Genomic DNA, 54,698 nt, shown 5'->3' on the forward strand with positions numbered 1-54,698 from the left:
GCATGCGCCTCGATCTCGAACCAGATGCGGAACCGGGTTTCGGGCGACCAGATGGCGACCATTTCCGGCCGGGAATAGCGAGGGATCATCTGTTTCTCAGTCCTGCTGGAAGAAGCTTCGGCCGCGTCCTAACAGAGGCCGGCCCAATGCTCAACGCCGCTGGCGCGCAAACCAGATGCTGGTGGCGACGAGCGCCGCGAAGCCGAGCGGAAAATAGAGCCGCACGCCCAGGACGACGAACTGGTAGAGCGCCGTCAGCACGGTGAAGACGAACTCGAATGCCCAGGTCAGCGTGAAGGCCGGCGCGTGCCACTCGGCGTAGTAGGAGCGGTATTGCAGCGCGAACAGGCCGCCGGTGAAGGCGAGCGTCGCGCCGAGCAGGCAAATGAAAGCGGCAGCGAGCGCGGTTTCCCAGTGTCGGCCGCGCGATGCCAGCCTGGCGAGCGTCAGCCCGACCGGGAAGGCAAGCGCTCCGCCGAGCGCATAGAGCAGCACGACGAAGCGGATCCTGCCCGGCGTCTCCCAATGATAGAGATTGAGGAAGGCGCTGGCCGCCATCGCCAGGCCCCACAGCACGGCGCCGACAACAGCCTTGCCGGCCGGGCGCAGCGCATCGCGCAGCAGGTGCCGACGCGAGGAGGTTGACTGCAGCGGCGTCACGGTCACAAGGCCACGTTCCGCGGCGACTGGCGGTTCAGCTTGCGCGTCATTGGCAATGCGCTCTGTCTCATTGGCGTCATGCCTATCACAGCATGGTGAACGAGACGTGCTGCTCGATGCATCCAATCCGGCGCTCGTTTGTTATTGTGGACCCGTCCGATAAGGATGCGGCCACCCAACGGAGGACCAGCATGACCACTGACCTCAGCAAGATACGCGAGCATATGGAAGTGATCGGTGCCGATGGCGTCCATATCGGCACCGTCGACAGGGTCGACGGTGAGCGCATCAAGCTGACCAAGGCCGACAGCGGCATGGGCTCGCACAGGGGCCATCACCATTACATTCCGCTCAGCCTTGTCGCGGAAATCGACGGACAGAAGGTCTGGCTGTCGGCGAATTCGGATGTCGCGGTGACTTTCGAGGAAGAAAAGTCCGACCCGACGTGATCGTCAGCGAGACGACCAGACCGGAAACAGGTCGCCACCGGCGGGCGTTGCCGCATGGACGCCGCGGCTGATGGCGCGGGCCATGGTGGCGCCTGCGGCTGCATAGAGGTCGATCGCCGCGTCGGCGCTGAGCTCGATGCCGCTGCTGCCGGTCGCGAGCGCAAAGACCAGATCGCCGTCGGCCGGTGTGTGCGTCGGCCAGATGGCGCGGGCGAAACCGTCATGGGCCGAAATCGCCAGCCGCTTGGCGGCGGCTTTGGTCAGAACCGCGTCCGTGGCGACAATCGCAATCGTCGTGTTTCCGTCCTGCGCTCCGATGCGCCTGTCGCGGTATTTCAGCAAGATTTTCCCGGCTTCCTCCGGCATCGGGTCGGGATAGCCGAGGCCACCGAATTCGTCGCCGATCTCGAAGGGAGCGGCCCAGAAATGGCGGCTGCGGCCGACCGTCACCGAACCGGTCGGGTTGACGGCGGCGAGCGCGCCGATGGTGACGCCGCTGTCGAGCACCGTCGAGGCCGAGCCCAGCCCGCCCTTCAGACCGGACGTCAGTGCCCCGGTGCCGGCGCCGACCGTGCCGATCGGGAAGACGGCCGTTGCTGCCTGAACCGCCTCATAGCCAAGCTCGCGATAGGGTGGATAGCGGCCCCAATCCTTGTCGCCGCCATTGCGCAGGTCGAAGAGGATCGCCGCCGGCACGATCGGCACGCGGAAGCCGCCGACCTCGACGCCGATGTTTTTCTCCCGCAGCGCCGCCTGGACGCCGGACGCGGCATCGAGGCCGAAGGCCGAGCCGCCGGACAGCACGACGGCGTGGATGGCCTCGATCGAGTTCTGCGGCTCGAGCAGGTCGGTCTCGCGCGTGCCCGGCGCGCCGCCCAGCACCTGGACCCCGGCCACCGCCGGCTCTTCGCAGAGCACCACCGTGACGCCGGATTTCAGCCTGGCGTCGTCCGCATTGCCGACGCTGAGGCCGGCGACGTCGGTGATCAGGTTGCGTGGCCCGGTGCGGAACATCACTATTCCTCCAGCGGCACGAAATGCGTGCCGTCGAAGCGGAAGGTGCGGAAGGGGTTCCGGCTGAGATCGCCTTTTTCGTCGAAATGGATCGGACCGATCGCAGTCGCGAAGTCGTGTCCGATCAGAGCCTCTGCGAGCGGCTTGCCGGAGCTTTCGGCGTCCGCCGTTGCCGCCTTGGCGATCTCGACCGCCGCGTACGCCGGCAAGGTGTAGCCGTCGGTCACGATGTTCCTTTCGCTGAACGCCTGCATGACCTTGGGATCGGCGACTTCCGCCCACTCCGGCAGCGCGACCATCAGCGTGCCGACCGCATAGGGCACATCGCCGGGCGGCGTGCGCAACGTCTCGCCGCCGGCGAAAGTGATGCCGGCGTTGAGCTGCGCGGCATCGCGCCCCATGACGGCGATATCGTCGCCGTCGCCGCCGGCAAACACTTTTGTCGCGCCGGCTTTCTTCAGCCGTCCGATCAATCCGATCTGGTTGTCGAGCTGCGGCCGGAAGGTATCGACAAAGACCGGTTTCAGCGCCGCCTGCTCGGCGGCCGCGCGAAAAGTTTCGGCGATCTCGCGGCCATAGATGGTGCCGTCATCGATAACGGCGAACAATTCGTTCTGCCAAAGCCGGGTGAGGATTGCGGCCACCGCATTGCGCTCGTCGTCGCCGCGCGGCCCAAGCCGGTAGATCGGCCAGCCGGTCTTGGCGCGGCGATCGGTCAGGCTCTCGGTGCGCACGCCGATCGTGACGACCGGAATGTTGGCGTCCTTCAGGACCGGGAGTGCCGCCTCGATCGCTTCGGTGCAGAGAAAGCCGACGACGATATTGACCTTGGCGTCCACGAATTGCCTGGCGGCCGCCGCGCCGCCGTCGGCCGTGCAGGCATCATCAACGGTTTTGACCGCGACGCCCTGGGCCTCGGCCGCCAGCCCGGTCCCGGCCTCGACCTGCTTGCCCAGGATCGCCGACGGCCCGGACAGCGGCGCGGCGACGCCAACCAGCGTCTCGGCATGGACGCTCGCGGCCAGCCAAAGCAGCGCGGCAAAAGTCGTCGTGAGAAGGCGCATTCGGGCGAAGAGGTCCTCCGTGCCGGGAGTATGGTTCCGGCACTATTCCAGCAAAGACCTAAAGGCTGGCTAATCCCGGTGCAACACGCGAATTTCAGGATAGCGGTCAAGCACTTCGCCCATGCCAGGCAACTTGTGGCATGCAATATGTAGCCATATATAACGGACTTGGTTTTGACAGGTGGATGAGCGGGTGCTGAAGATCAACGATATCGGGCCGCAACACTATCGCGATGCGATGGCGCATTTCGCCGGCCATGTGCATGTGGTGACGACGGACGGCCCCGCCGGGAGACGGGGGGCGACGGTGATTGCCGCCTGCTCGGTTTCTGACACGCCGCCCACCGTTCTGGTCTGCCTCAACCGCGAAAATCAGAAGAACGAAGCCTTCATCAAGAACGGCAACTTTGCGCTGAACACGCTCGCCTCGGATCAGGAGGCGCTTTCGGCGGGCTTTTCCGGCATGACCGGCCTGCCGTCGGAAGAGCGCTTTGCGCTTGGTGAATGGGATGTGATCTCGACCGGAGCGCCGACGCTGAAAGGCGCGCTCGCCGTGTTCGATTGCCAGATCATCGACGCCAAGGATCTTGCCACCCATCGTGTGCTTTTTGGCAAGGTGACAGGCCTGCGCATCGGCGATAATTTGCGGCCGCTCATCTACCACAACCGCGGCTACCACGTTCTGTGAAGCGGGCGCGCGGTATCCACGGAGACAAGATGACCGCGCCGCGGCCCGCGCCGAAGTCGATCGACGAGACGCTCGATCTCCTGACCGGCGCGGACTATGTCGCGGATCGCTCGCTGGCGACGGTGCTGTTTTTGTCGCTGCGCATGAAGCGGCCGCTGTTCCTCGAAGGCGAGGCGGGCGTCGGCAAGACCGAGATCGCCAAGGTGCTGGCCGATGCGCTCGGCCGCCGGCTGATCCGCCTGCAATGCTATGAAGGGCTCGACGTCTCCTCCGCCGTCTACGAGTGGAACTACGCGGCTCAGATGATCGAGATCCGCATGGAGGAGGCGGCCGGCAAGGTCGTGCGCTCCGACATGGAGCGCAACGTTTTTTCCGAAAAATACCTGATCCGCCGGCCGGTGCTCGACGCGCTGACCGGCAAGGCGGGGGCGGCGCCGGTCTTCCTTATCGACGAGCTCGACCGCACCGACGAGGCCTTCGAGGCCTTCCTGCTCGAGATCCTGTCGGACTTCCAGGTGACAGTTCCGGAACTCGGCACGATCAAGGCCGAAGAGCCGCCGATCGTCATCATCACAACCAATCGCACGCGCGAGATCCATGACGCGCTGAAGCGGCGCTGCCTCTATCACTGGGTCGACTATCCGAGCGCCGAGCGAGAGCTGGAGATCGTGCGCCGCAAGGTGCCGCAGGCGAACAGCCGGCTTTCGGCCGAGGTGGTCTCCTTCATCCAGAAGCTGCGCCAGATCGAGCTGTTCAAGGCGCCCGGCGTTGCCGAAACCATCGACTGGGCCGGCGCGCTCACGGAACTCGACAAGGTGGCGCTCGACCCGGAAACCGTGTCCGACACGATCGGCGTGCTTCTGAAATACCAGGACGACATTGCCCGCATCGGCGAGGGCGAAGGCCGGCGTATCCTCAATGAGGTGAAGGCCGAGCTTTCGGCCGCGGAGTAGGCGCCATGCCATCGCCACGCGCGGAACCCAGAGAGGCAACGGCGGAGGGGCGCATCGCCGACAACATCGTCTATTTCGCGCGGGCGCTGCGCAAGGCCGGCATGCGTGTCGGACCGGCCTCGGTCAAGGACGCCATCGAGGCGGTGCTCGCGGCCGGCATCGGCTCGCGCGACGATTTCTACTGGACGCTGCATGCGGTGCTGGTCTCGCGGCATGAAGATCATCCTGTCTTCGACGAAGCCTTCCGTCTGTTCTGGAAGTCGCGCGAGCTGATCGAGAAACTGCTGGCGATGTTTTCGCCTGTCGCCCCCGACGATCGCGAAAAGCAGAAGCCGCGGGCGGCCGAGAACCGCGTCAGCCAGGCGATGTTCGAGGGCCATCGGAAGAACCAGCCGGTGCGGGAAGTACCGGAGATCGAGGTCGATGCGCGCTTCAGCTTCTCGGGCAACGAGGTGCTGCGCGGCAAGGATTTCGCCCAAATGGATGCGGTCGAACTGGCCGACGCCAGGAAGGCGATCGCGGCCTTGCGGCTGCCGTTCGATCTGGTGCGCACGCGCCGCTTCAAGCCGGATGCGCAAGGGCGGCGCATCGATCCGCGCGCCATGATGCGGTCCGCCGCGCGCACCGGCGGCGCGCTGATCCTGCCGAAATTCCGCTCTGCCCGCGAAGTGCATCCGCCGCTGGTCGTGCTTGCCGACATTTCCGGCTCGATGAGCCAGTACACGCGCATCTTCCTCCACTTCCTGCACGCGCTGACGGACAAGCGCCGGCGCGTGCATGCCTTCGTCTTCGGCACGCGGCTGACGAACCTGAGCCGCCAGATGCGCCACCGCGATCCCGACGAGGCGCTGGCCGAATGCTCGACAGCCGTGAAGGACTGGTCCGGCGGCACCCGCATCGGCGACGCGCTCGGCGAATTCAACCGGCTGTGGTCGCGCCGCGTGCTCGGGCAGGGCGCCGTGGTGCTTTTGATCACCGATGGGCTGGAGCGCGACGAGGTCAACGGCCTGGCGGAGGAGATGGAGCGGCTGCATAAATCCTGCCGGCGGCTGATCTGGCTCAATCCGCTTCTGCGCTTCGACGGGTTCGAGCCGCGCGCCCGCGGCGTAAAGGCGATGCTGCCGCATGTCGACGAGTTTCGCGCCGTGCACAATCTCGATGCGCTGGCCGATCTTTGTGCTTCGCTCGACCGGCAGCCGGCGGCCGCGGTCGATCCGCGCCGCTGGCTGCAAACTGGCGGAAGACGCGCGGCGTAGCCATATGTTCGTTGGGGAAAGCCAATGTTTCCTCAGGGAAAACTGGGGTTCCCTTGAAAAGCAGACTCTGTGAGAAGCGACGATGGACGACAGCATCTATCTCGATGAGGCCCGCGATCCTCTGATCATCGCGGAAGGCTGGATGAAGGACGGCAAGGATGTCGCCATCGCAACCGTGGTCGAGACCTGGGGTTCGGCGCCGCGGCCGGTCGGCAGCCATCTGGTCATCGACGCCGAAGGGAATTTCCACGGTTCGGTTTCCGGCGGCTGTGTCGAGGGCGCCGTGGTGACAGAGGCGATCGATGTCATCGACAGCGGCAAGGCCAGGATGCTGGAGTTCGGCGTCGCCGACGAAACCGCCTGGCAGGTGGGGCTGTCCTGCGGCGGCCGCATCAAGGTCTATGTCGAGCGGTTAGGTTGATTACGGATGGATCCGTATGTTCTCAAAACATTGAATGAGCACCGCCGCGCCCGGCGCGCGGCTGTGCTGGTCACCGATCTCGGCGACGGCCGAGACCGCATCGTGCGCGAGGGCGATCAGGTTGCGGGTGATCTCGGTGCAGCGATCGCCAGTGCGTTCCGCACCGGCAACTCCGGATCGGTGGAGGCGGAGGGACGGACCTTCTTCCTCAACGCGCATCTGCCCCGCCCGCGTCTGGTTGTGATCGGCGCGGTTCACATCAGCCAGGCACTGGCGCCTATGGCCAGGATCGCCGGCTATCCGGTCGAGATCATCGACCCGCGCACGGCCTTCGCCACGCCGGAACGCTTCCCGGATGTGGCGCTGCATGCGGAATGGCCGGAGGACGTGCTGGAGCGCGAACCGCTCGACAATTATACGGCGCTTGCCGCCGTCACCCACGATCCGAAGATCGACGATTTCGCGCTGAAGGCAGCGCTCGATGCCGGGTGCTTCTATGTCGGGGCGCTCGGCAGCCGCAAAACCCACGCCAAGCGGGTCGAGCGCCTGCTGGCGCTGGGCGCGAGCGCCGACCAGATCGCCCGCATCCATGCGCCGATCGGTCTCGACATCGGCGCCGCCAGCCCGGCTGAAATCGCCGTCGCCGTGCTGGCGCAGACCATCCACGCGTTTCGCTCTCGTGGCCTCGAAAGCAAAGGCGCCGTGGCGTGAAATTCGGTCCGGTTCCGGTCGATGAGGCAGAAGGCGCGGTGCTGGCGCATGCGACGGCGGCCGGCGAGCGGCGGTTGCGCAAGGCGCATCGGCTGAGCGGCGAGGATGTTGCGGCGCTGAAGGCAGCCGGCATCAGCGAAGTCGTGGTGGCTGTCCTGGCCCCCGACGACCTCGGCGAGGATGCCGCGGCCGAAAAGATCGCGTTGAGCATGGCACATCGCAACGTCGAGACGAAGCCCGCGGCAACCGGGCGCGTGAACCTGCATGCCGAAACCGCGGGCGTCTTCACCGTCGACGCAAAAATGATCGACGCCATCAATGCCGTCGATCCGGCCATCACCATCGCCACGCTGGCGCAGCACGCGCCTGTCGAGAAGGGCCAGATGGTGGCGACGGTCAAGATCATCCCGTTTGGCGTCGCCGCGAGCCTGGTCGATGCAGTGGCCAAAATCTGCGCCGGCGGCGAGATATTTGCCGTCAATGCCTATCGTCCGGTCAATGTCGGCGTCATCCAGACGACGCTGCCCGGCGTGAAGCAGAGCGTGCTCGACAAGACGCTGCGCGTCACCGAGGCGCGGCTGGCGCGGTCCGGCGCCCGGCTGACGGCGGAGCGGCGCTCGCCGCATGACGTGACGCCCGTCGCGGAAGCAGCAAGCGCGCTGGCCCGCGACAACGATATGGTGGTGATCTTCGGCGCCTCGGCGTTGGCCGACTTCGCCGATGTCATCCCCGCCGCGATCGAGAAGGCTGGCGGCAAAGTCATCCGAGCCGGCATGCCGGTCGATCCCGGCAATCTCCTGGTGCTTGGCACGCTCGACGGCAAGCGCGTGATCGGCGCGCCCGGCTGTGCCCGCAGCCCGAAGGAGAATGGTTTCGACTGGGTGCTGGACCGGCTGATCGCTGGGCTCGATGTGACGGCACGCGACATTGCCGGCATGGGCGTCGGGGGCCTGCTGATGGAAATCCCGTCCAGGCCGCAGCCACGCGAGCCGCTGCCGGCGCCGCAGCCGGCAAGATCGCAGCCTCGGGTCGACATCGTGCTTCTCGCCGCCGGCCGCTCCAGCCGGATGGGTGGACCGAACAAGCTCCTGGCGTTGTTCGAGGGCACGCCGCTGGTGCGCCGAACCGCCGAGCGGGCGCTGGGGTCGAAAGCCGCCAGCACCATCGTGGTCACCGGACATCAGCGCGAGCGCGTCGGCTCCGCGCTCTCCGGCCTCGATGTGAGGCTCGCCGACAATCCGGACTTCGCCGACGGGTTGGCTTCGTCGCTGAAGGCGGGCATCGCGCGGGTCGCGCCCGACGCCGCCGGCGCCATGATCTTGCTCGGCGACATGCCTGGCGTTTCCTCGAAGGATCTCGACAGCCTGATCGATGCGTTCCGAAGGTCGGGCGGCCGCGCCGTGGTGCGCGCCGCGCATCTCGGCAAACGCGGCAACCCGGTGCTGCTGCCGCGGGCGCTGTTTGCCGCCGTCGCGCATCTCGAGGGCGACACCGGCGCGCGGCATCTGGTCGAGGCCGGGGGACTCGACGTCATCGATGTCGAGATCGGACAGGGCGCCTCGATCGACGTCGACACGCGCGAGGCGCTGGAAGGGGCGGGCGGCGTGCTGCAGGATTGACAAACCGAAGTCGAATTCCGCATGGCTTCGGAATGTCTTTGCGCTTCCGATTTTTCCCCGCACTGCTGGCCGCGTCGGCTTTTTTCCTCTCGGCGACAGAGGGACAGGCGCTGGAGCTCAAACCCTTCAAGGATGATCTCTTCGCCTATCCCGCGACGCTGTCGAGCGGCGACAACGGCGCCTACACGGTCCTCGACTATCGCGAGATGCGCGACATCAACCAGCGCGACGAGGTGCCGGAAAGGCGTGTGCATGCGCAGTTTACCGATCCCGGCGTGCGCAAGGTGCAGCAGGATCTGATGTTGAAAACCGATGCCGGCGATGTCAGGCATGTCGCCGTCGGCAAGGCGGAAGGGGCCGCCGTCATCGTGCTTTACCTGCACGGGCAGGGAGGCAGCCGCAAGCAGGGCGTCGACGACTTCACCTTCGGCGGCAATTTCAACCGCCTCAAGAATCTGATGGCCGGCAATGGCGGCCTCTATCTTTCACCGGACTTTCCCGACTTCGGCGACAAGGGCGCCGCGCAAGTGGCGGCGCTGATCGATCACTATGCCGAGACTTCCCCCGGCGCCAAGATCTTCGTCGCCTGCGGCTCGATGGGCGGCATCCTTTGCTGGAAGCTGGCCGACCGCAAGGATACCGGCGGCCGCATCGACGGGCTGCTGCTGCTCGGCTCGCTGTGGGACGAAAGCTTTTTGACCAGCCCCGCCTTCAAGCGCCGCGTGCCGGTGTTTTTCGGCCAGGGCAGCCATGACGTGGTGTTTGCCGTGGAGAAGCAGGAAGCCTTCTTCCGCTCGATCCTCGCCAAATCGAAAGCCTATCCGACCCGCTTCGTGCGTTTCGAGACCGGCACGCACGGCACGCCGATCCGCATGGTCGACTGGCGCGGCACGCTGAACTGGATGCTGAGCAAGGCGCCTTGATCAAGGCGGGGTGTTGTAGTCCAGGACGGTCTCTGGATTGATCTCGCCGTCATAGGACGCATCGACGTCGTATTGCACCAGCGAGAAATTGCCGTTGCGGAACAGATAGGTGCCGGCCGACGTCGCGTCGCCGACGCCGCGCCATTTGTTCATCGAGGTGATCGTCTTGGTCTTGTCGTCATATTCGGAATTGACCAGCTGGTCGTCGGTCTGGAAGCCGACGATGTGGATGCCCTCGACCTTGCCTTCGCTATTGTTGTTCTCGTAGCGGATGTCGAGCTCCGGCGAGGCAAACTGCAATTGGCGGACACCGGAAACATCGTCATAGATGTAATAGACCGCGCTTTCATTGTAGGCGGCCATCGAGCAGAAGAACCGGAAGAGCCGCGTCTCGCGCTCCGGCTGGTCGGCTGCGGCGTCCTTGTCCTTGTAGCGAATGGAGTAGGCGTCCGGCTCGCCGACCGGTTTGCCTTCCGGATTCTCCTTGTCGCAGTGATCGCCGTAGGTGGCGAGGAAGGCCTTCCTGGCCTGTTCCAGCGCTTCGTCCTTCTTCGGCGGCGGCGGGCCGTCGCCGCAGCTGGCCGGCACGGCATCTTCGAAATCCGAGGTCGACGGCTTCAGCGCGCCCTTGTCGATAAAGATCGGCTGGAACGGCGGTTCCTGGACCTGCGCATTGACCTGACGAAGCGTGTAGCACCCGGCAAAGACTTGTGCTTCGCCCTTCTTGTCGGTCGCCTGGATGGCGACAGGAACGCTGTAGTAGATGCTGCCGGCGGCACCCTCGTCCGATACGGCGCCGGTTTTCACATCCACCGAGTCGGTGCCGTCATAGCCTTTGACGAATGCTGCAAAATCCTTTGCCGGCTTTGTATCTCCGTAGTACCCCCAGGCGCGAGCGAATTCATGGCGGTTGATGGCGCTGTAGAGCGAGCGGACGAGCGCTTCTGCGCTGGACCGGTCGTCGATATACGGTGCTTCGGCGGCGAGTGCGGACTGGCCGATGCCGGCAAGGGAGAGCAAGGCAGTCGCTGCGAGAAGGACACATCTCATCGGGAATCTCCGCTCGATAACGAAAATACTACCACGGCGATTGCGGCGTCGCAGTGACGCGGGGGCAGGACAGCTTGAAGAATCGAAGGCGGAGGCGCTAGTTCACGGCTCGCGGCGCTCAGGCCGCCTGGGGAGATTACTCACGTGACCATATCCATGTACGACATTTCCGTGGCTGTCTTTTCAGCCAGGCTGAAGGCGCTGGCCAGCGTGCTGTCGCTGGCCGAACAGAACGCGGCCGACCGCAAGATCGACCCGCAGGTGTTCCTGACCGCCAGGCTCGCGCCCGACATGTTCGCCTTGACCCGGCAGGTGCAGATCGCCACCGATCACGCCAAGGGCGCGCCGTCGCGGCTCGCCGGCCGCGAAGTGCCGAAATACGAGGACAATGAGTCGAGCTTCGAAGAGCTGCACGCCCGAATCGCCAAGACGCTCGATCATCTGGCGACGTTCTCGGCCGCCGATCTGGACGGGTCGGAGGCGCGGACGATCGAGCTCAGGCTTGCCGGGCGTGAGGTTTCGCTGAGCGGACTGCAATATCTGCTCAACGCCGCCATGCCGAATTTCTACTTCCACGTCACCACGGCCTACGACATCCTGCGGCACAATGGTGTGCCGCTGGGCAAGGCGACGTTCCTGGGACGCTGAAGGCCAAGAGGTTTCCCCGAGCCGGGGAAACCTCTTTCATTGTCAGCGTATCGACATCTCGCGGGCGATACGCGGAAAATCGGCCGGCTTGATGCCGATATCGGCGCGGTCGGCATTGCTCATCGCATTCAGAAGCGCGAGCGCCGAGCGGTAACGCTGTTGTTCCTGCGGCCTTGGCCGCGCAAACATTTCGGTGAAGAACCCCATAATCCCAGGCCCCTGATTTGTCCTCCACAGGTCAAGAATATAGGTGATTTGTTACGATTGTGCAGTGCAGCAATTGCATGGCAGCCATGCCCGGCGAGTTTTTTTCCGCCACAATCGATTTTTTTTGAAACTTTTGCGGAAGCTCGATCGTACGCCCCCATGCTGGCACATGGCCGGCTTTTCCTCGCCACTCCTGGCGACCTTGCCGGGCTGCTCCAAAATGCGGCCCGGCTTTTTGTTTTCCGGTCGGCATTTGGAGCTGAATGCCCGCAATTGTTAACGTTGCCGGCATTCATTTTTAACGACAGCGATCTATGGTCGGCGGCGACAATAAATGCCGTCGCGACAGGGGAGGCCGAGATCGGCACCGGGAGCAAGCTCGATTTCGCTTCGTTGCTCGACGAGCTGATCATCGCCTCGGAGAGGGGCGAGGACGGCAGCGCCCGGCCCTCTATCCCGTTCGACTATCTTTCGGTGGCGGACGAGCTTCACTCCGGTCGCATCAAGGTTGCCGGTGAAAGCGTTGCCGCCGAATACCGTGAGGCCGGCGCCGACCTTGCCGCCGAGTTCGCCGCGCTTCTCGACCAGGCCAAGCTGACGCTCGCAGGCGAGGAGCATCGGCCGGAGGAAAAGCTGCCGCCGATCGATCCCGAATCGATTGCCGGCGAGCTCGGCCTCGACCGCCCCGGCAAGAATGCCGATTTCGGCCGCATGCGGCGCAACTTCGCCTTCGCCAACCACCCGGACCGTGTCGCGCCGCATCTGCGCCAACGGGCGATGATCCGAATGCAGGTGGCCAACATGCTGATCGACGAGGCAAAGCGGCGGGCACTGGCCGGCGCCCGTCGCTAGAGCAACCTATGCAAAAGTCGGCGGCCGGGCAGTGTCTCAGTTTGAATTCCCGCGGGGCTTGACGCGGCTGTCGCGCCGGCTGTCGAACTCCTATATGCATACCGGAAAGCATGGAGGATGTTTGTCTTGAGATCGACGGTCAGCAAAGCCGAGGATGCCGCGACTGCCTTTGCCGATGCCTGGAACCGGCACGATATGGGTGACCTCGCGGCGCTGTTCTCCGAAGATGCCAATTTCGTCAATGTCGTAGGCATGTGGTGGAAGAGCCGTAGCGAGATCGAAGGGGCGCACCGCGCGACCCATGAAACCATGTTTCGTGAAAGCCGATTGGACGGTGACGTCTCCTCCGTTGTTGAGCTGGCTCCCGATCTAAGATCCGTCCACTATACCTGGACACTGACCGGCGCATCTGCACCGGACGGCTCACCCGCCGGAACCCGGCAGGGGATCCTGCTTCTGATCGTGAAGAAAGAACAATCGGGCTGGCAAATAAAGGTGGCTCAGAACACGGATATTGTTCCGGGCATGATTGCTCCGCCTTCAAGCGCAAAGAGATAGTCACGCCAACCGGACCTGAAGGCCAAAGCCGCGCCTCGCCGACGCGTTCGGCAAAAGGCGTCCGCGTCAGGCGCATCGCTACCGGCGAGGAAGCCGTAGATTCAAACTGAGACCGGGGGCGATAGGGCTTGGAGAAGCTCCGGCCTGTGCTTTATGCTTGAACTTCCTCCCCGCGCAGCCCGCGCGAAACCTCCCGCCGGAGACATTCCATGCAAAAACGCCGCCTCGGTCGGACCGACCTCCTTGTTTCGCGAATCTGCCTGGGCTCGATGACCTGGGGCCAGCAGAACAGCGAGGCCGAAGGCCATGCGCAGATGGACCTAGCCTTTTCACGCGGGGTCAATTTCATCGACACTGCCGAGCTCTACTCGATCCCGCCCAAGGCGGAGACGCAAGGGCGGACCGAGAGGATCATCGGCAGCTGGATGAAGGCGAAGGGAAACCGCGACAAGGTCGTGATCGCCTCGAAAGTGGTCGGCCGCACCGCCAACACCTGGTTCCGCGGCGACCGGCCATCCAAGCTGGTGCGTGCCGACATCTTCGATGCGATCGAGAAGTCGCTGGCCAAGCTCGGCACGGACTACATTGATCTCTATCAGATCCATTGGCCGGATCGGGACATCCCATGGGGATCGAACCCGACGCGCGTCGGCACGGCAGCCCGGCGCGCCGACGCCGACGGCGCCCCGGCGGGCGAGACGCCGATCGCCGAAACGCTCGCCGTCTTCGAGGAACTGGTGAAAGCCGGCAAGATCCGCCATCTCGGCCTGTCGAACGAAAGCTCGTGGGGCGTGATGCGGTTCCTCGCCGAGTCCGACAACGGCATCGGCCCGCGCGTCGCTTCGCTGCAGAACGCCTACAATCTGGTCAACCGCACCTTCGAGGTGAACCTGGCCGAGGTCTGTGAGCGAGAGCAGGTTGCCTTCCTTCCATATTCGCCGTTGGCGCAAGGCTATCTGACCGGCAAATACGACCATGGCGCTCGGCCGCCAGGCTCGCGCTCGCAGCTCTTCAATCGCGGCCAGCGCTACGAGACGCCGAACGCGGCGGAAGCGCTGCTCGAATACAATAGGCTGGCGCGCTCCTTCGGCATGGAACCGGCGCTCTTCGCCAACGCCTATGTGTCGAGCCGGCCGTTCGTGACCGCAAACATCGTCGGCGCCACCAGCGTCGCGCAGCTCGATATGGCGCTGTCCTCGGCCGAGGTCTCCTGGACCAACGAGATGCAGAAGGCCGTCGACGCCATCCACCAGCGCGTCGGCAACCCATGCCCCTGACCGGCAAATCATAAAGCAACGACAAAGGGATGGAGACGATGGCGAACTTTCCGATCGAGGCTGTGCGCGGCAAATTCCCGGCGCTCTCGCTGACGGACAAAGGCCGCCGCCGCATCTACCTCGACAATCCGGCCGGCACGCAGGTGCCGCAAGCGGTGGCCGATGCGGTGTCGCGCTGCCTGCTCGCGACCAATGCCAATCTCGGCGGCTTCTTCGAAACGACGGTCGCGGCACAGCGGGTGGTCGATGAGGCTCACGCGGCGATGGCCGATTTTCTCGGCGCGGCAAGCGTCGAGGAAATCATCATCGGCGCCAACATGACGACGCTGACCTATCACATGTCGCGCACGCTCGGCCGGACGATGAAGCCCGGCGACGAGATCATCGTCACCCGCATGGATCATGAGGGCAATGTTTCGCCCTGGCTGCAGCTTGCCGAAGACCTTGGCCTCGTCGTGCGCTTCCTGCCGTTCGACGAAAAGAGCTGGCAGCTCGAGGAAGCGGCCCTGCGGGCGCTGCTTTCGGAAAAGGCGCGGCTTGTGGCGCTGAATTACGCCTCGAACCTGACTGGCTCGATCAACCGCGTGCAGGCGCTTACGGCGATCGCCAAGCAGGCCGGCGCATTGGTCTATGTCGATGCCGTGCAGTTCGCGCCGCACGGGTTGATCGACGTGCAGGCGCTCGGCTGCGATTTCCTGGTCTGCTCCGCCTACAAGTTCTTCGGGCCGCATATGGGCATATTGTGGGGCCGCCGCGGCGTCATTGACGGGCTGAAACCCTACAAATGCCGCTGCTCGTCCAACGGCCTGCCGGAACGGTTCGAACTCGGCACGCCGCAGATCGAGCTGATGGCCGGATTGACCGCTGCCGTCGACTATTTCGCCGATCTCGGCGCTGCGGCCGGCGAGGGCGGCTCGCGCCGGCAGCGGGTCGCGAAAGCCTTCGAAGTGTCGATCGCTTATGAAAACGCGCTGGCCCGGCGGTTGATCGAAGGCCTGTCGGACATCAAAGGCCTGACTATTCGCGGCATCACCGATCCGGAGCGCCTCGGCGAGCGCGTGCCGACAGTCTCTTTCACGGTCGAAGGCATCGCGCCGGAAACGATCGTGCGGCAGATGAATGCCGAAAACATCTTTGTGTGGTCGGGACACAACTACGCATGGGAGATTGTCCACCAGCTCGGCATCCCGCCGGAGCAGGGCGTCGTGCGCATCGGCATCGCGCACTACAACACGGCGGCCGAGATCGACGAGACGCTGGAGAGCGTGCATCGCGTGATCGCGATGCTGAGGCAGCAGCGCGCCTGAGGGTTGTTCGTTTTTACGCAATTCCGGACGGAAAACCGCTTCACACTTTTCCTGGAATTGCTTCTAGCGCTGCTTACCGCCGAAGCCGGTCAGGAAAGCGGTGAGGTTGTCGCCCAGCGCATCGCAAAGATAGCCGCCTTCCTGGACGATGACCGTCGGCAGGCCCAGCCCGGCGATCGCCTCGCCGATACGCGAGAAGCCAGGCGTCGTCACCGACAGGCCGCCGAACGGGTCGCCTTCGAAGGCGTCGAGACCGAGCGCCACCACCAGCGCCTCCGGCGCGAAGGCGCGGATGCGCCGGAAGGCGGACGCCAGCGCTTCGAGGAACGCCGCGTCGCCGGATTTGCGCGGCAGCGGCAGGTTGAGGTTGTAGCCGAGGCCGGGGCCTTCGCCGCGCTCGTCGGCATGGCCCCAGAAGAAGGGATAGAAGCGTGTCGGATCGGCATGCAGAGAGACGGTCAGCACGTCGGGCCTGGCGTAGAAAATCCCTTGCGTGCCGTTGCCGTGATGCAGGTCGACATCGAGGATTGCGACGCGCGCGGCGCTCTTTCTCAGAACCTGCGCCGCGACCGCCGAATTGTTGATGAAGCAGAAGCCGCCGGCAACGTCGGCGAAGGCGTGGTGGCCGGGCGGGCGGCAGAGCGCATAGACCGAAGGCGCGCCGCCGATCAGCGCCTCGGCGGCCTCCACCGCGCTCCAGGCGCTCCACAGCGCGCTGTTCCAGGTTTCGGCCGAGATCGGGCAGGCGGTATCGGCCATGTGATAGCCGGCCTGGCCGACCGCCGAGGCCGGATAGGAGCCGCCACGCGCAATCGGGTGGATGTTGGGAATGACTTCCGCCGAGGCGCCTTCGATGCGCTGCCAGCGCGCGAAGATGTGCTCGAGGAAGTCGAGATATTCTGGTGAGTGCACGGCAGCGATCGGCCCGAGGCCATGATCCTTCGGCCGTTCAACCGTCAAGCCCGCCGCTCTTGCGCCGGCTAACAGTCTCTCGACGCGTTCCGGCTTTTCCGGGTTGGGTTGGGGTGCGCCGCTGGAGAGGAAGGCCTTCGGGTCGTGGCGCTTCTGTTCCTCGGCATAGAAGGCTTTCATCGTTCTTCCTCCGGCGCGTCGGCAAAGGCGAAGAAGGCCTCGCCGACGATCTTCTGCACCTGCTCGTAGCTCGACCAGGCAATGCCGAGCTTTTCATAGAAGGCCTTGGCGGTCTCGTTGTCGGTGTCGACGGAGAGCCTCAAGTAGACGCCGCCGGCCGCACGGCATTCCTTCGCGACGCGCCGCAGCAGCTTTTCACCGATGCGGCGGCCGCGAAAGCGATCCTCGACATAGAGGTCCTGCACGAAGACGCCCGGACGGCCCATCCAGGTCGAGAAGATCGGGAAATGCAGGCAGAGCCCGGCGAACTCGCCGCCGACCTCGGCGATGAGCGTCGAAAAGGCAGGGTTGGCGCCGAAGCCGTAGCGGCGCAGGTCATCGGGCGTCGAGGTGACTTCCTGGTGCGCGCCGATATGGGCGCCGAGGCGCAGCAAGGCGGCATGGATGGTCTCGACATCGTTGACGGTGCCGGAACGGATGATAGTGTCGGCGGGTCGGGTGTCCTGCCGCATCGATCAAGCCCCAGGGCCGGCAGGATCCGCGCCGGTCAAAAGATCATCAAGCTCGCCGATCCTGTCTTCCGAGAAGACACGAATGCCGTTTTCTTCGAGCAACGCGGTGGTTGTGCCATGGCCCGCAAGGCGCTTTCCTAAGAAACTCCCGTCATAGATAAAGCTGCTGCCGCAGGATGGGCTGCCGTCCGTCAGTACGGCGTAGCGGCATCCTGTTTCGCGCGCGAGATCGAGGGCGAGCTGCGCGGCTTCACGGTAAAGGTCGGTTACATCGTTGCCTGTTTGCTCGATAACTCGCCCCTGACCTTGCAGAACGCCATGACCGTCGCCTCCACCTTGAATTTCGGCCGGAGGGCGCGGCGTGGAGAAACCGGCGGCAACCTCGGGGCAGATCTGCACGATCCGGCCTTCCAATTGCCACCGAGCAAGGATGGGATGATCGTCAAGTCGAAACGAACCGTTGTAACGTACCTTGCTGCCCAGCAGGCAGGCCGAGACAAGCACCCTTTCCATATCGGCTCCTTTGCCGCGTATTGCTGCTCCGAACAACAGAACGCTCCCGGTCCGTCAGCCTTCCACCGGCAGGTCGAGCTCCGCGGCGAGCGCTTCCAAAGAGTCGCCGAGGATTGCCATGATCTCACCGATCTGGTCGCGCGTGACAATCATCGGCGGCGCCACCATGAAATTGTCGCCGTCGACGCCGCCCTTGACCTTGCGGCCGTAGATGATCAGGCCGCGCGCATAGGCGAGGTCGAGCAGGCGCTGGGTCGCCTTGCGGGCCGGGTCGATCGGTTTCAGTGTTTCTGGATCAGCGACCATTTCTACGCCAAGGAGCAATCCCTTGCCGCGCACGTCGGCCATGAACGGAAAGCGTTTCGCCAATCCTCTCAGTTCTTCGATCAGCACATCGCCCATGGCGGCGGCGTTGGCGATAAGGTCAAGCCGGTCCATCTCGCTAAGCACGGCAAGGCCGGCGGCGCAGGCGAGCGGGTTGCCGGCATAGGTGTGGCCGTGCTGGAAGCCGCCGGAGACGAGCAGCGGCTCGACCAGCCGCATGGGTGCCGCCAGCGCGCCGAGCGGCGCGTAGCCCGAGCCCAGCCCTTTCGAGAGCGCGACGATGTCGGGCCTGCAGTTCCAATGGTCGCCGCCGAGGAACCTGCCGGTGCGGCCGGCGCCGCTCATCACCTCGTCATGGATGAGCAGGATGCCGTAGCGGTCGCAGATTTCGCGGATGCGCGGATAGTAGCTGTCGGGCGCGACAAGGGCTGCCGTCGCGGCGCCGCCCACCGGCTCGATGATGAAGGCGAGAACGCTCTCCGGCCCTTCGGCCTGGATCTTTTCCTCCAGCATGTCGGCATAACGGATGCCGCGCTGCTCCATCGAAAGGTTGTCGCGGTCGCGCCAGGCGGTTGGCGCCGGGATCGTCGGCATCGCCTGCATCATCGGAAGGAAAGTTTCGGCCAGCGCATCGTCGCCGGTGACGGCAAGCGAGCCGAGCGTGCCGCCATGATAAGAGGGGAAGCGGGCAATCACCTTCCAACGCTTGGGCTGGCCGGTGGCGACCGCCCATTGCCGGGCGAGCTTGATGCAGGACTCCGTCGCTTCCGAGCCGCCCGAGACGAAGAAGATGCGATCCATGCCGGACGGCAGCTTGTCGGCGAGCTCCCGCGCCAGTTCTTCCGCCGGCTCGTTTTCGAAGTGCAGCCGATAGGCAAAGGTGGCCTTGTCCATCTGCCGCTTCATGGCGTCGAGCACATTGCGGTTGGAATGGCCGATATTGGCGACCATCGGCCCGCTCGAGCCGTCGATGAAGCGGCGGCCGTCCTTGGTCCAGAAATAGATGCCCTCGGCCCGGTCGACGAGCGGCCGGCGCAGGCTGGAGAGATAGAACAGATGCGATGGCGGCCGCGCATCGGCGTCGGGCGAGGGTTGAACGGACGGCTTCGACATGTCAGGTCTTTCCGAGATAGCGGTCGAGAACATTTTTCGTCACGCGTTCGACCATCGCGTCCTGCCTTAGCAGGCCGGCGACCCATTCGCAGCTTCCGGCATGGAACACTTCGCCCTTGCCGCGCGGGAAGTTGACGATCATGCCGTTGCCGCGCTTGACCTTGTCGAGATTGGCGTCGCTCGCCTCGCCGAACAGCGTCTCGGCGGTGAAACGCCCGTCCTCGTCGGTGAGGAACTGGTCCTCGATCGGGATGTCGGCGCTTTCCTCGACCTGGCTCGCCATGCCGACGGCAAGAACCTGCAAGCCATCCGGCGCGCCACTCTCCGCGGTCGGGTAGGGCAGACCGCCACGGATCTCGAAATCCAGCCCGTCGACCTCATAGCCATAGACATGGCTGTCGGCGCCGAGCAGGTCGCCATAATAGATGCCGGTGCCGGCGAAGGCCCAGTGCTCCGGCCGGTAGACCGGGAAGCCGCGGACGCCGCGCGGCGCGCAGCCGCCCCAGCCGGCATACACGCCTCGCGTCGCGTTCAGGCCGAAGGTGGCGCTCCCCGGGCGGCCGATCTCCGGCGCTTCCCAGGAATTGGTGGCGCGAGTGACGTCGCCGCCGCGATAGGCGGGGTCTTCCGCGCGCGCCCGGTATTTGTAGCAGACCTGGCGGCGGCCTTCGTCTTCCAGCCTTGTCTGCCACATGAAATTGCCGGCGAAGCGCGCCGCATGGCCGCCGCGCTCGACATAGGCGTCGACCGCGTCGCGCATCTCCCAGGTCCAGTATTCGTCGTGGCCGACGAAGACGACGCAGTCGTAGCTGTCGAGGATCTCGGGCGAGAAATGCAATTCGTGCTGGCTGGCGAGATCGACCGCGTAGCCGGCGCGCTCGGCGAAGCGGAAGAAATGGCTATCATAGCTCGCCCAGCCCGAAGAGGCGTATTTCTTCGAGTGGCCGGTGGCAAAGGCCCATTCCATGTGCGGGTAACAGGGCACGGTCTTCGGCGGCACCGCGACCTCCAGCGGCACGCGCGGCGCGTCCGTTGGCAGCACGACGAAACCACGGCACCAGGGGCGCTCAGTCGAAACCATCGTCGCATATTGGTCGCGGTTCGGGCCGGTGATGCCCTGGTAGTGGTTGGAGCCGCCCCAGGTGTTGTAGGCGAGCCAGGTGCCGGTCGCCGCGACCTGAAGCAGCCGGCCGGGCTTGCGGCCGGGCAGGGGCGCGACGATGAAGAGGTGCTGGCTCTCGATCGTTCCACCGCCTCGGCCATCAGCGGTAAGCGTCACGCGATAGGCGCCTGACGGCCAGTCGTCGCCGATGCGGAATTGGAACGAGGCCTGCCAGCCGCAGCCCTCGACCGAGCATTGGTCGGGCGTCTCCTGCCAGCGCGCCGGCAGGCCGGTCTTCTCGAAGACGTTGGTTTCGACCGCTCCGTCCCGGACAATGGCAATGCTGAATTGGCGCGCCGTTGAGTTCACATGCAGCGTCACCGTCTCGCCCGGCCGATAGGAAAGACGGTCCGAGTAGCACCAGATCTCGCCGCTCGAGCCATCCATTCCCGGCCATTCGTAATAATGGCCGCGCACCGCCTCGCGGCGCTGCTCCGGCGTCAGTCCGAAATCGGGAAATTCGGTGGTCAACTGCGTCAATGAACACCTGAAACCAAGATGCCGCCATTGAGACCATTGACCGGCCAAGCGTCAAATGGAAACCATCGGGCCAGCGGCGCCTGGCCTTGGCGATATCCGGCAAACGGACTATTTCATTGCGAGGCAACGTTTCAACGCCGGGAGCGGACATGCTGCGCGTGCAAAAGGTCAAGGTCGACGACATCTACGTGCCGACGGCGCGGCGCAAGACGCTGCATCCCGAGACCGTGCGCCATCTCGCCGAGGACATCCTCGAGAACGGGATGAAGACGCCGATCCAGGTGCGGCACGACGGCAAGCGCCATGTCCTGGTCGAAGGGCTGCATCGGCTGGAGGCCGCCAAATGGCTCGGCGAGACCGAGATCGACGCCTATCTGGTGCAGGCGCGACGGCACTGACTCCGTCCGGTTTGCTGCAATGTCGGCGCGCCTGCATCACGGCAAGCGATCGCATCCCATCAAAGCTTTTTGATTGACGATGAGATGGCGGTCGCTACCGTGCCGGCATTTCCACAAACCGAGTGATTGTGATGACGAAATACCAGGGCGGATGCCTGTGCGGGGCGGTGCGCTATCGCGCTGATGCCGAGCCGATCAACGAGCGCGTCTGCCACTGCCGGATCTGCCAGAAGGCGATCGGCGCGGCCTTCAACGCCCGGCTTCTGTTCCGCATCGACGACGTCACCGTCGAGGGGCCGCTGGCGACGGTCAATTCCTCGCCGGACCTCAAGCGCGGCTTTTGTGCAGTCTGCGGCACGACGATGTTCTCGCGGCGCGATTCCAGAGGAATTCTCGGCGTCACCTCCGGCTCGCTCGACGATCCGTCCCTGTTCAAGCCCGACATGCATTTCTGGACGGCGTCCATGCAGCCTTGGGTGCGGCTCGATGACGGTCTGCCGCAATATGAGGGCGCGCCGCCCGCGTAGCCTTTTGCCTTCTCCTTCTCCCCTTGTGGGCCTGTTGCGCAGTTAGCGCGAACAGACCCTCGAGGCGGTTTGGCCCGTGAGGTCTCGCTCATTTTTGGCTTTTGGGGTGGAGTTTGATGGTGGCGGGCGGCCTTAGGCTGGATGCTAGGCGCACCTATCCTGTGATTGCCGCCCATCGGCGCATGTTGAAAGCGATCGCGGCAAGTGTCACCTGGGCTGCGGCCTTGGCCAGTCCGACATAGCGGATTGTGGTCAGTTTCATGCGGTTCTTGAGCGTGGCGAAGGTCGTCTCCACCGCCGCCCGCCGTCGTGCGATCAGGCGATTGTAGCGCTTGAGCCGCTCGGGCAGCGAATGGTGCTTATTGGGGCGGCGGGCAATGCGCGGCTTCCTGCCCTCGGCCTTGAGCCGAGCACGCCGGGCATGCGTGTCATAGGCGGCATCCGCCCACACCGTCTTCTCGTCGCCTCGGATCAAGTGATCGGCCACTACCGTGTCGTTGACGTTGGCCGGCGTGGTGATCACCGTGCGGATCAGACCAGAGCCCTCGTCGACCCCAACATGGGCCTTGTAGCCGAAGGTAAAGCCGCCCTTGCCCCGCCGCACGGGACGGGCATCGGCATCCTTCGAGGGCCGCTCGGCTGTCGGCGGCGCCGAGACCGCATCGATCAGCGTCGCATCCAGCATCGTGCCGCGCTTCAGGATCACGCCGGCCTTCTCCACCTGCCGGTCCAGTTCGCCAAACAGCCTTTCCATCAGCCCTTCGCCGACAAGCAGGTTGCGGAAGCGCGACAGCACTGTGTGATCGGGAATGCTCTCCTCAAGGCCAAGCCCGACAAAGCGCCGGAACGACAGCCGGTCACCCAGCGCTTCCTCGAGTTCGCGATCCGATAGCCCATAGAGCGATTGCAGCAGCAGTGCTTTGAACAGAACCAGCGGAGGCCAAGCCGCACGTCCCGGGCCGCCATCGCGTAGCGGGTTGAGCAGCTTCTCGAAGCGATACCACTTCACCAGACCGGACAGCCGATCGAGCGGCGAGGATCCACCAGCAAGCTTCTGGCCCAGAAATGCTTCCGCCAGGCTCAACTGACCCGTCCGCTTCACCGCCATCGCGATTCCCTCCGAGTTCCAACTCAGAGAATCACAACCAGCCAATTATGCAACAGGCCCCTTGTGGGAGAAGCTGGCCGAGCGAAGCTCGGTCGGATGAGGGGTGCTCCAGGGAACGCCAACGCCTCACTCCGCTGGAACACCCCTCAACCGTCTCGGCGCTGCGCGCCGATCCACCTTCTCCCACAAGGGGAGAAGGAAGAATGCCCGCACAAAAATTTCATCTTCGATTCACGAGATAGCCGGCAAAGCGTCATTGGCGGGCCATCATTGGCTGCTTATCTAACCGCCATGCGGGAAGGCATCGAGGAGGCGACGGATGAGCGAGAGCATCAACACCCTGGACGAGCTTTTGAACGACCCGATGATCCAACTCGTGATGGAGCGCGACCGCGTGCGCCCGGCCGAGCTTCGCATGCTCCTGGAAAGAGCTCGCGACAGGGCGGCCGACGATTCTCGCCTCGACCAGCCGGTGGTGCCGCCGGCACATGTGGTGGCCAGAAGCTGCCTGAAGCAATGGCTGCACCGCTAAAGCATGTCGCACTGAAACGGCTTCAGGCAACGCGCTTTAGTCTTTTTTGCGCATGTCGTTTTCCCAAAACCGCTGCGCACTTTTGGGCGACATGCATTGGGGCTATTGACGGCTCTAGCTCGAATACGCCGGCAAATAACTGTAATGGCTGCGGAAATAGGCAATCTTGAAACCGAGCCGCGCGTAGTTGCGGTAGGCCGGACCGTCGCGTTCGGGGCACGGCGCCTCGATATCGGCGACGAACAGTTTTGCGCCGGCGGCGATGCCGTCGCGGACCAGTCTTTCGCCAAGCATGGCGTCGAGATCGAAGCTCGGCGCCATGATGCCCGGCACCGGCGCGTCGATGCCGCTCCAGGCCGCGCCGTCCGAGATGAACAGTGAGCGCACCGCGGCCACCGCGCCGTCGCGTTTCAGCATATAATGATGCCAGCCTTTGCGGCCGACCAGCGCCTCGAGCCAGGGCGAGGTAGGCAGCCTGTATCTGGCGTCGATGAAGGCAGCCCATTCCGCGGCCGTTTCGGGTGTGACCTCCTCGACCGAAGCATCGTCGGTCGGGAAGAGCGGTTCGGCCGCCAGCGGCGTCGCGTCGCGAAAGATGCGCTCCCAGCCGCTTTGATGCTGCAAACCGCGCGCTTCCAGCCAGCATCGCAGCCGCGAAGGTTCCGTATGCGGACTGGTATAGAACCACGGCCGCAAGATGCCGGCGGCGCGGTAATGCGAAAGCAGCGCGTCGACTTGCTCCTCCGAGGCTGGACTGTCGATGCCGATGTTCTTCACGCAGTTGAAGTGGATGAACGGGATCGTCGTGCAGGTGGTCCAGACGAGATCGCCGTCGCGGGCGATCGACAGGCCATGCCGCGCGGCGAAATCCGCGGGCGCTGCGTCATAGAGGTCGAGCCAGGCATTGACCTCGGCGCGCTCGATGGCGCGGCTCAGATCGCGAGAGACCTCCTCGATCCCGATTTCGGGAGCGTGCGGTTGCGGCGGCACGACGGGCTGCAGTTCCGAGAGGGCGGCGGTCGACATGCTGATCCTCCTCCAATTACCTTACAGTGTAAGATTAGCGGATGATAATATGGAGGCGCCGGTTGTCAAGCAGGATTAGCGACACCTTACAAATCCGTGAGTTGGATTCACGGTATCGTGAGGCTAAGCCTGTGCCTGAGGGGCTTTCCGGAACGACAATTCACTTTCGCCCTGAAAGGACCGGGACTCTTTGGAAAGGACTGGGATGACCGACGTCTGCACTCAAGGGTTGGATACCGGCTTTGTCGGCCTCGGTTACGCCAAGGTGGCGTTTCTCGGCATCATCCAAGGCATCACCGAACTGCTGCCGATCTCTTCGACGGCGCATATGCGCGTCGTGCCCGCCGTGCTCGGCTGGCAGGATCCCGGTTCAGCCTTCTCGGCTGCCATGCAGCTAGCCGCATTGGCGGCGGTCGTCAGCTATTTCTGGAGCGATATCAGGGAAGTAGCGGTGGGTTCGCTGGCGGCGCTGGCGCGGCGCGATTATGCCAACCGCTATTTTCGCCTGGCGATCGGCATCGTGCTTGCGACGGTTCCGATCGTCATCGTCGGCCTGGCGCTTTCCAGTGTTCTCAATGCTTGCAATTCGCCGCTGCGAGGGCTGGCCGTGATCGGCTGGGCCTGCATCGTCATGGCGGTGCTGCTGGCGCTCTCCGAAATCTATGCCCGCCACAGGCTGACCCTAGAAAAGGTGTCGGTGCTCGATGCCTTGCTGGTCGGCGTCGCCCAGGTCGGCGCGCTCATCCCCGGCGTGTCGCGCTCGGGATCGACGCTGACGGCGGCGCTTGGACTTGGTTATGCCCGGCCGGAGGCGGCGCGGCTCTCCTTCCTGCTCGGCCTGCCGGCGATCGCGCTTGCCGGCCTGAAGGAGCTTTGGGAACTGCACAAGATCCACCTCGGCGCCCATGGCTGGTCGGTCCTGGCCGTCGGCCTCGTCGTCGCCTCGATCTCGGCCTTCTTCGCCATATGGGGGCTGATGCGGGTGCTCGAGCGCTTTTCGGCCTGGCCCTTCGTCATCTATCGCGGCCTGCTCGGCGTCGTGCTTCTCATCGGCGTCGCCGTTGGCTGGCTCAGTTAGGCTGTGCCGACATCCAATGACGCCGGCCTGACCTCAAACTCAACACCGCGTTAAGAACCGAATCCGCTATATCAACATCCGACCTTGGCTTCGGGTGCCCGCATGGATTTCGTGACACTGCTGCAATCGGTGCCCTTGCTGGCGACGCTGGTGAAATCGGCGCTGCCGGCCGCTGTCGGCGCGGGCTTTGGCGCCGGCCAATGGCTGGCGGCACTGCCGCCCTGCCGCGACCACAGCTTCGAGAGCGCGACCTATCTCGTCTGCGAGGCCGATCCGAAACACTATTCGATCGAGCTGTTCTGGAAGGATCCCGACGGCAAGTTCTACCAGTCGCTGCACAATCTTCGAAATGCGCAACAGGCCGCCGGGCGCACCATGCTTTTCGGCATCAATGCCGGCATGTACCATCCCAATCTCGCGCCGGTCGGGCTCTATGTCGAGCGAGGGCAGCAGATTGCATCGGCGAAGACCGGGACCGGCACCGGCAATTTTTCCATGCAGCCCAACGGCATCTTCTATCTTGGCGGCGGCAAGGCCGGCGTGCGCGCGACGAAGGACTATCTGAAGCGGCCGCCGCAGGTGGATTACGCGACCCAATCCGGGCCGATGCTGGTCATCGACGGCAAGCTGCACCCGAAATTCCAGGCCGGCAGCCCGTCGCGAAAAATCCGCGACGGCGTCGGCGTGCGTGCCGACGGCGTCGCGGTCTTTGCCATCTCGAACGACGTCGTGACCTTCCACGCATTCGCCCGCCTGTTCCGCGACGAGCTCGGCTGTCCCAACGCGCTGTTCCTCGACGGCTCCATCTCCAGCCTCTATGCGCCGGCCATCGGCCGCAACGACGATTTCTGGAATCTCGGACCGATGATCGGCGTGTTCAGGCGAGGCGGGTAGAGGCTGCCCGTCGACGACCGGCGAAAAGCTGCGTCGGTAGGCGCACCGTGGCGCAGATTGCGCCGCGATGCCTCGGGTTCAGTTGGACGCGTCCTGGATTGCGGACAGCAGCCACTGTCCGCCGGCCTCGCGGGTAAAGGTCCACAATTCGGTGGCTTCGACCGGATTTTTCGGGTCGCCCTTTTCGACAGCGCCGGTCTGGCGATTGCGCATGACATCGATGGCCGACCAGCGCATTGCCGCCGTGGCGTAATCGCGCGAGCCTTCCCTCCACGCCTCCGCAATATCGGCTTCCAGCAGCTCAAGATCGGTAACGTCGTTCTTGAGGCCGTGGGTCGCGTTATCCGCGAGCTCCTCCGAAAGGTAGGAAACCATCTCGGGTGTCGTCAGCCTTCGCAGTCCCTGGTGATCCTCATGGCTGAACGCGGCCTGCACGTCGCCGAGGATGCGTTCGAACGCATCCCGATCCACGTCGGTGATACCGATTTCGTCGGCGCCGGATGCGCCGGCCGCGCCCAGGCCCGTGGTGCGGGACGGGTAGCTGGGTTGCGGGCCTCCCCAGCCTTGCTGGCCGAAGGGAAAGCCGGAGCTCCTCATATTGGCCGGTGCGGCATTGTCGCGGCCGAAAAACCGCATTGCCAGCATGATGAGGCCGCCGATGAGCAGCAGCTGGAAGATGAAGCTGAAGCCGCCGCCGATGCCGCCAAATCCATGGCCGAGCATCATGCCGAACAGGCCGTTGAAGAGCAGTCCGCCGACCAGCCCGCCGACAAGGCCGCCGCCAAACCCGTTCCAGAATCCCGGGCGCGCCTGGCCAGGGAACGACTGCGACGGTGGGATCGACTGGGTGGTGTTCGGCGTCATCGAGCGCGTCACGGGCGCGGTATAGGGTGCGGTTCTCGTCGGAGCCGGGGCCTGGAAAGTCCGGCCGCCGCGGCTGCCGAAACTGCCGCCCATGCGCGCCTCCGCGGTGCCGATGGACACGCTTGCGAGCGCAATCAGCACGACCAGGAAGATCGACGCAGCTTTGATCGTCCGCGATTTTGACATTGGTGACAATCCTTGGATCGGAGCATTTCAACGCATCTGGCGAGCCCCCTATATGGGTACGAATTGGGGCAGGGTTAGACCCTGTCTTCCGGACCTCGGTTATGGCGAGGCCCGCAGCCATTCATCAGGGCCTCGCGGTTTCCGGATTCACGGCGACTGAGGGCCGGCCGCGAATCGCCCGGCCGGACCAAAAGTAAATTTTGATTCAAACTTTGTTGGTAATTTCTCATTAGGAATGGGGCTTCCGGCGGCGCCGTTCCTGCCCTCGGTCTGTTTTGTTTGCGTACAGGTCAAGATGCGGATTTTTGGCGTCGTCAGTTTCGTGCTCGCAACGCTTTGCCTTGCCGGCTGCTCGTCCACGTCGGGCGTCGATGCCTTGCAAATGCCGTCCAACGAGACGACCAGCTCCGTGGTCAGGCCAAGCGCGCCGGTGACCAAGGCCGTGAAGACCGCCGACACCGAGACAACCCTCGAGACCGCCTCGATGACGGGCTCCGCACGCTTCAGGCCGCCGGCGCCGCTGCTTGACGGCCAGAATGCGAGTCCCGGCGACGAAAATTCGCGTGCGGACGATGAAAATTCACGTCCTTTCGGCCTGCCCGAGGAAGAGACCGTGGCATTTCCCGCTGCGGACCTGCCGGACAGCGTCGAGCCGCCGGTTCAGGAGGCGGCGCTCGTCTCGCCACCGAAGCGGCTGTCGCGCGCGGCGCCCGCGATGCTGGCGGGGCCTGTCACCCGCTACGCCTTCCGTGATGCCAAGCCGATCAATTTCGGCCGCTCCTCGCCCCGGCATCTTGCTGTCCACGGCGTCGACGTCTCGCGCTGGCAGGGCAACATCAACTGGGGCAAGCTGCGCGCCCAGGGCGCCAATTTCGCCTACATCAAGGCGACTGACGGCGGCGACCATCTCGATCCGATGTTCATGAGGAACTGGCGCAACGCCGATGCCGCCGGGCTGAAGCGCGGCGCCTACCATTTCTTCTACTGGTGCCGCACCGCCGGCGAGCAGGCCGACTGGTTCATCCGCAACGTGCCGCGGGTCCAAGGCGCGCTGCCGCCGGTGATCGATGTCGAATGGAATGGCGACTCCTCCTGCAAGCGCCGGCCTTCGCGCGAAAAGGTGCTGGAGAAGATGCAGGTGTTCATGGACAAGCTGGAGCGCTACTACGGCCAGCGGCCCATCATCTACACCAGCCCCGACTTCTATCGCGACAATCTGCGCGGCGCTTTTCTCGACTATCCGTTCTGGCTGCGCGCGGTGGCCGCGCACCCGTCAAAGGTCTATCCGGGCCGCAGGTGGCTGTTCTGGCAGTATTCCGGGTCCGGCCTGTCACACGGGGTGAGCGGCCGCGTCGACCTTAATGTCTTTCACGGCGACGAGCGGCAGTGGCGCAACTGGCTGGGCGGCGGGCAGATGGTGGCCGACGCGGATTGATCCGCTTTCGGATTTGCGCGGCTGTCTAAGGGGCTTGGGGCGCGATTCAGCGAGGGTCGCATAGGCGAGCACGCCCATGAAGATAGCGAAGTAGGCCAGAACGACGGCGATGACGATCAGGGTCTCGGTGGGCATGTCCATCTCCTCGAAAGAATGCCCAAGGAGACAACAGGACGACCTGCATCGCCTTGATCTGGATCAGGGGATTTGCCGTTTCGGCGGGGTCGAAATCGCGGCAATTTCAACATTTCGCTAATCATCTGCTCACTTTGTCCCTTAGCGGTGCGGCAACGTCCTTCTGGTAACGTGTTCGTGATCGGGCTCGGAGGGATCGATGCGCAATCCAGTCGTGGCAATCGTTTTTGCAGCCGCTGTCGGCTACGGATTCTTCAACGCGCTCTGGCATGTGCCGAGCAACAAGCCGGCGGCCATTCCGGAAGCCGCGCCCGGCGCATCACCGACGGCGCCGCGCCCGATGAAGGAAAATGTCGTCGCCTATTACACCGGCGACAAGGCGATGCAGGACGCCAAGGCGAAGGGCCATTCGACGCTGCCGCGCTTCCATGAACTGATGGCCGCCGGCACGCCCGGCACCTACACGGTGAAGTTCCCGCTGACCCAGAACGGCGCCACCGAACATATCTGGCTGCAGCTTACCGGCTACAGCGACGGCCGCTTCGTGGGCCTGCTCGCCGATAAACCGGTCAACGGCAACCGGTACAAGATGGGCGACCGCATGACGGTGGCGGAAGCCGACGTCGAGGACTGGATGATCCGCAACGGCGGCGACGTCTATGGCGGCTACACGGTGCGCCAGGCGTTCGCCGACATGCCCAAGGAAAAGGCCGCGAAATACGGGATCACGTTCAAGGATTGAGGCCGGAACGTGAGATGCCCCTCAGCAGGTGACCAGATCCGTGTGACCAAAGCCCTTCGAGTAATCGAGCACGGAAATCACTGAGGGCACCACGCGGAAGATGCGGACCTCGTCCGGCGTCGGCATGGGGCCGGGCAGGGAGTTTTGCGGCGGATATTTCGCAGGCAGCATCCGCAGAACCTTCTCGGCCTCGGCCTTGTCGGTGACCGGCTGCGCGCGCGCCGCCATGGAGAGCCCGGTAATCTCCATCACTTGCGGCGCGTCGTGGTCGATGGTCAATGAAACACGATCGTCTCGCGCGATGTTGGCCGCCTTCTGGCTGTCCAGACCGCAGAGGAAGTAGAGGGTGAAGCCTTCGTTGACGTAGCCGACCGTCGTGGCCTGCGGCCAGCCGTCCGGCCTCAGCGTTGCAACCGTCATGACCCGATGCTGATCCAAGAGTGTCTGGATCTTGTTTTTGATCTCCTTGTCCATCATCGCCTCCAAAATTAATTCTGAAGGCGGCCATAGTACGCATCATGGATAGCTTGGCTTTGACGTGCATCAACGCATGAGCGGCAACGCGCCCCTGGCCGCGATGTTCGACAGGACGAACACATGACGCCACTCGCTGGCGCTGCGGAACGATCCGGCGCGGCATTCGTTGGATGATCGACCAGGGACGTCGTGCGGCTAGGCAGACGCTCTCCGAAAATCAGGCGAATGACCGAACCGCATGTGTTGTCCAGCCGGAAGAGGACCTTGGCTGCGATCGAAGCCGGTCCGTGGGCCGTCGCAGGGCATGGGCCTTGCGGCATCAGCGGAAGGGATCAATATGCCACTGACACTGACAAGTCCGGCGTTCGCCGACGGCGATCCCATCCCCGAGCGTTTTGCCCGCGATGGTGAAAATGTCTCCCCGCCTCTGAAATGGTCTGGGATCCCTGACGGGACCAGGAGCCTGGTTCTCGTCGTGGACGACCCCGATGCACCACGCGGGACGTTCGGCCACTGGGCGGTGTTCAATATTTCGCCCGACGTCGAGCAACTTGCCGAAGGGGAAGACGGGAAGCCGGGAACCGAAGCGCTCCAGCAGGGGAAGAACGACTTCGGCAACGCCTCCTACGATGGCCCGGCCCCGCCGGTCGGGCACGGAGTTCACCACTATCATTTCCGGCTGGCGGCTCTCGATGTGCCGAGCCTCGGCATTCCAGGCCAGACCGGAGTCAAGGAAATCTGGAAGGAGGCCCGGCGCCACGCCATCGAGGCGACGGAACTCGTGGGCACGTACGAACATGCCGCCTGAGTGACGAAGGCTTTCCCCGCCAGGCAGCGCCGGCCGCATCACTCGGGAGCCCGCAATGAACAATCCGAACAATCCCGAACCGATGCCGGGCTATCCCAATCCTGAGCCTTCCCGGCCTCCAGCTCCCCCGGAAAACCCGCCCGGAGAACCGCCGGGCGTTCCTCCGCCTTCACCCGATCCCATCCCGGGACCGGGAAGGGGACCTCCAGATATCCCGCCGGATGCGCCACCTGAGATTCCGCCGGAGGAGCCGACATTTCCCAGGCCGACGGCAGAAGAGTTCCGCGCGTAGCGGTGGCGTTGAAGCACGTCGCGACGAAACGGATTCAGGCGACGCGCTTTACGTCCTTGTTTTGATGCCGCTTCCTTCGATCATGCGGATGACCTGCTCGATGTCCCCTGGCTCGATGCCGAGTTCCGGCAGCCCCGGCATGCCGCCTGTCGTCACGTTGTCCTGGCGCATGAGATCGACCTGGTTGCGCGTGATAGGCGGCGTCGGGAGAAATTCCGCTACTCCCGCCAGGGCGCTCCAGGCGGCGAACGGCATGGGCACCAGGATTGGATGAACGCCGCACCTTCGGGCGATCTCGCGAACCAGCTCCCTGTAACGCAAAATACGAGGACCGCCGACCTCGAACGTAGGCACATCCTGGCTAGGATCGGCGAGCAAGCGGCTCACCGCTTCGGCGACGTCGCCGACATAGACGGGCTGAAGCCGCGTAGCTCCCTGGCCGAACAGCGGATAGACGGGCAGCAGCCGGACCAGTCGAACAAGCGTCGTGAGAAAAGCGTCGTCCGGTCCGATCATGACGGCCGAGCGCAGGACAATCGTGTCGGGAAACGAGTTCCTGACCGCGTCCTCCCCGCGCCCGCGTGCCTTGATATACCTTGATGCGGATCGCGGATCCGCGCCTATCCCGGAGATATGGACAAGCCGTTCGACCCCGGCTTGCCGAGCGGCGCTCGCCAAGTCGGCTGCCGCCGTCACGTGCATCCTTTCGAACGTTAAGCCGCCTTGCTCGACATAGAGGCTGACCGCGTTCACCACCGCATCTGATCCGGCAATTGCCGGGCCGATCGATGATCTGTCCAGAATATCCGCTTTGACCTGTTCGGGCGCTTTCGCTTCCGAGCCGACCGCTGTTACCCGCCGCGCTTGGCGGGACACTGCCCGCACTTCAAAGCCCTTGTCCAGCAGCCGCTCGACGATCCTGCGGCCGAGGAACCCGGTCCCGCCGAACACAGCTACCCTCATCGATGCTCCTCGCGCGTCGCTCCCAAAGCGCGCCGCGATCTTTCAGATCGCTCCATGCGCTTTAGGTTTCTGGTTTGACGCATTTGTCCCGAAACCGGTTCCCACTTTCGGGAGACATGTTTTGAGGCGCGCCCGCCGCGGCGCCGACGATCGCCTGGCGAGTGCCAGCAGGTCGATGTTGCCGTTTGCAATAAGGCGATCTCCGTCCAATTCGATTTCCGCAGTCTCGAAGGATCGAATTCCGATTGACGCTCAAGCTCCAAGGCGATTGCCTCGCGAACCTCCTCTTGCTCCGCAGACATGTTCAAATTAGATCGCTGGAACCCATTTCCAGAACACGCCTTCCATCCTCTCGGGATAGTATTTGAATTCGCATTCGAACCGTCGCCCGTAGCTGGCAGCGGCAGCAAGCGCTGCCTTGCTGACGGGCCGCATGCCCGTTCCCGGTGCGAACCAGTCCTCCAGCAGATCGTCGGGCACATAGGCGCCGATCCTCAGCGGCAGTTGTTGCAGGACGACGTCCATTTCCTTCGGCGGCACCGCGTTCATTCGCTTCCCGCTCCTCGCTGATGCGGTGAATTTGAAGTTCCCGCGATTCCACGCACTAGTGAACTGCGTTCTCGGTCTGGAGTTCCATGAGCCGGCCGGAAACCGCTTCTTCCCTTCTCCCCTTTGTGGGAGAAGGTGGCCGCGAAGCGGCCGGATGAGGGATGCTCCAGCTTGGCGCAGACCTTGCCGGCTTGAGGCGCAGCAAGATCGCCAGCGTCTCACTCCGCCGGAACACCCTCATCCGTCTCGGCGCTACGCGCCGATCCACCACCCGGCCCGTCGCAGGCTCCGTGCGTTCGAAGCTCGAAAAGCCAAGCAGTTAGCTTTTCGCCCGCTACGCGGACCGCTTCTCACCCCACAAGGCAGGGGAATCGCATATGGCTTTTTGGGACTTGAAGTTGGCCTGAGAAGGGATTCTTTGGGCAGGCAGTCGAACGAGGGAGAGACTGCCATTTCCAGCCTTGAGAGCTATTTCGGCGCGCTACCCGATCCGCGCGCCGGCAATGCCACGCATCGGCTTGGCGATTTGATCGTGATGATGATCGCGGCGAGCCTGTGCGGGGCGAGCAATGCGACGGAGTTCTCGTTGTTCGCGCAAGAGCGCAAGCAGGCGCTGTCGCGGTTGATCGCGTATGAGGTGGCGCCCAGCCACGATACCTTCTCGCGGCTGCTGCGGCTGCTCGATCCGGAGGCGTTCAGCCGTGCCTTTGCCGCCTTTGCCGCGGGCTTCGCGCGGGCGTGTGAGGAAGTGGTCTCGCTCGACGGCAAGGCGCTGCGGCGAGCCTACGAGAAAGGCCTTGCAGCCAGTCCTCCCCTGACGGTGTCGGCTTTTGCCGCCGAGACGCGGCTATGTTTGGCGGCGGTCTCGCCCGGCGAGGAAGAGAATGAGGTCGAGGCCGCCCTCAAAGTCATCGAACTTATTGATCTTACTGGACGATTGGTCACAGCCGATGCGCTCCACTGTCACACGCGCATGGCAAAGGCCATCACCGAACGGGGCGGCGACTACCTGCTCGCGCTCAAAGGCAATCGTCGCCATTGGGTCGGCCACGCCAATCGCCATCTGGCCGAGACCGCCCCCGCAGTCGCGGAGCGGACCGAAACCAGCCATGGCCGCAGCGAATGGCGCCAAGCCGAGGTCGTGGTATCGGCTGAACCGCTGATGGCCGGCCACAAAGCCTTCATCCGCATCACCAGCCGGCGCGACCAGGCCAAGCCGCTGACGCGCCTGTTCATGGCTTCCACCTTGCTGTCACCCCAGCAAGCCCTCGAGCTCACCAGAGCCCATTGGCAGATCGAGAACGGCCTGCACTGGATGCTGGATGTTCATCTGGACGAGGATCAATCCCGTGCCCGCAAGGACAACGCCCCCGCCAACACCGCCCTCCTCAACCGCATCGCCAGAAATCTCCTTCAGGCCGCAGATGTCGATAAAGTCCCCATCAGTCACCGCATCAAGAAATGCGCTTGGAATGACGGCTATCTCATCCAGGCCATCACCCATATGCGATAGCCCTGCCCCACAAGGGGAGAAGGAGAGGGCGCGCGCTATGCCTCGTTGATCATCGCCTCGATGTTGTAGCCATCGGGATCGAGCACGAAGCAGGCGTAGTAATTTTCCGCATAGTCCGGACGCGGGCCGGGCGCACCGTTGTCCGCAGCGCCCGCCTCGAGTGCCGCCCGGTAGAACGCATCGACCTCCGCCTTGCTCTTCACCCGGAAGGCGACATGCAGATGGGTGAGCGGCGGCTTCTCGCCCGTGCTCTGGATCTCGAACAGGCAGCCATCGCCGACATCGAAGGCCCAGAAGATGCCGTCCTTGCCGAAGGCGAGGCTGAAGCCCAAAGGCGCAAACGCTTTTTCGTAGAAGAGCTTGCTCTTGTCGAGATCGCTCACTTCGATGGTGATGTGATCGATCATGCTCATACTAAGAGGTGTAGCTGGGTGAGCGGTGCTCAACGGTGTCGTGGAACACCGCTCATCAGCAATGCAATGCAGACTATTTTTTGCGCGACGGCTCGCTTCTTGTGTCACCGTATCCGGGTTTCGGGACTCGCTCTACAGTTGTCGTGTTAGGACGGCGTTCAGCCTCTTTGACTGTGACAAACTGCCCGGATTTGGAGTCGCGGCCGACGTCGAAGGTTTTACGCTCTTTGTTTGACATTTTCGTTTCCTCATAGCTGTCATGCGCCGAAGCTACCTCGACTCCAAGGAAGACGTTCCCCTATAATGACCTTGCTACAGGAGAGGGAAATCAACCTCTTCGCCCCGCGTGGGCTCCGGCCCTTTCGCGGTATCCAAAGCCGGCTCTAACGAGTCGGCTTTGGTATTTCAGTTTTGTTTTGCAAATGTACGATTGCCGCTCTGACCTGGGGCGGAACTATGTGTGGTTCGGAAATTCCAAGATTTTTGAGGCGGTTCTCGGCTGCTGTTCGACTCACGGCGAAGAACGTCATAATTTCCGAAATGTCGGTGAAGTCTCGAACAAGGGTTTCCGGCATCAGAAACGCCGCGGCAAACGCGTTGGCCTGCCACTCTGCGCTTGCGTAAGCGGGAAGCTCCTTCATTTTGGAATATCGGGTAGGAGCCCGATCGAGAGGCACTGCTGACTTGTGAAGAACCAGATGCCCTAGCTCGTGGGCAGCTGTCCATCTGCCGCGTCCGCCGAAGGTTGCTGCAGACTGATACGTGGATGCTGATAGAACCACCCGCGGTGGATCGAATTCGGTGTATCCTTCGGCACCGTCCATTTCGTGATCTTCCTTCACGACTAATGCGAAATCGCCAAACAGCCGCGGCATTTCGTTTTCAAGAACACTCACCATGTCGGGAGCTTGGCAAGTAGTGGATATGCGCAGCGCTTGGCGCCACGCGGCTGCCAATATCTCGATTTCGGTACGGCTCTTTGCAGACACGCAATAGTCGTGGCTCATCTTTCGTCTCCAGGAAGATCCGCATCAAGTTTTCGAATCTCGTCAGGGGACATCTTATTTATCTTCCTGAACAATCTTCTTGCCAGTGCGGCGCGTTCTTTGTTGATCGGGGTAAATCGAATAACGTTGATGCGAGCATCTGCCAGTGCTTGTAGGTGTTTTCTCGTGACAAGGTCCAAGTTCAGCCAGTTGCCAAAACTGTCGACGTAACCTTCCGGGACCTGCTTGCCTCCTGTTTCAACAGCAGAGATAAACGATGGGGAACACTTGAATTCCTTTGCTTGATCGATCATCCGCAGCTTTCGCGCCATTCTGATTTCTCGGCATGCGGACCCAAATGCCGTCAGAGTTTTTTCGGACATATTCTCGCTTCCTTTCTTTTTCACCTGCAGGTGAAACGCTCCCTCAAAAAAACGCCCCCTGCCGCTAGCGCAGTAGGGGGCTTGTTGATGTCAGCTGCACCCGCTCGTGGCCCCACAAGTATCGCACTTCTCACAGGTGCCGTTCCGCACCATGGTGAAGTTGTGGCACTCCGAGCATTCGTTGCCGGTGTAGCCCTGCAGCAGCGACTGCTGGCGCCTTGTCGCGGCGAGCTTCTTGGCCTCGGCCGCTTCGTTGGCGGCAGCGTCGGTGAAGAGCGCTTCGGCGCCGCCGGCGGCCTCGGCTTCCGCTTCCACCATCTCCTCGGCCAGTTCCCTGGCGCGCTCCTCATAGTCGCGCTTGTAGGCGATCGCCTCGTCGCTTGCCGGCTTCAGCGCCAGCACGTTGGAACCGGCGAAGGCGGTCGGCGCGGCGCGGGCAGGGGTCGTCGTCGGGGCGGAGCCGCCAAGGCCCTTGGGCTCGCCGCCGATGCCCGACACCAGCTTCACCGGCGAGGCGCCGCGATAAAGACCCTTGGAGAAGGGCGTCGCCTTGCCTTCGGTGATGCCGCGGCCGAGCGCCGTCTTGTCGAAGTCGGACTGGTCGACATGGGCGAGGTCGTGGCGGCCGAGATAGGAGACGGCCAACTCGCGGAACACGTAGTCGAGGATCGACGTCGCGTTCTTGATCGCGTCGTTGCCCTGCACCATGCCGGCCGGCTCGAACTTGGTGAAGGTGAAGGCCTCGACATATTCGTCGAGCGGCACGCCGTATTGCAGGCCGAGCGAGATCGCGATGGCGAAGTTGTTCATCATGGCGCGGAAGGCGGCGCCTTCCTTGTGCATGTCGATGAAGATCTCGCCGAGCCGCCCGTCGTCGAACTCGCCGGTCCTGAGATACACCTTGTGGCCGCCGACCACGGCCTTCTGCGTGTAGCCCTTGCGGCGGTTCGGCAGCTTCTCGCGGTCGCGGTAGAGCCGTTCGACCACGCGCTCGACGATCTTTTCCGTCACCTGCACGGCGCGCTGCGCGGCGGGCGCCGCGATCAGCTGCTCGACCGCCTCGTCCTCATCCTCGTCGTCATCGGCGAGCAGCGAGGCATTGAGCGGCTGCGACAGTTTTGAGCCGTCGCGATAGAGCGCGTTGGCCTTCAGCGCCAGCTTCCAGGACAGCATGTAGGCGTTCTTGGCGTCCTCGACCGTCGCCTCGTTCGGCATGTTGATGGTCTTGGAGATGGCGCCCGAGATGAAGGGCTGGGCCGCTGCCATCATCAGGATGTGGCTCTGGATCGAGAGCGAGCGCTTGCCGATCTTGCCGCAGGGGCTGGCGCAGTCGAACACCGGCAGGTGCTCGGCCTTCAGGAACGGCGCGCCTTCCAGCGTCATGGCACCGCAAACATGGATATTGGCGGCGTCGATGTCCTTCTTGCTGAAGCCGAGCGCCGGCAGCATCTCGAAGGAGAAGTCGGAGAGCTGCTCGTCGGTGAAGCCGAGCGTCTCCTTCACCCAGTCGGCGCCCAGCGTCCACTGGTTGAACACGAACTTGATGTCGAAGGCCGACTTCAGCGCCGCGTTCAGCGCCGTGATCTTCTCGTCGGTGAAGCCTTTGGCCTTCAGCGAGGACGGGTTGATGCCCGGCGCCTGGTTGAGGTTGCCGTGGCCGACCGCATAGGCCTCGATCTCGGCGATCTGGCTTTCGGAATAGCCCAGCGTCCTGAGCGCTTCCGGTACCGCGCGGTTGATGATCTTGAAGTAGCCGCCGCCGGCGAGCTTCTTGAATTTCACCAGCGCGAAGTCGGGCTCGATGCCGGTGGTGTCGCAGTCCATGACGAGGCCGATCGTGCCGGTCGGCGCGATCACGGTCGCCTGCGCGTTCCGGTAGCCGTGCTCCTCGCCGAGCTCGATGGCGCGGTCCCAGGCGGCGCGGGCATGCTCGGCCAGCGCCTGCTGCTTCAGGTCGGCAGCGACCAGCGGCACCGGATTGACGGCGAGCTTCTCGTAGCCGTCCTTGTCGCCATAGGCGGCGCGGCGATGGTTGCGCATGACGCGCAGCATATTCTGGGCGTTGCGGTCATAGTCCGGGAAGGCGCCGAGCTCGGAAGCCATCTCGGCCGAGGTCGAATAGGCGACGCCGGTCATGATCGCGGTCAGCGCGGCGCAGATGGCGCGGCCCTCGTCGGAGTCGTAAGGAATGCCCGAGGTCATCAAGAGGCCGCCGATATTGGCGTAGCCGAGGCCGAGCGTGCGGTAGTCGTAGGAGAGCTTGGCGATCTCCTTCGACGGGAACTGCGCCATCATCACCGAGATTTCGAGCACGACGGTCCACAGCCGCACGGTGTGCTCGTAGGCAGCGATGTCGATCGTGCCGTCCGCCTTGCGGTAGGGCAGCAAGTTGATCGAGGCGAGGTTGCAGGCCGTGTCGTCGAGGAACATGTATTCCGAGCACGGATTGGAGGCCCGGATCGCACCGGCGGAAGCACAGGTGTGCCAGTCGTTCATCGTCGTGTTGAAGTGCAGGCCGGGGTCGGCCGACGCCCAGGCGGCGTAGCCGATCTTTTCCCAGAGATCGCGCGCCTTCAGCGTCTTCAGCACCTTGCCGTCCTTGCGGGCGGTGAGCTGCCAGTCGCCATCGGCCTCGACGGCGCGCAGGAAATTGTCCTTCAGCGACACCGAGTTGTTGGAGTTCTGGCCGGAGACGGTGAGGTAGGCGTCCGAATCCCAGTCTGTGTCGTAGGTCTTGAACGACATCGAGGTGTAGCCCTGGCGGGCGAACTGGATGACGCGGTAGATGTAGTTCTCCGGCACCGAGTTCTTCTTGGCCGCCTTGATCTCGCGCTTCAGCGCGGTGTTTAAAGCCGGGTCGAAGCAGTCGTCATCATGGCCCTCGCAATTGACGCAGGCCTTCATGATCGCTTCGAGATGCTTCTTGACGATCTTCGAGCCGGTCACCAGCGAGGCGACCTTCTGCTCTTCATTGACCTTCCAGTCGATGAAGTCCTCGATATCGGGGTGGTCGGCGTCGACGATGACCATTTTTGCGGCGCGGCGCGTCGTGCCGCCCGACTTGATGGCGCCGGCGGCGCGGTCGCCGATCTTGAGGAAGCTCATCAGGCCGGACGAGCGGCCGCCGCCGGAAAGCTTCTCGCCTTCGCCGCGCAGCATCGAGAAGTTCGAGCCGGTGCCGGAACCGTATTTGAACAGGCGCGCCTCACGCACCCACAGGTCCATGATGCCGCCCTCGTTGACGAGGTCGTCCTGCACGCTCTGGATGAAGCAGGCATGCGGCTGCGGATGCTCGTAGGCGGACTTCGACTTGGTCAGCTTGCCGGTGAAGGGATCGACATAGAAATGGCCCTGGCTCGGACCGTCGATGCCGTAGGCCCAATGCAGGCCGGTGTTGAACCACTGAGGCGAGTTCGGCGCGACGCGCTGGGTGGCGAGCATATAGGCGAGCTCGTCGCGGAAGGCGCGCGCGTCTTCCTCCGATTTGAAGTAGCCGCCCTTCCAGCCCCAATAGGTCCAGGTGCCGGACAGCCGGTCGAAGACCTGGCGGGCATCGGTTTCCGAACCATAGCGATCGGCCTCGGGGAGCTTGGCGAGCTCGGCCTCGTCGGCGACCGAGCGCCACAGGAACGAGGGGACGTCGTTCTCCTCGACCTTCTTCAGGCGCGCCGGCACGCCGGCCTTGCGGAAATATTTCTGGGCCAGGATGTCGGCCGCGACCTGGCTGAACTGGGCCGGCACGTCGATGTTGTCCAGGCGGAACACCACCGAGCCATCGGGATTCTTGATCTCCGACAGGGCCTTCCGGAATTCGATCTCCGCGTAAGCTGCCCTTTCTTGGCCTGCTTGGTCTGGCTTGGTGAAGCGACGCTCGATGCGCATTGGTCCGGTCCCTTTTGTCTACATATAGCGCTTTTCCCCAGGGATTTCTGCCCCAATGGCTAAAAGCGCAGTCCGCCGTTTGCCGGCATCGCGAGCAATGCCGGCATTCTCCTCGTCGCGGGTTCCGCCGTGCAGACAGCAAAACGCTTTGCCCGAACATTTGCCCGGGCTGCAGGCCGACCCCGCGGGTCCCTAACTGAAACTTTGGTCGATTCCCTCGTTCGAGGGAGGTTCACACTATCTAGGGTCGAGCCTGCCTGCAAACACTAAATATAGTGTTAACAGATCATTTTTTCCAGGCCGACAATTCTCCCTTTCGCCCACCCAAGCCCCAACATCCCAACGCTCCCGCCGGCCTCGTGAACAGGCGGAAATGCGGGCAAAACGCACAAAATCCGGGAAAAAAGACCGGCCTCTGAACTCTCCGGTCACGCCCGCAACAGGAGCGCATGGCCTATAAAAAGCGACTCGTTCTGACCCGTCAAGGATTCGTTTTTGTAGGTTTTGTGACCCCAATATGTTGTGTGTCACATATGTGGATAACGGGGACAGCAAGGCGCCTCGAAACGCCTGGATTCGACGGTCGTTGCTGACCGGTTCGGCGGGTGGCCCGGAGCCGGGCCCGACGAGCGGCTTTCCATTTTAGCTGGCTTGCACTATCTCTTGCGCTTGCGCGGGGGCGTGTCTTGTCAAGCCTAAAAGCATTCGTTACGCCCCGCTCATGACAGTTACCGTTCGTTTCGCCCCATCCCCAACCGGCCGCATCCATATCGGCAACGCGCGCACCGCGCTGTTCAACTGGCTGTTCGCCATGAACAACAAGGGCCGCTACATCCAGCGCTTCGACGACACCGACGTTGCCCGCTCGACCCAGGAATTCGCCGATTCCATCCTGTATGACCTGCATTGGCTGGGCGTCTTCCCGGATGTTACCGAATATCAATCGCGCCGCGTCGACATCTACGATGCGGCGGTCGAGCGGCTGAAGGCGGCACGCGTGCTCTATGCCTGCTATGAAACGCCGGAGGAGCTCGATCTGCGCCGCAAGGTGCGGCGCACGCGCGGCCTGCCGCCGGTCTATGGCCGTGAGGCGCTGACGCTGACGCCGGACCAGGTGGCCGAATACGAATCCGACGGGCGCCGGCCGCATTGGCGCTTCCTGTTGCCGAACTTCACCGGCGATCCGCTGCAGCCGGAGCGGACCGAGGTACACTGGAACGACCTGGTGCGCGGCGAGGAGACCGTAGATCTCGCCTCGCTGTCGGATCCGGTGCTGGTGCGCGAGGACGGCAGCTATCTCTACACGCTGCCTTCGGTGGTCGACGACATCGGGATGGGCGTCACCCATGTCATCCGCGGCGATGACCACGTCACCAACACCGGCGTGCAGATCGCGTTGTTCCAGGCGCTGGGCGCCGAGCCGCCGGTGTTCGGCCACCACAATCTCTTGACCACTGTCTCGGGCGAGGGGCTGTCGAAGCGCACCGGCGCGCTGTCCATCGAAAGCCTGCGCGGGGACGGCATCGAGCCGATGGCGGTCGCCTCGCTCGCCGTGCTCGTCGGCACGTCGGAGAACGTTACGGCCGTGCATGACCTCAATGAGCTCGCCGGGCATTTCGACCCGGCGGCGACATCCAAGTCCGCCGCCAAGTTCGACCCCGACGAGCTGTTCGTGCTCAACCGGACGCTCATGCATCAAATGCCGTTCGAGGAGGCGCGCGACCGGCTGATCGTGCTCGGCATTTCCGGCGACAGCGCCGAGCCCTTCTGGCAGGCGGTACGCGGCAACATCGACCGTTTGTCGGACGCTGTCGCCTGGTGGCGAATCCTGAGCGACGGGCCGCAGGAGCCGGCGGAGTTTTCCGGCGAGGATCGCGACTTCCTCCACCAGGCGTTCGATCTCCTGCCCGAGGAGCCGTGGAACGGCACCGTCTGGAAGGACTGGACCGGCAAGATCAAGGAAGCGACCGGCCGCAAGGGCAAGCCGCTGTTCATGCCGCTGCGGCTGGCACTTACCGGGCGGACTTCGGGGCCTGAGCTTTCAGATCTATTGCCGCTGATGGGTCGGGAAGGAACGCTGGCCCGACGACCCTGACCTTGCGCTGTTCCGGCGGCAACGCCGATACCGGCGACACCGGCACCTTGGCGGTCAGGCGCTTGATCCCCGCGCGGTCGAGCCCGCCTTCGGCATTGGCGAGCGTTTCGGGGTCGGCGCCAGGATCGGGTTTGGCGGCCGGCACCGGGACGAAGGGCGTGGCCCCGCCGTCCGGTTGCGACTGTTCCGGATTGGGCGGAGTGCCGGCGATGATCGAGAAATTGCCGGCCTGGGCGTTGCAGCCGCATTGCGGCGGCCGCGAGTAGTTGGCCTGCTTGTAGAGATAGGCAGTCGGCAACTCGCTGTAGGGTTGGCCGGTCACCGAAGACGTCATATTGTCGGCATCGTCATCCATGCCCTGCTTGTAGAACACCTGCATCTCGGTGCCGGGGCAGCTCGATTCGCAATTCTTCTGGTCGCGTTCGAAATCGCCGTAGGAGGCGGCGTTCGACATCGGGAAGAAATAGCCGTCGCAAGTGCGCACGCAAATCGTGTGGAACTCGCCGTTCGGCAGGTCCATGCCGTCCGGCTGGTTGATGATCCGGCGGAAGTTGCGCACGCTGGGATCGTCGGACGGCACCTCCGATCCGTCGGGCGCGTCGAGGGGCTCGGTATCCTGACCGCGGCCGAAAAGCTGTTCGAAGAGATTGCCGTTGCCGCCGTCGCGGGCGGCCTCCTGGATGGGAGCGCGGCGCGGCGCGATCTCCTCGTCGCGGCAGCCATTGGCGTCGAGCGCCGCAAGGATGCGGCTGCGGTCGCGCCGGGTGCCGCCGCCGGCCAGCCGCTCGCGCTTGGCCTGCAAGGTGTCGAGGTTGGCCTTCATGCGCTCTATCGAGGCATTGATCGCCGCGCATTGGCCGACATTGCGCGAAAACAGCGTGAAGCCGCAATTGGCATCGCTGGCGCGGCCGCGCGCCTTCGCCAGCTGCTCGCGCTGGCGGGCGATCGCGTCGTCATATTTGCGGATCAGGCCCGGGCCGCCGCCACCGCCGCTTGCGGCGGCGAGTTCGGCTTCAAGTTGGCGGCACGTGCGGGAGGCTGCTTGCGGCTCGGTCACTGCGACAGCCGACGCCGCGAACGCTGCAAGCAGCGCCGCGAGGTGCGTCAGCTTCAACCCCTTCATCCGCCTGGAATCCCGATTGCCCGTGGTCGGAAGACTACCGCGTTCGTGGTTAACTGTTCCCTAGTAGAGGCCAAACCGATGCTAGCAAAAGCATAGCGATTCCAACAAACGCTACGTTCCAAACGAGCGAGCGGAGCAGTGGAACGCCGAATGCATAGAGCGGAAGATAGACCAGCCTGGCCGAAAAATAGAGTCCGGCTCCCCACTTGCTGAGCACGGTCTCGTGGCCAGTCGCGTGGACAAGAAAAACCGCCGCCACGAACACCGGAAATGTCTCGACGAAGTTTCGCAGTGCCCTTTCCAGGCGCCCTGCCAGCCCAGTGAGCGGAGGGAGTTCGGCGTCTCGGGCGCTGGCCGTCCAGCGGTAACCTCGCTGGAAGCTCGCCGAATGCGAGGCGAGGACTATGTGAATGAAACAGAGCACGCAACTTGCGGCGAGCATGGCTAGTTCGAAGCTCATTCTACCCTCGCACCTGCGCCAATGGTCGTTTCGCACGTCGAAATGCGGTCGGGTTTGACGGACGCCAAATTGCAATCAGGCACCACCGGTATTCACAGCCGGAGTCGTAATCGTCCTCAACCCAAATCGACGAGCGCCTGCGCCTTGTGCGCCGCCTCGACCACGGCCAGCGCCGTCATATTGACGACGCCGCGCGAGGTCACCGAAGGCGTCAGGATATGCGCGGGCTTGTCGGTGCCGAGCAGGATCGGTCCGACATGCAGAGCGTCCATCATGGCGCGCAGCGCCGTCAGCGTGATGTTGGCCGAATCGAGGTTCGGGAACACCAGGAGATTGGCTTCGCCCTTTAGCCGCGAATGCGGGTAGACGCGCTGGCGCAGATGTTCCGAAAGAGCGGAGTCGGCATGCATCTCGCCGTCGCATTGCAAGTCCGGCGCGATGCGGGCGAGGATCGACGCCGCCTGGCGCATCTTCAGCGCGCCGGGCGAATCGCGCGAGCCGAAATCCGAATGCGAAAGAAGCGCCGCCTTGGGCTCGATGCCGAAGCGCTGGATCTCTTCCGCCGCCAGCACGGTCATCTCGGCGATCTCCTCCGCCGTCGGATCGACCGAGACATGGGTGTCGGTGAGGAAGATGATGCCGCGCTGCGAGATCAGCATCGACAAGGTCGAGAGATCGCGGTCCTTGATGCCGGGACGCGGCCCGATGATCAGCGTGACATTGCGCAGATGCCGTTCGAAGCGGCCTTCGAGCCCGCAAATCATCGCGTCCGCATCGCCGCGCTTCAGCGCGAGCGCCGCGATCACCGTATTGTTGGTGCGCACCATGGTGCGCGCGGCCTCCGTCGTTATGCCGCGGCGGCCGGCGAGCTCGATCAGCAGATCGACATAGTGGCGGTAGCGCGGATCGTCTTCCGGGTTGATCAGGCCGAAATCGACGCCAGGCTTGATGCGCAGGCCGTAGCGTTTCAGCCGCACTTCCACCACATGCGGGCGGCCGATCAGGATCGGCTCGGCGATGCCTTCCTCCAGCACCACCTGCGCCGCGCGCAGCACGCGTTCGTCCTCGCCATCGGCATAGATGACCCGCTTGGCGCTCGAGGCCTTGGCGGAGGAGAACACCGGCTTCATCACCAGGCCGGAACGGAAGACGAAGCGGTTGAGCTTGTCGATATAGGCCGAAAAGTCGGCGATCGGCCGCGTCGCCACGCCGGTGTCGCAGGCGGCTTTCGCCACCGCCGGCGCGATGCGCAAGATGAGGCGCGGGTCGAAGGGCGAGGGGATCAGGAAATCCGGGCCGAACACCGGCGTCTCGCCGGAATAGGCGCGCGCCGCGACATCGGAAGGCTCTTCGCGGGCAAGGGCGGCGATCGCCCTGACCGCGGCCATCTTCATTTCCTCGTTGATGGCGCTGGCGCCGCAGTCCAGCGCGCCGCGGAAGATGTAAGGAAAGCAGAGCACGTTGTTGACTTGATTGGGAAAATCGGAACGCCCGGTGCAGATCATGGCGTCCGGTCGGGCCACCCTTGCCACCTCCGGCATGATCTCCGGCGTCGGGTTGGCGAGCGCCAGGATCAGCGGCTTCGGCGCCATATGCCGCAGGAGCTCGGGCTTGAGAACGCCGGCGGCGGAGAGGCCGAGGAAGACATCGGCGCCGGGGATGACATCGGCCAGCGTGCGCGCCTGCGTATCCTTCACATAAGGGTCTTTCCAGCGATCCATCTCCTCGACGCGGCCTTTGTGGGCGACGCCGAAACGGTCGGTGACCCAGATGTTTTCCACCCTGGCGCCGAGCGAGACCAGCAGATTGAGGCAGGCGAGCGCGGCAGCGCCGGCGCCGGAGGTGACGATCTTGATGTCGGCAATCGTCTTGCCGGCGAATTCCAGCCCGTTGAGCACCGCCGCGGCGACGATGATCGCCGTGCCGTGCTGGTCGTCATGGAACACCGGTATGCCCATGCGGGCCTTCAGCCGCTCCTCGACCTCGAAGCATTCGGGCGCCTTGATGTCCTCGAGGTTGATGCCGCCGAAGGTCGGCTCGAGCGCGGCGACGGTCTCGACCATGCGCTCGATCTCGGGCGCGTCGATCTCGATGTCGAAGACGTCGATGCCGGCGAACTTCTTGAACAGCACCGCCTTGCCTTCCATGACCGGCTTGGAGGCGAGGGGTCCGATATTGCCGAGGCCGAGCACCGCCGAGCCGTTGGAGACGACGCCGACCAGGTTGGCGCGCGCCGTGTAGTCGGCGGCGGTCGACGGGTCGTCGCGTATTTCGAGGCAAGGGGCGGCCACGCCCGGCGAATAGGCAAGCGCCAGATCCCGCTGGTTGCCGAGCGGCTTGGTCGCCTGGATTTCGAGCTTTCCCGGTGTAGGGTGCTTGTGGAAGAAGAGCGCGGCTTCGTCGAGGTCCGATCGGGCCGTTTTCTTGCTCTCGCCGTCCATTCGCGGCCCCTCCCTGCGCTTCCTGCTTTCGAGCCTTTTAGCACGCGGCGGCGATTCTTCGCGACGCCAAATCTCAGCTTCCGCGTTCACATCGCCGAAGCCGAAATTTGCGAGTTATTTCATTCGTTTGAGGCAAGACTCTCTGGTTTGGGCTGCTGCCGCGGGGCCGACCCGGTCAGAACGCGCTGACATAGAGGCCGCCGTCAACCGGGATGTTCTGTCCGGTGAGATAGCTGGCATGGACCGAGCACAGGAAGGCGCAGATCTGGCCGAATTCCTCCGGCGTGCCGAGGCGCTTTGCCGGCACATCGGCGCTGATGCGGGCCTTGCGCGCGGCCGCGGCCGCCGGGTCTTCCAGCGTGCCGGCCTCATGCGGGCCGCGCAGCCGGTCGGTGTCGAGCTTGCCTGGCAGAAGGCTGTTGATGGTGACGTTGCGGTCGATCACCGTGCGCGCCACGCCGGCAAGGAACGAGGTCAGGCCGGCGCGGGCGCCTGACGACAGGTCGAGCCCGGGGATCGGCACATAGACCGACAGCGAGGTGATGTTGACGATGCGGCCGAAGCCGCGCTTGGCCATGCCGTCGATCACCACCTGGATCAGCTCGATCGGCGTCACCATGTTCTGCGTCACGCCTTCGAGGATCTTTGCGCGGTCGAGCTCGCGGAAATCGCGAAGCGGCGGGCCGCCATTGTTGTTGATCAGGATGTCCGGGTCCGGGCAGGCGGCGAGCAGCGCCTTCTGCACCTCCGGCTTCGACACGTCGCCAGCGATCTCGATCACCTCGACGCCGAATTTTTCGCGGATTTCCTGCGCGGTCTTGGCCAGCAGCTCGGCGTTGCGGCCGTTGACGACAAGATCGACGCCGGCTTCGGCCAGGGCAATCGCGCAGCCTCGCCCCAATCCCTTGCTCGAAGCGCAGACGATGGCCTTCTTGCCGCGAATACCGAGATCCATGGTGGTTCCTCCTTTTTCAAGGGCGGCAAGCTAGCGCCTGGGCTGGACCAACCGCAACCGTCATACGGTTGTTGCATGAATCGAGGCATAGGCACGCGAAAGAAAGGTGGAAATCGCGATGTCCGGTCCAGAGCCCCGCACTTTTCGCACCATGTTCATTTCCGACGTGCATCTCGGCTCGAAAGCGGCCAAGGCCGATTTCCTGATCGATTTCCTGCGCCACCATGATGCCGACACCATCTATCTGGTCGGCGATATCGTCGACGGCTGGCGCCTGCGGCGCACCTGGCATTGGCCGCAGAGCCACAACGACGTGGTGCAGAAATTGCTGCGCAAGGCGCGCAAGGGCGCCTCGATCACCTACATCGCCGGCAACCACGACGAATTCGCCCGCCAGTTCCAGGGCGTGCATTTCGGCGGCATCGTCGTTGCCGATCGCGCCATCCACGAGACAGCCGACGGCAGGCGGCTGCTCGTCATCCATGGCGACCAGTTCGACACTGTCGTGCACAACCAGCGCTGGCTCGCCTATCTCGGCGACTATGCCTATGACACGGCAATGCTGGTCAATCGGGTCGTGACCAAGCTGCGCCATCTGCTGGGCCTGCCTTACTGGTCGTTCTCGTCCTGGGCCAAGGTCAAGGTCAAGAAGGCGGTGAACTTCATCGGCTCGTTCCAGACGGTGCTCTCCGAGGAAGCGCGGCGCTCGCATGTCGACGGCGTCATCTGCGGCCACATCCATCACGCCGCGATCGAGAATTATGGCGACGTGCAGTACATCAACACGGGCGACTGGGTGGAAAGCTGCACGGCCGTGGTCGAGCATTTCGACGGCCGCATGGAGATACTTACCTGGGCGCATGTGCTGCCCGAGGTTCCGGCCGGCAAGGACACGCTGGTGCCTGTCGATATCGTCAGTCTCAAGGGCAGGACGACGGTCAAGGCCGCATGAAAGCCTTCCGCCTCTCGGCCCTGAGACTCTTTGTCTTTCAACAGCTTTAGCTTGATCGATTGGTCCAGGCAGTTCCGCCGCGCTTTGCCGCATGATACGGATCAAGGCACGTTGCAGGCCATAGAATGCAGCGTAATTGGATCGATTCATGTCGCTGCCGCCGCTTTCGCCCGAGCAACTCGTCAAGCCCGCCCATTTCGAACTGCGCATGAGCCTGATCTTTGCGACGCTGTTCGTGTCGCAGGGCACGCATCTGCCGTATTTTCCGCTTTGGCTGGAGGCGAAAGGTTTTCATGCCGAGCAGATCGCCGTCATCCTGGCCGCGCCGATGTTCCTGCGCGTCGTGACGACGCCGATGCTCACCGCGCTGGCCGACCGGGCGAAGGACCGCGCCAACGTCTATATCGCGCTTGTCGCGGCTACGATGATCATTTCGGCCGGCTATTTCCTGCCGGCCAGCTATGCGGGCGTGCTCGCCGTCTCGCTGCTGGTCTCGATCCCCTGGGCGCCGCATTCGGCGATGGCCGATTCGCTGGCGCTGTCGGGCGTGCGCCGCTTCGGCTCCAACTACACCGCGATGCGCAAATGGGGCTCGATCACCTATCTTTGCGCCAATGTGGTGGGCGGCTTCATCCTGGCAGCCACGGGTCCTCAAGCTGTTCCGGTGAACATCTTCGTGGCCCTTGCCGCAGCCCTTGTCGCGGGACTGTGGGCGCCGCGCATGGGGCGGCCGCGCAAGGCTTCGCCGCTGTCGGCGACCGACATCCAGCAATCGGCCCCGAGCCTCTTCAACGCCTATTTCCTCTATTTCACGCTCGGCGTCGGCATCATCACCGCCAGCCACGCCTTTCTCTACGGCTTCGTGTCGATCTACTGGAAGTCGATCGGCATCGGCGATTCCGTCGTCGGGCTGCTGTGGGCCTGGGGCGTGGTCTGCGAGGTCTGCATGTTTGTGTTCTTCAACCGCATCTTTGCCTCCGTCTCGGTCGTCAGGGTGATGGTGATCGCCGGCATCGGCTCGATCGTGCGCTGGATCGCCTTTCCGCTGGTCTGGCCGCTCGGCCTGGGGGTCGCCGGCTTCTTCGGCGTCCAGACGCTGCATTCGGTGTCGGTGGCGATGGTGCTGATCGGCCTGCAGAAGATGATCGGCGAAACGGTTACCGAAGAGCGCACCGGCGCGGCGCAAGGCATCGCCTATTTCTTCAACGGCTTCTTCATGGCCGCGGTGACGCTGGCCTCTGGGCCGCTCTATGACCGTTTCGGTGTCGACGGCTTCCTGGCGATGATCCCGATAGCGATCATCGGCCTCCTGCTGATCGGCCTTGCCGCGCGCTCAGCCCCACAGCGCGCGGCCAGGGGGTGACACCAGCGATCCCTGGTAGACGAGACCGGGCTCGCGGTCGCGCGCAAGCAGCAGTGGGCCGTCGAGATCGACGAAGTCGGCGTCTTGAGCCAAGAGCACTGCGGGCGCCATGGCAAGCGACGTGCCGACCATGCAGCCCACCATGATGCCGAAACCCAGCTCCCGGGCGCGGTCGCGAAGGATCAGCGCCTCGGTCAGGCCGCCCGACTTGTCGAGCTTGATGTTGATGGCGTCGTAGAGGCCGACCAGCGCTTCAAGGTTCTTCGCCTCGTGCACGCTTTCGTCGGCGCAGATCGGCACCGGGTGCGCGATCTTGCGCAAGATGCCGTCCCGGCCGGCCGGCAGCGGCTGCTCGATTAGCGCGATGCCATGCTCCGCCGCGAAGGCGAGATTCGCCTCGATGTTCTCGTCCGTCCATCCCTCGTTGGCGTCGAGGATGATGCGGCTTCGCGGCGCGGCTTCCGTCACGGCACGGATCCTTGCCATGTCGTTGTCGCCGCCGATCTTGACCTTGAGCAGCGGCCGCGATGCATTGGCGCGTGCCTGGGCTGCCATCGCCTCAGGCTCGGCGAGCGACAGCGTATAAGCGGTTTCCAGCGCCTTCGGCGAAACCGCGCCGATCGCGTCCGCCACCGGCCTGCCGCTCAGCTTGGCCTCGAGGTCCCACAAGGCGCAGTCGACGGCATTGCGGGCCGCGCCGGCCGGCATGGCGGCCGGCAGGGCGGTGCGGCCGATGCCGCCGATGATCTGTTCGCGCATCGCCTCGATTGCGGCGCGCACGCCCTCCATGGTCTCGCCGTAGCGCTTGTAGGGAACGCATTCGCCGCGCCCGGCCTGCCCATTCTCGTCGATCGTCACGGTGATGACTTCGGCTTCGGTCTTCGATCCGCGCGAGATGGTGAAGGTGCCTGCGATCGGGAATCGCTCGGCCTCGACCGAAATGCCACGCGCCATATTTTTCTTCTCCGGCTGTGCGACACCGGTCTGCCGGCAAATCGACACGCCAGTCCCGTCACGCTAAACAGGACGCCATGTTGACCATCCGCAAACGCGACGCAAGCCGCACGCCCGCCGGTGAGCCCAATCACCGGCCGCGCATCGCCGTCGGCGAGGAAGGCGGCGTGCTCGGCTGCGCCTTTTCCGGCGTCTGGACGACGCGGACCGTGGCATCGGTCGACGCCGAGATGCGCAAGATCGAAAAGCGCAGCAGCGCCAAGACGCTGATGCTCGATCTTTCCAAGATCGAGAAGATGGACACGGCCGGCGCCTGGCTGATCGATCGGCTGGCCAGCGCCTTCGAGAAGAAAGGCGTCGAGGTGCATGTGCAGGGGCAGAGCGAGATCGCCTCGATCCTGCTCGGCGCCGTCGGCGACGCGGTGCGGCGCGAGCCCGAATCGGGACCCGCCGGCCCGCCCAACATCATCCTGCGCGCGCTGGAGCTGGTCGGCCGCCGCGTCTACGAGATGCGCGACGACTTCCTCGCCTCGATGAACATCCTCGGCGCCACCATCCGCGGCGCGCAGATGAAGCTCGGCCGCGGCCATGCCGTCAATCCGGCCGCGATCTTCAATCAGATCGACCGCATGGGCGTCGGCGCCATTCCGGTGGTGGTGCTGATGTCGGCCATCGTCGGCGCCATCGTCGCCCAGCAGGGCGCCTACCAGCTCAGCTATTTCGGCGCCGACATCTTCGTCGTCGACCTCGTCGGCGTGCTGATCCTGCGCGAGCTCGGCGTGCTGATGACGGCGATCATGCTCGCCGGCCGTTCAGGCAGCGCCATCACCGCCGAGATCGGCTCGATGAAGATGCGCGAGGAGGTCGACGCGCTGAAGGTGATCGGGCTGAATCCGATCGGCGTGTTGGTGTTTCCGCGGCTCGTCGCGCTGGTGATCGCGCTGCCATGCTTGACGATCATCGCCAATTTCGCCGCGCTTGGCGGCGGCATCATCGCCGCGTGGCTCTATTCCGACATTCCGCCGGCCGCCTTCATCGACAGGCTGCGTGTCGCCATCGACCTCAGCACCATCTTTGCCGGGCTGATCAAGGCGCCGTTCATGGCCATGATCATCGGCACCATCGCGTCGGTCGAGGGCATGAAGGTCGGCGGCAGCGCCGAGTCGCTCGGCCGGCACGTGACCGCCTCGGTGGTGAAGTCGATCTTCGTCGTCATCATCCTCGACGGGCTCTTCGCCATGTTCTACGCAGCGATCGAGTTCTGAGATGGCAGGCGCAAGCGGCAACGGGGTCCAGACGGCGCAGGACGCGGATGAAAGCGAAATCGTGCTTTCGGTCCGCGACGTAACCGTCGCCATCGAGGACAAGCTGATCCTCGACAAGCTTTCGCTCGACATCACGCGTGGCGAGATCCTGGGCTTCGTCGGCGCCTCGGGCGCCGGCAAGTCGGTTCTGCTGCGCACCATCCTCGGGCTGATGCCCAAGCAGTCCGGGACGATCAGGCTGTTCGGCGTCGACGTCGACAAGGCAAGCGAGGTCGAGCGCCTGCGCATCGACATGCGGCTGGGCGTCCTGTTCCAGCACGGCGCGCTGTTTTCGGCGCTGACGGTGCAGGAAAACGTGCAGGTGCCGATGCGCGAATATCTCGACCTGCCGAAGAAGCTGATGGACGAGCTCGCCTTGCTCAAGGTCGAGCTGGTGGGGCTGCCGCCGGACGCGGCGCAGAAATTCCCTTCCGAGCTGTCGGGCGGCATGATCAAGCGCGCGGCGCTGGCGCGCGCGCTGGCGCTCGATCCGGACATCGTCTTTCTCGACGAGCCGACCTCCGGCCTCGATCCGATCAGCGCCGCCGAGTTCGACGAGCTGGTCGTCAAGCTGCGCGATACGATGGATTTGACGGTTTACATGGTCACGCACGACCTCGACACGCTGTTCACCGCCTGCGATCACGTGGCGGTGCTCGGCAAGAAGAGGGTGCTGGTCGAAGGGACGATCGACGACATGCTGAAGAGCGAAGAGCCGTGGGTCAAATCCTATTTCCGCGGAAAACGCGCCCGCCAACTTGATCTTGCGGCACGCGCATAGCCATAAGTGGGGCAATGGAAACCAGAGCCAACTATGTAATTGTCGGCATCTTCACGCTGGCCGCGATCCTCGCGGCCTTCGCCTTCGTCTATTGGACGGCCGCGATCGGCGAACGGGGCGAGACGACGCTCCTGCGCGTGCGCATCCCGGGCTCGGCTTCCGGCCTCGGCCGCGGCAGCTTCGTGCTCTTCAACGGCGTCAAGGTGGGCGACGTCAAACGGGTCTATATCGACGTCGACAATCCGACCGTCGCCATCGCCGATACCGAGATCGACCGCATGACGCCGATCACCAAGTCGACGCAGGCCGATATCGGGCTTGCCGGACTTACCGGCCAGGCCAATATCGAGCTCAGGGGCGCGGATCCCAAGGAAGCGAAGCTCCTCGACGAGGCGGAGAAGGAAGGCAGGGTTCCGGAGATCGTCGCCAATCCGTCGGCCGTGACCAACCTGCTGCAGACGGCGCAGAACATCTTCACCCGTGCCGACAAGGTGCTGTCCGAGCTGGAAGGCTTCACCCGGGATGTTCGCGGACCGCTGACGCAGACCGTCAAGAACGTCGAGACCTTCTCCGATGCGCTGGCCAAGAATTCCGACGGTATCGACAAGTTCCTGTCCGCCGTAAGCTCGCTTTCAGAGCAATTGCAGAACGTCTCAGGCCGATTGGACAGCACGCTGAAGGCGGCCGAGGGCCTGCTCAACTCGGTAGACAAGGACCAGATCAAGAGCATCGTCGCCAACGTCAATACGGTCACCGCCAATCTGAAGGAGACCAGCGGGCAGTTGGACGCCGTGCTGAAGAACGTCGATACCGCCGTGGGGTCGGTCAACGACTTCGCCAAGCAGACGCAAGGGACGTTCGCCAAGGTCGACAAGGTGCTCGACGGGATCGATCCCGCGGATGTCCGCACGGCGCTCGCCAACATCCAGAAGGCGAGCGACAGCGCCAACAAGGCGGCCTCGGATATCGCCAAGGTCACCGACAAGATCGCCAATCGCTCCGACGACATCAATGACACCATCAAGAACGCCCGCCAGCTCGCGCAGCGCCTCAACGACGCCTCGGTGCGCGTCGACGGCATCCTCGCCAAGGTCGACCAGCTTCTCGGATCCGGCGAGGCCAACGGCGTGATGGCGGATGCCAGGGCGACGCTGAAATCCTTCAAGCAGGTCGCCGATACGCTGAACGCGCGCCTCGGCACCATCACCGACAATCTGGCGCGCTTCTCGGGTTCGGGGTTGCAGGAAGTGAAAGCGCTGGTGCAGGACAGCCGGCGCTCGATCAACCGCATCGAGGAAGCGGTGACCGATCTCAGCCGCAACCCGCAGCGCATACTGACGGGCGGCGAAGGAGAGGTTCGTCAGTTCGACGGCAGGGCGCGGCGTTGACTTCGGCTGCGACGAACGCCAAGAACATGGATTGCAGCTGCAAGTTGATCGTCAGATCCGGGGACATAACGGGGATCGCGCGTGAAATCGGGTAGAGGGTTGAAGTCGGTTGCCGCCGTGGCGCTTGTGTTGACGCTCGCCGGCTGCGCGGCACTGGGGGGCAAGCCGGCGCCGCTCGATACGTTCGAGCTTTCCGCTCCGTCGGTCGACATGCACGGCCACAGCCGCCGTCAGATCCTGATCGCGCAGCCTTCGGCGCTGAAGGCGCTGGACAGCCAGAACATCGTCATCAGGCCGTCCGACCAGTCGATCCAGTTCCTCAAGGGCGCGCAATGGGCGGACCGCCTGCCGCTGATCGTGCAGGCAAGGCTCGCCGAGACCTTCCAGCGCTCGGGCAGCTTCGCCGGCGTCGGCAAGCCGGGCGAGGGGCTGGCGATCGACTACCAGATCATCGCCGAGGTCCGTTCCTTCGAAGTCCGGGTCAATGGCGGCGAGCACGCCGAGGTCGAGCTGTTCGTGCGCATCCTCAACGACCGCAACGGCGAGGTGCGCGCCGCCAAGAGCTTCACAGCGAGCGCGCCGGTTTCGGGCGGCGGCAACGCCGCCTATGTCGGCGCGATGGACAACGCCTTCGGCCAGGCGGCCAAGGACATCGTCCGCTGGACGGATACGGTGATCTGAGCGACCGATCGAACAGGGCAATTGCCCGGAAACAACCGGACATGAAAAAAGGCGGGCCTTGGCCCGCCTTTTTCATGTCCTTTCGATCCGCTTGCTCAGTGCAGGCGGCCGCTGGCGTGGGCCAGCATGGTGTAGACCTTGCCGGTGTCGGACGTGA

Annotated in this window: 57 protein-coding genes (2 of these 57 running past the window's edge); 29 read left to right on the plus strand and 28 right to left on the minus strand. The window is 64.0% G+C overall.

Annotated features, from left to right (window positions below; all coding sequences use genetic code 11):
• On the minus strand, positions 1–89 hold the beginning of the coding sequence (gene purB / locus EJ067_RS31650; RefSeq protein ID WP_126089012.1) for an adenylosuccinate lyase. It extends 1,219 nt beyond the left edge of the window; only the first 89 of its 1,308 coding nucleotides appear in the window; its start codon is at positions 87–89; its stop codon lies off the left edge, out of view.
• Between the two features lie 61 nt (positions 90–150).
• Positions 151–660, minus strand: a complete 510-nt coding sequence (locus EJ067_RS31655; protein WP_189510843.1) for a hypothetical protein — start codon at positions 658–660, stop codon at positions 151–153.
• 191 nt (positions 661–851) lie between these two features.
• Here EJ067_RS31655 and EJ067_RS31660 point away from each other — a divergent pair, with 191 nt between their 5' ends.
• Positions 852–1,109 carry a DUF2171 domain-containing protein gene (locus EJ067_RS31660; RefSeq protein WP_126089013.1) on the plus strand — a complete coding sequence of 86 codons (258 nt, stop codon included), beginning with the start codon at positions 852–854 and terminating at the stop codon, positions 1,107–1,109.
• A gap of 3 nt (positions 1,110–1,112) precedes the next feature.
• On the opposite strand, the gene EJ067_RS31665 is transcribed toward EJ067_RS31660, so the two are convergent.
• Entirely contained in the window at positions 1,113–2,123 is a 1,011-nt protein-coding gene (locus tag EJ067_RS31665; protein WP_126089014.1) for a P1 family peptidase, read from the minus strand.
• Between the two features lie 2 nt (positions 2,124–2,125).
• Complete coding sequence (locus EJ067_RS31670) at positions 2,126–3,187, minus strand: branched-chain amino acid ABC transporter substrate-binding protein (RefSeq protein ID WP_126089015.1); 1,062 nt, start codon at positions 3,185–3,187, stop codon at positions 2,126–2,128.
• A 193-nt stretch (positions 3,188–3,380) separates the two neighbouring features.
• Here EJ067_RS31670 and EJ067_RS31675 point away from each other — a divergent pair, with 193 nt between their 5' ends.
• From EJ067_RS31675 to EJ067_RS31705, 7 genes are all read left to right on the plus strand, one after another.
• Positions 3,381–3,875 carry a flavin reductase gene (locus tag EJ067_RS31675; protein WP_126089016.1) on the plus strand — a complete coding sequence of 165 codons (495 nt, stop codon included), beginning with the start codon at positions 3,381–3,383 and terminating at the stop codon, positions 3,873–3,875.
• A 29-nt stretch (positions 3,876–3,904) separates the two neighbouring features.
• On the plus strand, positions 3,905–4,828 hold the full coding sequence (locus EJ067_RS31680; protein WP_126089017.1) for a MoxR family ATPase: 924 nt from the start codon (positions 3,905–3,907) through the stop codon (positions 4,826–4,828).
• A gap of 5 nt (positions 4,829–4,833) precedes the next feature.
• Positions 4,834–6,084, plus strand: coding sequence for a VWA domain-containing protein (locus EJ067_RS31685; protein WP_126089018.1), 1,251 nt, complete (start codon positions 4,834–4,836; stop codon positions 6,082–6,084).
• An 82-nt stretch (positions 6,085–6,166) separates the two neighbouring features.
• Positions 6,167–6,505 carry an XdhC family protein gene (locus EJ067_RS31690; protein WP_126089019.1) on the plus strand — a complete coding sequence of 113 codons (339 nt, stop codon included), beginning with the start codon at positions 6,167–6,169 and terminating at the stop codon, positions 6,503–6,505.
• A 6-nt stretch (positions 6,506–6,511) separates the two neighbouring features.
• Positions 6,512–7,216 (plus strand): XdhC family protein, encoded by a 705-nt coding sequence (locus EJ067_RS31695; protein ID WP_126089020.1) that lies wholly within the window; start codon positions 6,512–6,514, stop codon positions 7,214–7,216.
• Positions 7,213–8,835, plus strand: a complete 1,623-nt coding sequence (locus EJ067_RS31700) for a molybdopterin-binding/glycosyltransferase family 2 protein (RefSeq protein ID WP_126089021.1) — start codon at positions 7,213–7,215, stop codon at positions 8,833–8,835. The genes EJ067_RS31695 and EJ067_RS31700 overlap by 4 nt, the downstream gene beginning before the upstream one ends.
• 32 nt (positions 8,836–8,867) lie before the next feature.
• On the plus strand, positions 8,868–9,758 hold the full coding sequence (locus tag EJ067_RS31705) for an alpha/beta hydrolase (protein ID WP_126089022.1): 891 nt from the start codon (positions 8,868–8,870) through the stop codon (positions 9,756–9,758).
• On the opposite strand, the gene EJ067_RS31710 is transcribed toward EJ067_RS31705, so the two are convergent.
• On the minus strand, positions 9,759–10,808 hold the full coding sequence (locus tag EJ067_RS31710) for a DUF1176 domain-containing protein (RefSeq protein ID WP_126089023.1): 1,050 nt from the start codon (positions 10,806–10,808) through the stop codon (positions 9,759–9,761).
• Positions 10,809–10,952: 144 nt separating this feature from the next.
• Here EJ067_RS31710 and EJ067_RS31715 point away from each other — a divergent pair, with 144 nt between their 5' ends.
• On the plus strand, positions 10,953–11,456 hold the full coding sequence (locus EJ067_RS31715) for a DUF1993 family protein (RefSeq protein ID WP_126089024.1): 504 nt from the start codon (positions 10,953–10,955) through the stop codon (positions 11,454–11,456).
• A gap of 42 nt (positions 11,457–11,498) precedes the next feature.
• Here EJ067_RS31715 and EJ067_RS34985 read toward each other — a convergent pair whose 3' ends face one another.
• Positions 11,499–11,663 (minus strand): DUF1127 domain-containing protein, encoded by a 165-nt coding sequence (locus EJ067_RS34985; protein WP_082954041.1) that lies wholly within the window; start codon positions 11,661–11,663, stop codon positions 11,499–11,501.
• 31 nt (positions 11,664–11,694) lie between these two features.
• Entirely contained in the window at positions 11,695–11,955 is a 261-nt protein-coding gene (locus EJ067_RS34990; RefSeq protein WP_126089025.1) for a hypothetical protein, read from the minus strand.
• A 101-nt stretch (positions 11,956–12,056) separates the two neighbouring features.
• Here EJ067_RS34990 and EJ067_RS31730 point away from each other — a divergent pair, with 101 nt between their 5' ends.
• The 4 genes from EJ067_RS31730 (at position 12,057) to EJ067_RS31745 (ending at position 15,657) form a co-directional block, all read left to right on the plus strand.
• Entirely contained in the window at positions 12,057–12,515 is a 459-nt protein-coding gene (locus EJ067_RS31730; protein ID WP_126089821.1) for a hypothetical protein, read from the plus strand.
• A 117-nt stretch (positions 12,516–12,632) separates the two neighbouring features.
• Positions 12,633–13,073, plus strand: a complete 441-nt coding sequence (locus EJ067_RS31735; RefSeq protein WP_245468095.1) for an SgcJ/EcaC family oxidoreductase — start codon at positions 12,633–12,635, stop codon at positions 13,071–13,073.
• 209 nt (positions 13,074–13,282) lie between these two features.
• Positions 13,283–14,350 carry an aldo/keto reductase gene (locus tag EJ067_RS31740; RefSeq protein WP_126089027.1) on the plus strand — a complete coding sequence of 356 codons (1,068 nt, stop codon included), beginning with the start codon at positions 13,283–13,285 and terminating at the stop codon, positions 14,348–14,350.
• 38 nt (positions 14,351–14,388) lie between these two features.
• Positions 14,389–15,657: a cysteine desulfurase-like protein gene (locus EJ067_RS31745; protein ID WP_126089028.1), complete on the plus strand. Its 1,269-nt coding sequence runs from the start codon at positions 14,389–14,391 to the stop codon at positions 15,655–15,657.
• A 63-nt stretch (positions 15,658–15,720) separates the two neighbouring features.
• Here the strand turns inward: EJ067_RS31745 and EJ067_RS31750 are convergent, their stop codons facing one another.
• From EJ067_RS31750 to EJ067_RS31770, 5 genes are read right to left on the minus strand one after another with little or no spacing between them, the layout of a single operon-like run.
• On the minus strand, positions 15,721–16,749 hold the full coding sequence (locus EJ067_RS31750) for a histone deacetylase family protein (RefSeq protein ID WP_126089029.1): 1,029 nt from the start codon (positions 16,747–16,749) through the stop codon (positions 15,721–15,723).
• Positions 16,746–17,261: a GNAT family N-acetyltransferase gene (locus tag EJ067_RS31755; protein WP_126089030.1), complete on the minus strand. Its 516-nt coding sequence runs from the start codon at positions 17,259–17,261 to the stop codon at positions 16,746–16,748. Before EJ067_RS31755 ends, EJ067_RS31750 begins: the two co-directional genes overlap by 4 nt.
• Positions 17,262–17,264: 3 nt before the next feature.
• Positions 17,265–17,774, minus strand: coding sequence for a DUF523 domain-containing protein (locus tag EJ067_RS31760; RefSeq protein WP_126089031.1), 510 nt, complete (start codon positions 17,772–17,774; stop codon positions 17,265–17,267).
• A 54-nt stretch (positions 17,775–17,828) separates the two neighbouring features.
• Positions 17,829–19,211: an aspartate aminotransferase family protein gene (locus EJ067_RS31765; RefSeq protein WP_126089032.1), complete on the minus strand. Its 1,383-nt coding sequence runs from the start codon at positions 19,209–19,211 to the stop codon at positions 17,829–17,831.
• A gap of 1 nt (position 19,212) precedes the next feature.
• The gene (locus EJ067_RS31770) at positions 19,213–20,853 is read right to left on the minus strand and encodes a N,N-dimethylformamidase beta subunit family domain-containing protein (RefSeq protein ID WP_126089033.1); all 1,641 of its coding nucleotides are present in this window, start codon (positions 20,851–20,853) and stop codon (positions 19,213–19,215) included.
• Between the two features lie 149 nt (positions 20,854–21,002).
• Here EJ067_RS31770 and EJ067_RS31775 point away from each other — a divergent pair, with 149 nt between their 5' ends.
• Together EJ067_RS31775 and EJ067_RS31780 are read left to right on the plus strand one after the other, a co-directional pair.
• On the plus strand, positions 21,003–21,251 hold the full coding sequence (locus tag EJ067_RS31775) for a ParB N-terminal domain-containing protein (protein WP_059189249.1): 249 nt from the start codon (positions 21,003–21,005) through the stop codon (positions 21,249–21,251).
• A gap of 131 nt (positions 21,252–21,382) precedes the next feature.
• Positions 21,383–21,778, plus strand: a complete 396-nt coding sequence (locus EJ067_RS31780) for a GFA family protein (protein ID WP_126089034.1) — start codon at positions 21,383–21,385, stop codon at positions 21,776–21,778.
• Between the two features lie 154 nt (positions 21,779–21,932).
• Here EJ067_RS31780 and EJ067_RS31785 read toward each other — a convergent pair whose 3' ends face one another.
• Positions 21,933–22,886, minus strand: a complete 954-nt coding sequence (locus tag EJ067_RS31785; protein WP_126085982.1) for an IS5 family transposase — start codon at positions 22,884–22,886, stop codon at positions 21,933–21,935.
• Between the two features lie 319 nt (positions 22,887–23,205).
• Here EJ067_RS31785 and EJ067_RS31790 point away from each other — a divergent pair, with 319 nt between their 5' ends.
• Positions 23,206–23,418 carry a hypothetical protein gene (locus EJ067_RS31790; RefSeq protein WP_126089035.1) on the plus strand — a complete coding sequence of 71 codons (213 nt, stop codon included), beginning with the start codon at positions 23,206–23,208 and terminating at the stop codon, positions 23,416–23,418.
• A 114-nt stretch (positions 23,419–23,532) separates the two neighbouring features.
• Here EJ067_RS31790 and EJ067_RS31795 read toward each other — a convergent pair whose 3' ends face one another.
• Positions 23,533–24,444 (minus strand): hypothetical protein, encoded by a 912-nt coding sequence (locus EJ067_RS31795; RefSeq protein WP_126089036.1) that lies wholly within the window; start codon positions 24,442–24,444, stop codon positions 23,533–23,535.
• Between the two features lie 205 nt (positions 24,445–24,649).
• Between EJ067_RS31795 and EJ067_RS31800 the strand changes: the two genes are divergently transcribed.
• The gene (locus EJ067_RS31800; protein ID WP_126089037.1) at positions 24,650–25,522 is read left to right on the plus strand and encodes an undecaprenyl-diphosphate phosphatase; all 873 of its coding nucleotides are present in this window, start codon (positions 24,650–24,652) and stop codon (positions 25,520–25,522) included.
• Positions 25,523–25,624: 102 nt separating this feature from the next.
• On the plus strand, positions 25,625–26,416 hold the full coding sequence (locus tag EJ067_RS31805; RefSeq protein ID WP_126089038.1) for a phosphodiester glycosidase family protein: 792 nt from the start codon (positions 25,625–25,627) through the stop codon (positions 26,414–26,416).
• Positions 26,417–26,494: 78 nt separating this feature from the next.
• On the opposite strand, the gene EJ067_RS31810 is transcribed toward EJ067_RS31805, so the two are convergent.
• Positions 26,495–27,421: a TIM44-like domain-containing protein gene (locus tag EJ067_RS31810; RefSeq protein ID WP_348639504.1), complete on the minus strand. Its 927-nt coding sequence runs from the start codon at positions 27,419–27,421 to the stop codon at positions 26,495–26,497.
• 340 nt (positions 27,422–27,761) lie between these two features.
• Between EJ067_RS31810 and EJ067_RS31815 the strand changes: the two genes are divergently transcribed.
• Together EJ067_RS31815 and EJ067_RS31820 are read left to right on the plus strand one after the other, a co-directional pair.
• The gene (locus EJ067_RS31815) at positions 27,762–28,901 is read left to right on the plus strand and encodes a GH25 family lysozyme (protein ID WP_126089040.1); all 1,140 of its coding nucleotides are present in this window, start codon (positions 27,762–27,764) and stop codon (positions 28,899–28,901) included.
• Between the two features lie 334 nt (positions 28,902–29,235).
• Positions 29,236–29,778: a DUF2314 domain-containing protein gene (locus EJ067_RS31820; RefSeq protein WP_126089041.1), complete on the plus strand. Its 543-nt coding sequence runs from the start codon at positions 29,236–29,238 to the stop codon at positions 29,776–29,778.
• A 21-nt stretch (positions 29,779–29,799) separates the two neighbouring features.
• Here EJ067_RS31820 and EJ067_RS31825 read toward each other — a convergent pair whose 3' ends face one another.
• Entirely contained in the window at positions 29,800–30,252 is a 453-nt protein-coding gene (locus EJ067_RS31825) for a pyridoxamine 5'-phosphate oxidase family protein (protein ID WP_126089042.1), read from the minus strand.
• Between the two features lie 340 nt (positions 30,253–30,592).
• Here EJ067_RS31825 and EJ067_RS31830 point away from each other — a divergent pair, with 340 nt between their 5' ends.
• Positions 30,593–31,063: a YbhB/YbcL family Raf kinase inhibitor-like protein gene (locus EJ067_RS31830; protein ID WP_126089043.1), complete on the plus strand. Its 471-nt coding sequence runs from the start codon at positions 30,593–30,595 to the stop codon at positions 31,061–31,063.
• Positions 31,064–31,403: 340 nt separating this feature from the next.
• Here EJ067_RS31830 and EJ067_RS31835 read toward each other — a convergent pair whose 3' ends face one another.
• Positions 31,404–32,318 carry a complex I NDUFA9 subunit family protein gene (locus tag EJ067_RS31835; RefSeq protein ID WP_126089044.1) on the minus strand — a complete coding sequence of 305 codons (915 nt, stop codon included), beginning with the start codon at positions 32,316–32,318 and terminating at the stop codon, positions 31,404–31,406.
• Positions 32,319–32,627: 309 nt separating this feature from the next.
• The gene (locus EJ067_RS31840; protein ID WP_126089822.1) at positions 32,628–32,858 is read right to left on the minus strand and encodes a hypothetical protein; all 231 of its coding nucleotides are present in this window, start codon (positions 32,856–32,858) and stop codon (positions 32,628–32,630) included.
• A 427-nt stretch (positions 32,859–33,285) separates the two neighbouring features.
• Between EJ067_RS31840 and EJ067_RS31845 the strand changes: the two genes are divergently transcribed.
• Positions 33,286–34,380, plus strand: coding sequence for an ISAs1 family transposase (locus EJ067_RS31845; protein WP_245468096.1), 1,095 nt, complete (start codon positions 33,286–33,288; stop codon positions 34,378–34,380).
• Between the two features lie 35 nt (positions 34,381–34,415).
• Here the strand turns inward: EJ067_RS31845 and EJ067_RS31850 are convergent, their stop codons facing one another.
• The 4 genes from EJ067_RS31850 to EJ067_RS31865 all read right to left on the minus strand — a co-directional run bounded on the left by EJ067_RS31850 (position 34,416) and on the right by EJ067_RS31865 (position 40,044).
• Positions 34,416–34,787, minus strand: a complete 372-nt coding sequence (locus EJ067_RS31850; protein ID WP_126089823.1) for a VOC family protein — start codon at positions 34,785–34,787, stop codon at positions 34,416–34,418.
• Between the two features lie 389 nt (positions 34,788–35,176).
• Positions 35,177–35,800, minus strand: coding sequence for an ImmA/IrrE family metallo-endopeptidase (locus tag EJ067_RS31855; RefSeq protein WP_126089045.1), 624 nt, complete (start codon positions 35,798–35,800; stop codon positions 35,177–35,179).
• Complete coding sequence (locus tag EJ067_RS31860; RefSeq protein ID WP_126089046.1) at positions 35,797–36,162, minus strand: hypothetical protein; 366 nt, start codon at positions 36,160–36,162, stop codon at positions 35,797–35,799. Before EJ067_RS31860 ends, EJ067_RS31855 begins: the two co-directional genes overlap by 4 nt.
• A gap of 90 nt (positions 36,163–36,252) precedes the next feature.
• Positions 36,253–40,044, minus strand: a complete 3,792-nt coding sequence (locus tag EJ067_RS31865) for a vitamin B12-dependent ribonucleotide reductase (protein WP_126089047.1) — start codon at positions 40,042–40,044, stop codon at positions 36,253–36,255.
• A gap of 721 nt (positions 40,045–40,765) precedes the next feature.
• Here EJ067_RS31865 and EJ067_RS31870 point away from each other — a divergent pair.
• Complete coding sequence (locus EJ067_RS31870) at positions 40,766–42,139, plus strand: glutamate--tRNA ligase (RefSeq protein ID WP_126089048.1); 1,374 nt, start codon at positions 40,766–40,768, stop codon at positions 42,137–42,139.
• On the opposite strand, the gene EJ067_RS31875 is transcribed toward EJ067_RS31870, so the two are convergent.
• From EJ067_RS31875 to EJ067_RS31890, 4 genes are all read right to left on the minus strand, one after another.
• Complete coding sequence (locus EJ067_RS31875; protein WP_126089049.1) at positions 42,057–43,262, minus strand: DUF2865 domain-containing protein; 1,206 nt, start codon at positions 43,260–43,262, stop codon at positions 42,057–42,059. The two genes, EJ067_RS31870 and EJ067_RS31875, sit on opposite strands and share 83 nt — an antisense overlap.
• A 49-nt stretch (positions 43,263–43,311) precedes the next feature.
• Entirely contained in the window at positions 43,312–43,722 is a 411-nt protein-coding gene (locus EJ067_RS31880; RefSeq protein ID WP_126089050.1) for an MAPEG family protein, read from the minus strand.
• Between the two features lie 116 nt (positions 43,723–43,838).
• On the minus strand, positions 43,839–46,163 hold the full coding sequence (locus EJ067_RS31885) for an NADP-dependent malic enzyme (RefSeq protein ID WP_126089051.1): 2,325 nt from the start codon (positions 46,161–46,163) through the stop codon (positions 43,839–43,841).
• Positions 46,164–46,338: 175 nt separating this feature from the next.
• The gene (locus EJ067_RS31890; protein ID WP_126089052.1) at positions 46,339–47,118 is read right to left on the minus strand and encodes an SDR family oxidoreductase; all 780 of its coding nucleotides are present in this window, start codon (positions 47,116–47,118) and stop codon (positions 46,339–46,341) included.
• Positions 47,119–47,236: 118 nt separating this feature from the next.
• Here EJ067_RS31890 and EJ067_RS31895 point away from each other — a divergent pair, with 118 nt between their 5' ends.
• Together EJ067_RS31895 and EJ067_RS31900 are read left to right on the plus strand one after the other, a co-directional pair.
• Entirely contained in the window at positions 47,237–48,070 is an 834-nt protein-coding gene (locus tag EJ067_RS31895; RefSeq protein ID WP_126089053.1) for a UDP-2,3-diacylglucosamine diphosphatase, read from the plus strand.
• A gap of 148 nt (positions 48,071–48,218) precedes the next feature.
• Positions 48,219–49,433: an MFS transporter gene (locus tag EJ067_RS31900; RefSeq protein WP_126089054.1), complete on the plus strand. Its 1,215-nt coding sequence runs from the start codon at positions 48,219–48,221 to the stop codon at positions 49,431–49,433.
• Here the strand turns inward: EJ067_RS31900 and dgcA are convergent.
• Positions 49,404–50,387, minus strand: a complete 984-nt coding sequence (gene dgcA / locus EJ067_RS31905; protein ID WP_126089055.1) for an N-acetyl-D-Glu racemase DgcA — start codon at positions 50,385–50,387, stop codon at positions 49,404–49,406. The genes EJ067_RS31900 and dgcA overlap by 30 nt on opposite strands.
• A 77-nt stretch (positions 50,388–50,464) precedes the next feature.
• On the opposite strand from dgcA, the gene EJ067_RS31910 reads away from it, so the two are divergent.
• The 4 genes from EJ067_RS31910 to EJ067_RS31925 all read left to right on the plus strand — a co-directional run bounded on the left by EJ067_RS31910 (position 50,465) and on the right by EJ067_RS31925 (position 54,541).
• Positions 50,465–51,652: an ABC transporter permease gene (locus EJ067_RS31910; RefSeq protein ID WP_126089056.1), complete on the plus strand. Its 1,188-nt coding sequence runs from the start codon at positions 50,465–50,467 to the stop codon at positions 51,650–51,652.
• Position 51,653: 1 nt separating this feature from the next.
• A complete protein-coding gene (locus EJ067_RS31915) occupies positions 51,654–52,472 on the plus strand; it encodes an ABC transporter ATP-binding protein (RefSeq protein ID WP_126089057.1) in 819 nt (272 codons plus the stop codon).
• 14 nt (positions 52,473–52,486) lie between these two features.
• Positions 52,487–53,860, plus strand: a complete 1,374-nt coding sequence (locus EJ067_RS31920) for an MlaD family protein (RefSeq protein WP_126089058.1) — start codon at positions 52,487–52,489, stop codon at positions 53,858–53,860.
• Positions 53,861–53,941: 81 nt separating this feature from the next.
• Positions 53,942–54,541 carry an ABC-type transport auxiliary lipoprotein family protein gene (locus tag EJ067_RS31925; protein ID WP_126089059.1) on the plus strand — a complete coding sequence of 200 codons (600 nt, stop codon included), beginning with the start codon at positions 53,942–53,944 and terminating at the stop codon, positions 54,539–54,541.
• A gap of 95 nt (positions 54,542–54,636) precedes the next feature.
• On the opposite strand, the gene EJ067_RS31930 is transcribed toward EJ067_RS31925, so the two are convergent.
• Positions 54,637–54,698, minus strand: the final stretch of a protein-coding gene (locus EJ067_RS31930) for a kinesin (RefSeq protein ID WP_126089060.1). The gene runs 6,151 nt beyond the window's last position; only the last 62 of its 6,213 coding nucleotides appear in the window; its start codon lies off the right edge, out of view — the gene reads right to left on this strand; the stop codon is at positions 54,637–54,639.

It is taken from the genome of Mesorhizobium sp. M1D.F.Ca.ET.043.01.1.1 (assembly GCF_003952385.1).
In the GTDB taxonomy this organism is placed as follows: Bacteria; Pseudomonadota; Alphaproteobacteria; order Rhizobiales; family Rhizobiaceae; genus Mesorhizobium.

What these genes read in the sequence shown, in the direction of transcription:
- EJ067_RS31795 (WP_126089036.1), bottom strand. Translation starts at nt 24,444, where the DNA reads ATGTCGACCGCCGCCCTCTCGGAACTGCAGCCCGTCGTGCCGCCGCAA.
- EJ067_RS31915 (WP_126089057.1), top strand. Translation starts at nt 51,654, where the DNA reads ATGGCAGGCGCAAGCGGCAACGGGGTCCAGACGGCGCAGGACGCGGAT.
- EJ067_RS31790 (WP_126089035.1), top strand. Translation starts at nt 23,206, where the DNA reads ATGAGCGAGAGCATCAACACCCTGGACGAGCTTTTGAACGACCCGATG.
- EJ067_RS31775 (WP_059189249.1), top strand. Translation starts at nt 21,003, where the DNA reads ATGCTGCGCGTGCAAAAGGTCAAGGTCGACGACATCTACGTGCCGACG.
- EJ067_RS31670 (WP_126089015.1), bottom strand. Translation starts at nt 3,187, where the DNA reads ATGCGCCTTCTCACGACGACTTTTGCCGCGCTGCTTTGGCTGGCCGCG.
- EJ067_RS34985 (WP_082954041.1), bottom strand. Translation starts at nt 11,663, where the DNA reads ATGGGGTTCTTCACCGAAATGTTTGCGCGGCCAAGGCCGCAGGAACAA.
- EJ067_RS31755 (WP_126089030.1), bottom strand. Translation starts at nt 17,261, where the DNA reads ATGCGGCAGGACACCCGACCCGCCGACACTATCATCCGTTCCGGCACC.
- EJ067_RS31850 (WP_126089823.1), bottom strand. Translation starts at nt 34,787, where the DNA reads ATGATCGATCACATCACCATCGAAGTGAGCGATCTCGACAAGAGCAAG.
- EJ067_RS31825 (WP_126089042.1), bottom strand. Translation starts at nt 30,252, where the DNA reads ATGGACAAGGAGATCAAAAACAAGATCCAGACACTCTTGGATCAGCAT.
- dgcA (WP_126089055.1), bottom strand. Translation starts at nt 50,387, where the DNA reads ATGGCGCGTGGCATTTCGGTCGAGGCCGAGCGATTCCCGATCGCAGGC.
- EJ067_RS31705 (WP_126089022.1), top strand. Translation starts at nt 8,868, where the DNA reads ATGTCTTTGCGCTTCCGATTTTTCCCCGCACTGCTGGCCGCGTCGGCT.
- EJ067_RS31855 (WP_126089045.1), bottom strand. Translation starts at nt 35,800, where the DNA reads ATGAGCCACGACTATTGCGTGTCTGCAAAGAGCCGTACCGAAATCGAG.
- EJ067_RS31760 (WP_126089031.1), bottom strand. Translation starts at nt 17,774, where the DNA reads ATGGAAAGGGTGCTTGTCTCGGCCTGCCTGCTGGGCAGCAAGGTACGT.
- EJ067_RS31920 (WP_126089058.1), top strand. Translation starts at nt 52,487, where the DNA reads ATGGAAACCAGAGCCAACTATGTAATTGTCGGCATCTTCACGCTGGCC.
- EJ067_RS31870 (WP_126089048.1), top strand. Translation starts at nt 40,766, where the DNA reads ATGACAGTTACCGTTCGTTTCGCCCCATCCCCAACCGGCCGCATCCAT.
- EJ067_RS34990 (WP_126089025.1), bottom strand. Translation starts at nt 11,955, where the DNA reads ATGCCGGCAACGTTAACAATTGCGGGCATTCAGCTCCAAATGCCGACC.
- EJ067_RS31800 (WP_126089037.1), top strand. Translation starts at nt 24,650, where the DNA reads ATGACCGACGTCTGCACTCAAGGGTTGGATACCGGCTTTGTCGGCCTC.
- EJ067_RS31830 (WP_126089043.1), top strand. Translation starts at nt 30,593, where the DNA reads ATGCCACTGACACTGACAAGTCCGGCGTTCGCCGACGGCGATCCCATC.
- EJ067_RS31885 (WP_126089051.1), bottom strand. Translation starts at nt 46,163, where the DNA reads ATGGACGGCGAGAGCAAGAAAACGGCCCGATCGGACCTCGACGAAGCC.
- EJ067_RS31805 (WP_126089038.1), top strand. Translation starts at nt 25,625, where the DNA reads ATGGATTTCGTGACACTGCTGCAATCGGTGCCCTTGCTGGCGACGCTG.
- EJ067_RS31665 (WP_126089014.1), bottom strand. Translation starts at nt 2,123, where the DNA reads ATGTTCCGCACCGGGCCACGCAACCTGATCACCGACGTCGCCGGCCTC.
- EJ067_RS31890 (WP_126089052.1), bottom strand. Translation starts at nt 47,118, where the DNA reads ATGGATCTCGGTATTCGCGGCAAGAAGGCCATCGTCTGCGCTTCGAGC.
- EJ067_RS31710 (WP_126089023.1), bottom strand. Translation starts at nt 10,808, where the DNA reads ATGAGATGTGTCCTTCTCGCAGCGACTGCCTTGCTCTCCCTTGCCGGC.
- EJ067_RS31680 (WP_126089017.1), top strand. Translation starts at nt 3,905, where the DNA reads ATGACCGCGCCGCGGCCCGCGCCGAAGTCGATCGACGAGACGCTCGAT.
- EJ067_RS31875 (WP_126089049.1), bottom strand. Translation starts at nt 43,262, where the DNA reads ATGAAGGGGTTGAAGCTGACGCACCTCGCGGCGCTGCTTGCAGCGTTC.
- EJ067_RS31785 (WP_126085982.1), bottom strand. Translation starts at nt 22,886, where the DNA reads ATGGCGGTGAAGCGGACGGGTCAGTTGAGCCTGGCGGAAGCATTTCTG.
- EJ067_RS31820 (WP_126089041.1), top strand. Translation starts at nt 29,236, where the DNA reads ATGCGCAATCCAGTCGTGGCAATCGTTTTTGCAGCCGCTGTCGGCTAC.
- EJ067_RS31815 (WP_126089040.1), top strand. Translation starts at nt 27,762, where the DNA reads ATGCGGATTTTTGGCGTCGTCAGTTTCGTGCTCGCAACGCTTTGCCTT.
- EJ067_RS31750 (WP_126089029.1), bottom strand. Translation starts at nt 16,749, where the DNA reads ATGAAAGCCTTCTATGCCGAGGAACAGAAGCGCCACGACCCGAAGGCC.
- EJ067_RS31865 (WP_126089047.1), bottom strand. Translation starts at nt 40,044, where the DNA reads ATGCGCATCGAGCGTCGCTTCACCAAGCCAGACCAAGCAGGCCAAGAA.
- EJ067_RS31685 (WP_126089018.1), top strand. Translation starts at nt 4,834, where the DNA reads ATGCCATCGCCACGCGCGGAACCCAGAGAGGCAACGGCGGAGGGGCGC.
- EJ067_RS31880 (WP_126089050.1), bottom strand. Translation starts at nt 43,722, where the DNA reads ATGAGCTTCGAACTAGCCATGCTCGCCGCAAGTTGCGTGCTCTGTTTC.
- EJ067_RS31735 (WP_245468095.1), top strand. Translation starts at nt 12,633, where the DNA reads ATGTTTGTCTTGAGATCGACGGTCAGCAAAGCCGAGGATGCCGCGACT.
- EJ067_RS31695 (WP_126089020.1), top strand. Translation starts at nt 6,512, where the DNA reads ATGGATCCGTATGTTCTCAAAACATTGAATGAGCACCGCCGCGCCCGG.
- EJ067_RS31765 (WP_126089032.1), bottom strand. Translation starts at nt 19,211, where the DNA reads ATGTCGAAGCCGTCCGTTCAACCCTCGCCCGACGCCGATGCGCGGCCG.
- EJ067_RS31740 (WP_126089027.1), top strand. Translation starts at nt 13,283, where the DNA reads ATGCAAAAACGCCGCCTCGGTCGGACCGACCTCCTTGTTTCGCGAATC.
- EJ067_RS31745 (WP_126089028.1), top strand. Translation starts at nt 14,389, where the DNA reads ATGGCGAACTTTCCGATCGAGGCTGTGCGCGGCAAATTCCCGGCGCTC.
- EJ067_RS31900 (WP_126089054.1), top strand. Translation starts at nt 48,219, where the DNA reads ATGTCGCTGCCGCCGCTTTCGCCCGAGCAACTCGTCAAGCCCGCCCAT.
- EJ067_RS31910 (WP_126089056.1), top strand. Translation starts at nt 50,465, where the DNA reads ATGTTGACCATCCGCAAACGCGACGCAAGCCGCACGCCCGCCGGTGAG.
- EJ067_RS31690 (WP_126089019.1), top strand. Translation starts at nt 6,167, where the DNA reads ATGGACGACAGCATCTATCTCGATGAGGCCCGCGATCCTCTGATCATC.
- EJ067_RS31660 (WP_126089013.1), top strand. Translation starts at nt 852, where the DNA reads ATGACCACTGACCTCAGCAAGATACGCGAGCATATGGAAGTGATCGGT.
- EJ067_RS31895 (WP_126089053.1), top strand. Translation starts at nt 47,237, where the DNA reads ATGTCCGGTCCAGAGCCCCGCACTTTTCGCACCATGTTCATTTCCGAC.
- EJ067_RS31780 (WP_126089034.1), top strand. Translation starts at nt 21,383, where the DNA reads ATGACGAAATACCAGGGCGGATGCCTGTGCGGGGCGGTGCGCTATCGC.
- EJ067_RS31860 (WP_126089046.1), bottom strand. Translation starts at nt 36,162, where the DNA reads ATGTCCGAAAAAACTCTGACGGCATTTGGGTCCGCATGCCGAGAAATC.
- EJ067_RS31835 (WP_126089044.1), bottom strand. Translation starts at nt 32,318, where the DNA reads ATGAGGGTAGCTGTGTTCGGCGGGACCGGGTTCCTCGGCCGCAGGATC.